Source organism: Staphylococcus sp. LKG4-2 (assembly GCF_050955665.1).
Lineage (GTDB): Bacteria > Bacillota > Bacilli > Staphylococcales > Staphylococcaceae > Staphylococcus > Staphylococcus saprophyticus.
This window is the reverse complement of sequence record NZ_CP194532.1, coordinates 2,364,528-2,422,198: the sequence shown is the minus strand read 5'-3', so window position 1 is coordinate 2,422,198 and position 57,671 is coordinate 2,364,528. Positions and strand designations below refer to the sequence as shown.

At 33.2% G+C, this 57,671-nt stretch carries 62 protein-coding genes and 2 pseudogenes (1 of these 64 only partly in view); 47 read left to right on the top strand and 17 right to left on the bottom strand.

What is annotated here, in order from left to right; all coding sequences use genetic code 11:
- Positions 1-62: 62 nt before the first annotated feature.
- Positions 63-1,247, bottom strand: coding sequence for an MFS transporter (locus tag ACM6UH_RS11950; RefSeq protein ID WP_048787198.1), 1,185 nt, complete (start codon positions 1,245-1,247; stop codon positions 63-65).
- 123 nt (positions 1,248-1,370) lie between these two features.
- On the opposite strand from ACM6UH_RS11950, the gene ACM6UH_RS11945 reads away from it, so the two are divergent.
- On the top strand, positions 1,371-2,261 hold the full coding sequence (locus ACM6UH_RS11945) for a LysR family transcriptional regulator (RefSeq protein WP_048787199.1): 891 nt from the start codon (positions 1,371-1,373) through the stop codon (positions 2,259-2,261).
- A gap of 292 nt (positions 2,262-2,553) precedes the next feature.
- Here ACM6UH_RS11945 and ACM6UH_RS11940 read toward each other — a convergent pair whose 3' ends face one another.
- Positions 2,554-3,195, bottom strand: coding sequence for a FusD family fusidic acid resistance EF-G-binding protein (locus tag ACM6UH_RS11940; protein WP_048787200.1), 642 nt, complete (start codon positions 3,193-3,195; stop codon positions 2,554-2,556).
- 381 nt (positions 3,196-3,576) lie between these two features.
- On the opposite strand from ACM6UH_RS11940, the gene ACM6UH_RS11935 reads away from it, so the two are divergent.
- Together ACM6UH_RS11935 and ACM6UH_RS11930 are read left to right on the top strand one after the other, a co-directional pair.
- Positions 3,577-4,539, top strand: a complete 963-nt coding sequence (locus tag ACM6UH_RS11935) for an NAD-dependent epimerase/dehydratase family protein (protein ID WP_002484105.1) — start codon at positions 3,577-3,579, stop codon at positions 4,537-4,539.
- A 306-nt stretch (positions 4,540-4,845) separates the two neighbouring features.
- Positions 4,846-5,922 carry a branched-chain amino acid aminotransferase gene (locus ACM6UH_RS11930; RefSeq protein WP_002484104.1) on the top strand — a complete coding sequence of 359 codons (1,077 nt, stop codon included), beginning with the start codon at positions 4,846-4,848 and terminating at the stop codon, positions 5,920-5,922.
- Positions 5,923-6,010: 88 nt separating this feature from the next.
- On the opposite strand, the gene ACM6UH_RS11925 is transcribed toward ACM6UH_RS11930, so the two are convergent.
- Entirely contained in the window at positions 6,011-6,229 is a 219-nt protein-coding gene (locus ACM6UH_RS11925; RefSeq protein WP_047502861.1) for a hypothetical protein, read from the bottom strand.
- A gap of 46 nt (positions 6,230-6,275) precedes the next feature.
- Positions 6,276-6,500, bottom strand: coding sequence for a hypothetical protein (locus ACM6UH_RS11920; RefSeq protein WP_047502859.1), 225 nt, complete (start codon positions 6,498-6,500; stop codon positions 6,276-6,278).
- 218 nt (positions 6,501-6,718) lie between these two features.
- On the opposite strand from ACM6UH_RS11920, the gene ACM6UH_RS11915 reads away from it, so the two are divergent.
- Together ACM6UH_RS11915 and ACM6UH_RS11910 are read left to right on the top strand one after the other, a co-directional pair.
- Entirely contained in the window at positions 6,719-7,411 is a 693-nt protein-coding gene (locus tag ACM6UH_RS11915) for an HAD family hydrolase (protein WP_011303792.1), read from the top strand.
- A gap of 85 nt (positions 7,412-7,496) precedes the next feature.
- The gene (locus tag ACM6UH_RS11910) at positions 7,497-7,886 is read left to right on the top strand and encodes a hypothetical protein (RefSeq protein WP_048787550.1); all 390 of its coding nucleotides are present in this window, start codon (positions 7,497-7,499) and stop codon (positions 7,884-7,886) included.
- Positions 7,887-7,958: 72 nt separating this feature from the next.
- Here the strand turns inward: ACM6UH_RS11910 and ACM6UH_RS11905 are convergent, their stop codons facing one another.
- Both ACM6UH_RS11905 and ACM6UH_RS11900 read right to left on the bottom strand, forming a co-directional pair.
- On the bottom strand, positions 7,959-8,621 hold the full coding sequence (locus ACM6UH_RS11905) for a deoxynucleoside kinase (protein ID WP_002484099.1): 663 nt from the start codon (positions 8,619-8,621) through the stop codon (positions 7,959-7,961).
- A complete protein-coding gene (locus ACM6UH_RS11900) occupies positions 8,614-9,231 on the bottom strand; it encodes a deoxynucleoside kinase (RefSeq protein WP_002484098.1) in 618 nt (205 codons plus the stop codon). The genes ACM6UH_RS11905 and ACM6UH_RS11900 overlap by 8 nt, the downstream gene beginning before the upstream one ends.
- A 64-nt stretch (positions 9,232-9,295) precedes the next feature.
- Here ACM6UH_RS11900 and tadA point away from each other — a divergent pair, with 64 nt between their 5' ends.
- The 3 genes from tadA (at position 9,296) to ACM6UH_RS11885 (ending at position 11,345) form a co-directional block, all read left to right on the top strand.
- Complete coding sequence (gene tadA / locus ACM6UH_RS11895; RefSeq protein ID WP_047502853.1) at positions 9,296-9,787, top strand: tRNA adenosine(34) deaminase TadA; 492 nt, start codon at positions 9,296-9,298, stop codon at positions 9,785-9,787.
- Between the two features lie 100 nt (positions 9,788-9,887).
- A complete protein-coding gene (locus tag ACM6UH_RS11890) occupies positions 9,888-10,760 on the top strand; it encodes an HAD family hydrolase (RefSeq protein WP_011303788.1) in 873 nt (290 codons plus the stop codon).
- Between the two features lie 18 nt (positions 10,761-10,778).
- On the top strand, positions 10,779-11,345 hold the full coding sequence (locus tag ACM6UH_RS11885) for an NADPH-dependent FMN reductase (protein WP_041079781.1): 567 nt from the start codon (positions 10,779-10,781) through the stop codon (positions 11,343-11,345).
- 73 nt (positions 11,346-11,418) lie between these two features.
- Here the strand turns inward: ACM6UH_RS11885 and ACM6UH_RS11880 are convergent, their stop codons facing one another.
- From ACM6UH_RS11880 to ACM6UH_RS11865, 4 genes are all read right to left on the bottom strand, one after another.
- Positions 11,419-11,757, bottom strand: a complete 339-nt coding sequence (locus ACM6UH_RS11880; RefSeq protein ID WP_011303786.1) for a transcriptional regulator, SarA/Rot family — start codon at positions 11,755-11,757, stop codon at positions 11,419-11,421.
- Positions 11,758-12,183: 426 nt separating this feature from the next.
- Positions 12,184-13,062, bottom strand: coding sequence for a GTP cyclohydrolase FolE2 (folE2, locus tag ACM6UH_RS11875; protein WP_002484093.1), 879 nt, complete (start codon positions 13,060-13,062; stop codon positions 12,184-12,186).
- A gap of 14 nt (positions 13,063-13,076) precedes the next feature.
- Entirely contained in the window at positions 13,077-13,742 is a 666-nt protein-coding gene (bshB2, locus tag ACM6UH_RS11870) for a bacillithiol biosynthesis deacetylase BshB2 (protein ID WP_002484092.1), read from the bottom strand.
- 12 nt (positions 13,743-13,754) lie between these two features.
- Entirely contained in the window at positions 13,755-14,120 is a 366-nt protein-coding gene (locus ACM6UH_RS11865; RefSeq protein WP_002484091.1) for a YojF family protein, read from the bottom strand.
- Between the two features lie 380 nt (positions 14,121-14,500).
- Here ACM6UH_RS11865 and nagB point away from each other — a divergent pair, with 380 nt between their 5' ends.
- The 11 genes and pseudogenes from nagB to ACM6UH_RS11810 all read left to right on the top strand — a co-directional run bounded on the left by nagB (position 14,501) and on the right by ACM6UH_RS11810 (position 24,291).
- On the top strand, positions 14,501-15,229 hold the full coding sequence (gene nagB, locus ACM6UH_RS11860; protein ID WP_047502850.1) for a glucosamine-6-phosphate deaminase: 729 nt from the start codon (positions 14,501-14,503) through the stop codon (positions 15,227-15,229).
- A 119-nt stretch (positions 15,230-15,348) separates the two neighbouring features.
- Positions 15,349-15,981: a 3-hexulose-6-phosphate synthase gene (gene hxlA, locus ACM6UH_RS11855; RefSeq protein ID WP_011303783.1), complete on the top strand. Its 633-nt coding sequence runs from the start codon at positions 15,349-15,351 to the stop codon at positions 15,979-15,981.
- A 1-nt stretch (position 15,982) separates the two neighbouring features.
- Complete coding sequence (hxlB, locus tag ACM6UH_RS11850) at positions 15,983-16,531, top strand: 6-phospho-3-hexuloisomerase (RefSeq protein WP_002484088.1); 549 nt, start codon at positions 15,983-15,985, stop codon at positions 16,529-16,531.
- A gap of 381 nt (positions 16,532-16,912) precedes the next feature.
- Positions 16,913-18,277, top strand: coding sequence for an AMP-binding protein (locus tag ACM6UH_RS11845; RefSeq protein ID WP_048787552.1), 1,365 nt, complete (start codon positions 16,913-16,915; stop codon positions 18,275-18,277).
- Positions 18,278-18,280: 3 nt separating this feature from the next.
- A complete protein-coding gene (locus ACM6UH_RS11840) occupies positions 18,281-19,423 on the top strand; it encodes a thiolase family protein (RefSeq protein WP_011303781.1) in 1,143 nt (380 codons plus the stop codon).
- Positions 19,395-19,757, top strand: a complete 363-nt coding sequence (locus ACM6UH_RS11835) for a hypothetical protein (RefSeq protein ID WP_011303780.1) — start codon at positions 19,395-19,397, stop codon at positions 19,755-19,757. The genes ACM6UH_RS11840 and ACM6UH_RS11835 overlap by 29 nt, the downstream gene beginning before the upstream one ends.
- 1 nt (position 19,758) lies before the next feature.
- Positions 19,759-20,022 (top strand): hypothetical protein, encoded by a 264-nt coding sequence (locus ACM6UH_RS11830; protein ID WP_011303779.1) that lies wholly within the window; start codon positions 19,759-19,761, stop codon positions 20,020-20,022.
- Between the two features lie 189 nt (positions 20,023-20,211).
- Positions 20,212-21,624: an MFS transporter gene (locus tag ACM6UH_RS11825; RefSeq protein ID WP_047502844.1), complete on the top strand. Its 1,413-nt coding sequence runs from the start codon at positions 20,212-20,214 to the stop codon at positions 21,622-21,624.
- Positions 21,625-21,845: 221 nt separating this feature from the next.
- The gene (locus ACM6UH_RS11820; protein ID WP_047502842.1) at positions 21,846-22,268 is read left to right on the top strand and encodes a MarR family winged helix-turn-helix transcriptional regulator; all 423 of its coding nucleotides are present in this window, start codon (positions 21,846-21,848) and stop codon (positions 22,266-22,268) included.
- 109 nt (positions 22,269-22,377) lie between these two features.
- Positions 22,378-23,721 (top strand): annotated as a pseudogene (locus ACM6UH_RS11815) (MATE family efflux transporter).
- Between the two features lie 123 nt (positions 23,722-23,844).
- Entirely contained in the window at positions 23,845-24,291 is a 447-nt protein-coding gene (locus tag ACM6UH_RS11810) for an ASCH domain-containing protein (RefSeq protein ID WP_011303775.1), read from the top strand.
- 254 nt (positions 24,292-24,545) lie between these two features.
- Here the strand turns inward: ACM6UH_RS11810 and vraX are convergent, their stop codons facing one another.
- Positions 24,546-24,716, bottom strand: coding sequence for a C1q-binding complement inhibitor VraX (gene vraX / locus ACM6UH_RS11805; RefSeq protein WP_002484080.1), 171 nt, complete (start codon positions 24,714-24,716; stop codon positions 24,546-24,548).
- Positions 24,717-25,007: 291 nt separating this feature from the next.
- Here vraX and isaB point away from each other — a divergent pair, with 291 nt between their 5' ends.
- The gene (gene isaB, locus ACM6UH_RS11800; RefSeq protein ID WP_048787553.1) at positions 25,008-25,517 is read left to right on the top strand and encodes an immunodominant staphylococcal antigen IsaB family protein; all 510 of its coding nucleotides are present in this window, start codon (positions 25,008-25,010) and stop codon (positions 25,515-25,517) included.
- Between the two features lie 92 nt (positions 25,518-25,609).
- Here isaB and thiD read toward each other — a convergent pair whose 3' ends face one another.
- On the bottom strand, positions 25,610-26,440 hold the full coding sequence (thiD, locus tag ACM6UH_RS11795) for a bifunctional hydroxymethylpyrimidine kinase/phosphomethylpyrimidine kinase (RefSeq protein ID WP_048787554.1): 831 nt from the start codon (positions 26,438-26,440) through the stop codon (positions 25,610-25,612).
- Between the two features lie 576 nt (positions 26,441-27,016).
- Here thiD and ACM6UH_RS11790 point away from each other — a divergent pair.
- The 6 genes and pseudogenes from ACM6UH_RS11790 to ACM6UH_RS11765 all read left to right on the top strand — a co-directional run bounded on the left by ACM6UH_RS11790 (position 27,017) and on the right by ACM6UH_RS11765 (position 32,287).
- Positions 27,017-27,673, top strand: a complete 657-nt coding sequence (locus ACM6UH_RS11790; protein WP_047502838.1) for a uracil-DNA glycosylase — start codon at positions 27,017-27,019, stop codon at positions 27,671-27,673.
- A 2-nt stretch (positions 27,674-27,675) separates the two neighbouring features.
- A complete protein-coding gene (locus ACM6UH_RS11785) occupies positions 27,676-28,041 on the top strand; it encodes a DUF5327 family protein (RefSeq protein ID WP_047502835.1) in 366 nt (121 codons plus the stop codon).
- Between the two features lie 36 nt (positions 28,042-28,077).
- A complete protein-coding gene (locus ACM6UH_RS11780) occupies positions 28,078-28,440 on the top strand; it encodes a DUF423 domain-containing protein (protein ID WP_103301711.1) in 363 nt (120 codons plus the stop codon).
- 61 nt (positions 28,441-28,501) lie between these two features.
- Entirely contained in the window at positions 28,502-29,989 is a 1,488-nt protein-coding gene (locus tag ACM6UH_RS11775; protein ID WP_011303768.1) for an APC family permease, read from the top strand.
- 238 nt (positions 29,990-30,227) lie between these two features.
- A complete protein-coding gene (locus ACM6UH_RS11770) occupies positions 30,228-30,686 on the top strand; it encodes a MarR family transcriptional regulator (protein ID WP_048787162.1) in 459 nt (152 codons plus the stop codon).
- A 186-nt stretch (positions 30,687-30,872) separates the two neighbouring features.
- Positions 30,873-32,287: pseudogene (locus tag ACM6UH_RS11765) on the top strand (DHA2 family efflux MFS transporter permease subunit).
- A 162-nt stretch (positions 32,288-32,449) separates the two neighbouring features.
- On the opposite strand, the gene ACM6UH_RS11760 reads toward ACM6UH_RS11765, so the two are convergent.
- The 3 genes from ACM6UH_RS11760 to hemQ all read right to left on the bottom strand — a co-directional run bounded on the left by ACM6UH_RS11760 (position 32,450) and on the right by hemQ (position 34,971).
- Positions 32,450-32,902: a threonine/serine exporter family protein gene (locus tag ACM6UH_RS11760; RefSeq protein ID WP_011303765.1), complete on the bottom strand. Its 453-nt coding sequence runs from the start codon at positions 32,900-32,902 to the stop codon at positions 32,450-32,452.
- Positions 32,903-32,913: 11 nt separating this feature from the next.
- Positions 32,914-33,684, bottom strand: a complete 771-nt coding sequence (locus ACM6UH_RS11755; RefSeq protein ID WP_371806906.1) for a threonine/serine exporter family protein — start codon at positions 33,682-33,684, stop codon at positions 32,914-32,916.
- 537 nt (positions 33,685-34,221) lie between these two features.
- Positions 34,222-34,971 carry a hydrogen peroxide-dependent heme synthase gene (hemQ, locus tag ACM6UH_RS11750; RefSeq protein WP_002484071.1) on the bottom strand — a complete coding sequence of 250 codons (750 nt, stop codon included), beginning with the start codon at positions 34,969-34,971 and terminating at the stop codon, positions 34,222-34,224.
- A 175-nt stretch (positions 34,972-35,146) separates the two neighbouring features.
- Between hemQ and pta the strand changes: the two genes are divergently transcribed.
- From pta to ACM6UH_RS11645, 21 genes are all read left to right on the top strand, one after another.
- A complete protein-coding gene (gene pta / locus ACM6UH_RS11745) occupies positions 35,147-36,133 on the top strand; it encodes a phosphate acetyltransferase (protein WP_011303762.1) in 987 nt (328 codons plus the stop codon).
- Positions 36,133-36,969 carry a lipoate--protein ligase family protein gene (locus ACM6UH_RS11740; protein WP_061046359.1) on the top strand — a complete coding sequence of 279 codons (837 nt, stop codon included), beginning with the start codon at positions 36,133-36,135 and terminating at the stop codon, positions 36,967-36,969. Before pta ends, ACM6UH_RS11740 begins: the two co-directional genes overlap by 1 nt.
- Before the next feature lie 599 nt (positions 36,970-37,568).
- Positions 37,569-38,492 carry a mevalonate kinase gene (mvk, locus tag ACM6UH_RS11735; protein WP_048787189.1) on the top strand — a complete coding sequence of 308 codons (924 nt, stop codon included), beginning with the start codon at positions 37,569-37,571 and terminating at the stop codon, positions 38,490-38,492.
- A 5-nt stretch (positions 38,493-38,497) separates the two neighbouring features.
- Entirely contained in the window at positions 38,498-39,481 is a 984-nt protein-coding gene (mvaD, locus tag ACM6UH_RS11730) for a diphosphomevalonate decarboxylase (protein WP_011303759.1), read from the top strand.
- A 12-nt stretch (positions 39,482-39,493) separates the two neighbouring features.
- Entirely contained in the window at positions 39,494-40,570 is a 1,077-nt protein-coding gene (locus ACM6UH_RS11725; protein ID WP_011303758.1) for a phosphomevalonate kinase, read from the top strand.
- 278 nt (positions 40,571-40,848) lie between these two features.
- Positions 40,849-41,187, top strand: a complete 339-nt coding sequence (locus tag ACM6UH_RS11720; RefSeq protein ID WP_011303757.1) for a DUF1450 domain-containing protein — start codon at positions 40,849-40,851, stop codon at positions 41,185-41,187.
- A gap of 400 nt (positions 41,188-41,587) precedes the next feature.
- Positions 41,588-42,523, top strand: coding sequence for an aldo/keto reductase (locus ACM6UH_RS11715; protein WP_011303756.1), 936 nt, complete (start codon positions 41,588-41,590; stop codon positions 42,521-42,523).
- Positions 42,524-42,783: 260 nt separating this feature from the next.
- On the top strand, positions 42,784-43,326 hold the full coding sequence (locus ACM6UH_RS11710) for a flavodoxin family protein (RefSeq protein WP_011303755.1): 543 nt from the start codon (positions 42,784-42,786) through the stop codon (positions 43,324-43,326).
- Positions 43,327-43,459: 133 nt separating this feature from the next.
- Positions 43,460-43,939 (top strand): GNAT family N-acetyltransferase, encoded by a 480-nt coding sequence (locus ACM6UH_RS11705; RefSeq protein ID WP_011303754.1) that lies wholly within the window; start codon positions 43,460-43,462, stop codon positions 43,937-43,939.
- A gap of 36 nt (positions 43,940-43,975) precedes the next feature.
- The gene (locus ACM6UH_RS11700) at positions 43,976-45,277 is read left to right on the top strand and encodes an HD domain-containing protein (RefSeq protein ID WP_048787188.1); all 1,302 of its coding nucleotides are present in this window, start codon (positions 43,976-43,978) and stop codon (positions 45,275-45,277) included.
- Positions 45,278-45,333: 56 nt separating this feature from the next.
- Positions 45,334-45,846 carry a YwhD family protein gene (locus ACM6UH_RS11695; protein ID WP_048787187.1) on the top strand — a complete coding sequence of 171 codons (513 nt, stop codon included), beginning with the start codon at positions 45,334-45,336 and terminating at the stop codon, positions 45,844-45,846.
- A 440-nt stretch (positions 45,847-46,286) separates the two neighbouring features.
- Positions 46,287-46,700: a DUF1934 domain-containing protein gene (locus ACM6UH_RS11690; protein WP_047502830.1), complete on the top strand. Its 414-nt coding sequence runs from the start codon at positions 46,287-46,289 to the stop codon at positions 46,698-46,700.
- Positions 46,701-48,368 carry an arginine--tRNA ligase gene (gene argS / locus ACM6UH_RS11685; RefSeq protein ID WP_002484052.1) on the top strand — a complete coding sequence of 556 codons (1,668 nt, stop codon included), beginning with the start codon at positions 46,701-46,703 and terminating at the stop codon, positions 48,366-48,368.
- A gap of 128 nt (positions 48,369-48,496) precedes the next feature.
- Positions 48,497-49,141, top strand: a complete 645-nt coding sequence (locus ACM6UH_RS11680; RefSeq protein ID WP_011303750.1) for an endonuclease III domain-containing protein — start codon at positions 48,497-48,499, stop codon at positions 49,139-49,141.
- Between the two features lie 183 nt (positions 49,142-49,324).
- Positions 49,325-50,209, top strand: a complete 885-nt coding sequence (locus tag ACM6UH_RS11675) for an ABC transporter substrate-binding protein (RefSeq protein WP_011303749.1) — start codon at positions 49,325-49,327, stop codon at positions 50,207-50,209.
- A 175-nt stretch (positions 50,210-50,384) separates the two neighbouring features.
- On the top strand, positions 50,385-51,335 hold the full coding sequence (locus ACM6UH_RS11670; RefSeq protein WP_433911967.1) for a FecCD family ABC transporter permease: 951 nt from the start codon (positions 50,385-50,387) through the stop codon (positions 51,333-51,335).
- A gap of 96 nt (positions 51,336-51,431) precedes the next feature.
- Positions 51,432-52,133, top strand: a complete 702-nt coding sequence (locus ACM6UH_RS11665) for an HAD family hydrolase (protein ID WP_011303747.1) — start codon at positions 51,432-51,434, stop codon at positions 52,131-52,133.
- Positions 52,134-52,934, top strand: coding sequence for an alpha/beta fold hydrolase (locus tag ACM6UH_RS11660; protein ID WP_048787185.1), 801 nt, complete (start codon positions 52,134-52,136; stop codon positions 52,932-52,934). It abuts the gene before it with no gap.
- A gap of 170 nt (positions 52,935-53,104) precedes the next feature.
- Positions 53,105-53,614 (top strand): SA0570 family protein, encoded by a 510-nt coding sequence (locus tag ACM6UH_RS11655; protein WP_011303745.1) that lies wholly within the window; start codon positions 53,105-53,107, stop codon positions 53,612-53,614.
- A gap of 445 nt (positions 53,615-54,059) precedes the next feature.
- Positions 54,060-54,770: a membrane protein gene (locus ACM6UH_RS11650; RefSeq protein ID WP_011303744.1), complete on the top strand. Its 711-nt coding sequence runs from the start codon at positions 54,060-54,062 to the stop codon at positions 54,768-54,770.
- 207 nt (positions 54,771-54,977) lie between these two features.
- Positions 54,978-55,781 (top strand): alpha/beta fold hydrolase, encoded by an 804-nt coding sequence (locus ACM6UH_RS11645; RefSeq protein WP_433911966.1) that lies wholly within the window; start codon positions 54,978-54,980, stop codon positions 55,779-55,781.
- 266 nt (positions 55,782-56,047) lie between these two features.
- Here ACM6UH_RS11645 and sarA read toward each other — a convergent pair whose 3' ends face one another.
- Together sarA and ACM6UH_RS11635 are read right to left on the bottom strand one after the other, a co-directional pair.
- Complete coding sequence (sarA, locus tag ACM6UH_RS11640) at positions 56,048-56,422, bottom strand: global transcriptional regulator SarA (protein ID WP_002484043.1); 375 nt, start codon at positions 56,420-56,422, stop codon at positions 56,048-56,050.
- Between the two features lie 360 nt (positions 56,423-56,782).
- Positions 56,783-57,671 carry the 3' portion of an efflux RND transporter periplasmic adaptor subunit gene (locus tag ACM6UH_RS11635; RefSeq protein WP_231097715.1) on the bottom strand. It continues 53 nt past the right edge of the window, so the window shows 889 of its 942 coding nt (coding positions 54-942); the start codon falls outside the window, past its right edge — the gene reads right to left on this strand; it ends in the stop codon at positions 56,783-56,785.

The following is a 57,671-nucleotide window of genomic DNA, read 5'->3' as shown; positions in this document are numbered from 1 at the left end:
ATTGTTATATGTTACTTTTAATCATTTGATTTCTGTTGGATGTATTAATGATTATAAGTTTATCAATTGCTGGTGCTTGGGTAATGTATCGCTTTTCTACCATGCATAAAGTAGTAAAGGATAATGGATGCAATGACTACAATAGCCATCGTGATATATAGATAACGATATCCCATGATTGGCACCATGATACCTAATACGAATGGACCAATACCAGCGCCAAAGTCAGCAAACATGTAGAATGTTGAGGTTGCTAAACCAATTTTATCAACAGGTGATTGTTGAATGGCAATGGCTTGCGCACTTGGGACAATCGTTCCATAACCGATACCTACAAATATAGCTGAAATAAGTAACAATAGACTTGTGTGTGTGATTGCTAACAGTACTAAGCCAATTGCAAAGCTACATAACACAGGGTACATGACTTTATTTTCACCATAGGCATCATAAATTTTTCCTGTAAATGGACGTGTAACAAAGGTGCTGACTGCATAAACAATAAAGAAGAAACTAGATGCAGTCGCTAAATTTATTTGTTCCGTATAAACAGTTAAGAAAGACAATACGCTTGAATAAGCAATGCCGACGAATATAACGACAAATGAAATAGGTAGTGCTTCTTTTTGAATGTATGCACGAATGCCTTTATTTTCTGCTTCATCGTTGTTCTCAACAGGTGGTTTTGGTAATCCTTTAATAAATAGTGCGGCAATGAACGCAATGATGATGATAACCAAACTAACAATGAAAATAGATTCGAAACCGAATCGTTGGTTCAATACAATGCCACAAAAAGGACCAATTGCTGATGCTGTGGTAACACTGAGGGCGTAATAACCGATGCCCTCACCTTTACGTTTTTCAGGAATAATTCTTGATGAAATTGTTCCAGTTGCTGTCGAAGCCAAACCAAACGCTATCCCATGTAATAGGCGCACAAGCATTAATAAAAATAGACTGCTAATAAGGAAATATAAGCCAACAGTAATAATTGAAAAGATAATGCCGAATAGCAATACTTTTTTAGGTTGTAGATTGTCAATTACGCGCCCAGATGCTAAACGACCGAAAAGCATACCGATGATAAAGATACCGGCAGCTAAGCCACCCATACTTTCGGATGCATGGAATTTATCAATGGTAAATATAGTTACGGTAACAATTAACGTATAATGAATTAAATACATTAAAAAATTTACAAAGGTAATAGAGATAAAATCTTTCGACCAGAGTTTATCATACATAAGAAGACCGTCCTTTAATTATTTTTTCATACACTATTTATTATAATGATTAACGTGTGCTAATGTAAAATTAGTATTTTTAATATTTATATAAGAAACGCTTATGTAAAAAGGGGTGAAGTTATGAATTTTGAACAATTAGCTTATGTTAAAAAAATTTATGAAACAGAATCCATCGTTCATGCTTCGGAAGCGATGCATATTAGTCAATCTGCAATGAGTCAATCGATTGCAAATTTAGAAGCAGAACTTGGCTATAAACTGTTTGATCGATCTCGAAAAGGTACGTTGCCAACTGAGGTAGGTAAAAAAATAATCCCTTTAATCATTGATATTTTAGAAGCAAAAACACATTTAATATCAGAGGTTGATGCCATGCATTCAAATATTGCAGGCTCACTTAAAATTGCGACGATACCGACATTATTTAACAAAATTATACCCAAAGCATTGTCTACCTTTAAAAAGGATTATCCACACATTGAGGTTGAAGTGATTGAAAGTGACAGAGACAAAATTATGAAAATGGTAGAGGACAATGAGGTGGATATTGGCTTGATTGGGAAGACTGAAAGTGAAACATTTGGGCAGACCATCGTCTCTAATTCGCTTAATATATCTACAAATTTCAGATTGATTGTACCTAAAAAATCTAAATTATCATTACAAGATACGGTTGAAATGGAAGCTATTCAACAATATCCATTTGTATTATATGACCGCAATTTTTATCATCATAATTTTAAGCAATTTGAAGATGAAAATGGTCCGCTGAAAATTGTTTTTCGTACAAATAATCCTAGCGTTTTGATAAAAACAGTATCTGAAGGGTTAGGTGTCAGTATTGTTTCTAGTTTGATGCTTGAAGATGATCCGTTTATTTTAAATGGTCTCATTGAAATGTTACCTATTGGTGCGCCTTTTGACTATTATATTTATTTTACTGCTATCACTCATTTAGATAGAACAAATGAACAAACGATTCGAACGTTTATTGATTATTTAAGAAAGTGAGTATAAGGCCTAATAAAAACTGACTTTGTCGACAGTTTTTGTGCACGCTTTCCGCAGGCACCACCTTAGCCTGTAATCTTCGGTTAGCGTTTTTTTTCAGAAGTCGTTCCTAATAACAGCCTTTATGATATGAAAAGCATAATACGCTACAAATTTAAAGGTATTGATAGTTATTTTAAGTAATAACATAAATATGACAATAGACAAATCCGACACATGAATAGGGTGTTTTGTCTATATCAAAAAAGGCCCTAATACAATGACATATCATTGCATAGGGCATATTTTTGGTTTATTGAATCTTATTCAAAAAATGATGGAAGTGCGATAAATCGGATATTTGATGGTTACATAATGTGCTATCAAAACAAATGTAGTCACCTTTTTTGGTATATTGGCCATCATTGCCAGTACGTGTTTTTCGCATAAATAGAGCAACACGGGATTCTTTATTGCAAATAGAGCAGAAACCTTTGACAGTTTGGTTAGAAATGTCTCCGTATACACCGTTTAATTTTCCAAAGTTATCATAATAAATGATGAATTTTCTATTTGAAGCAATATCATTCCAACCGATATACGTACTTGTTTGTAGTACTTCATCACTGATAAGAGGTGTTTTTAGCTTTTTAACTTTTTTAAAAAGGTTAGTGACTTGCTTTTTACTCGGATGTTCAAATGGCTTAACATACATTTGTATGGTCGTTAAAATTTTTTGAGCTTGTTCTTTAGTTAGTTGTACATTCATGAGCTTTTCAACATTTGAACGAATTGTAGTGTCTCTCGAGTTAAATGTATTGAGTATTTCATCGCGTGTGATATCTTTGATTGAAGCGATTGTATTGGGATCGTTGACCGAATTATAAGCATTGACTAAATGTGCAACGCGTTCTTTTATATAATTAAATTGATAAGGGTAAAGTTGTTTTTCCATTTTTTATTAGTTCCTCTCACATAAATATAGCTTACATGCATAAGTTAGATGCCTTGTGATAAGGAATTAGATTACAAAGCATCGACTACGTTAATCGAACACTTTGTATTAATAATGTAGCATTTTTGTGCAACATGTCATCATCTCCATAAATATTTAATAATTATCTTATAACAGTCTATCGTATATGTGTCAAATCCGGTTTAATAATATAATATTGAAATCGCAATCAATTATTGTGTGGTCTATATATTTTTAAAATAAATGTTCTTTCGATATATACAATAAAGCGTTTTTATAATATAATATAGGTGAAAATAAGGTTATTGTCCACGAGGGAAATACATTACAGTTTCTGTAATATACAAGGGAGATAGAAATATGAAAAAAATTATGATTACTGGTGCATTAGGACAAATTGGAACTGAGTTAGTTGTAAAATGTAGAACATTATATGGAAATGACAATGTCTTAGCCACTGACATTAGAGAACCTGAAGAAGGCTCTGCATTGAAAGATGGTCCATTTGAAATTTTAGATGTGACAGACAAAGCACGTATGGATGAATTGGTTGAATCATTCAAACCAGACACAATGATGCATATGGCTGCATTATTATCAGCAACTGCTGAGAAAAATCCATTGTTTGCATGGGACTTAAATATGGGTGGTTTAATGAATGCATTAGAAGTAGCACGTGAATATAAATTACAATTCTTTACACCAAGTTCTATTGGTGCTTTTGGTCCGTCAACACCTAAAGTTAATACACCCCAAGTAACGATTCAACGTCCTACATCAATGTATGGTGTGAATAAAGTTGCTGGAGAATTACTATGCCAATATTACTTTGAAAAATTTGGTGTAGATACACGCAGCGTTAGATTCCCAGGTTTGATTTCACATATTAAAGAACCAGGTGGCGGTACGACAGATTATGCTGTAGATATTTATTTTAAAGCAGTTAGAGAAGGGCAATACTCAAGCTTTATCGCGAAAGATACATTTATGGATATGATGTTTATGGAAGATGCCATTAATGCGATTATCCAACTAATGGAAGCAGACGGCGTTAAATTAATTAATCGAAATGCTTATAATTTAAGTGCGATGAGTATTGAACCAGAAATGGTTAAAGAAGCGATTCAAGAATATTATCCAGACTTTAAATTAGACTACGATGTAGATCCGGTTAGACAATCCATCGCAGATAGTTGGCCTAATAGTATTGATGTAAGTTGTGCGAGAGCAGAATGGGGCTTCAATCCTCAATATGACTTAAGTGCAATGACTAAAGTGATGCTAGATGCTATTGAAGGCAAAGAGAAAGCAGAAGTAAAATAAAGCATACATTTTTTGAAGCTCGGACATAGTTTGATATACAGTTGTTAAGCATTTCACTATTTTAGGTGATGACATTAACGAAGTGTATGTCGACTATAGGTTCGGCTTCTTTTTTGTTTAAATAACAGCGATTTTAATACAAAATGCGAGCAATTAAACCATAAATTAATGTACGGACAGTGGTTTGATTATCCAAGATACATATTGTTGGTTTATTTGAAATTTTTTGAAAATTATTGAACACAGACTAGTGGATTGGTATAATTTAATATAATACTTAAGAATAAACATTGGGAGGAAGCAGTCATGTCAGAAAAAATTAAATTTGTACAGCGTGAAACACTTAAAGAAAAACCGGATCCAAGTGAATTAGGTTTCGGGAAATACTTCACTGATTATATGTTGAGTTTCGACTATGATATCGATCAAGGATGGCATGATTTAAAAATTGTACCTTATGGTCCAATAGAAATTTCTCCAGCAGCACAAGGTATTCATTATGGTCAATCTGTATTTGAAGGCTTAAAAGCTTATAAACATAATGGAGAAGTTGATTTATTCCGTCCATCAGAGAACTTCAAGCGTATTAATAAATCGTTGGCACGCTTGGATATGCCACAAGTAGACGAAGAAGTGGTATTAGAAGGTTTAAAACAACTTGTAGATGTTGAACGTGATTGGGTACCGGAAGGTGAAGGACAATCATTATATATTCGTCCATATGTTTTTGCGACAGAAGGTATTTTAGGTGTACGTCCTTCATACTCTTATAAATTATTAATTATATTATCTCCATCGGGTTCATATTATGGTGGTGCATCACTCAACCCAACTAAAATCTATGTCGAAGATCAATATGTCCGTGCCGTACGCGGCGGTGTAGGTTATGCTAAAGTTGCAGGTAACTATGCAGCAAGCTTATTAGCGCAATCTAACGCTTCAGCTCAAGGTTATGATCAAGTACTTTGGTTAGATGGTGTTGAACAAAAATACGTGGAAGAAGTCGGAAGTATGAATATCTTCTTCGTTGAAAATGGTAAATTGGTAACACCAGAATTAAATGGTAGTATTTTACCGGGTATCACACGTAAGACAGTGATTGAGTTAGCTCAAAACTTAGGCTATGAAGTGGAAGAACGCAAAGTATCTATCGATGAATTGATTGAAGCGCACAATAAGGGCGAATTAACAGAAGTATTCGGTACAGGTACAGCAGCAGTCATTTCTCCAGTAGGCCAATTAAAATACGGTGAGACAGAAATCGTAATTAATAATAATGAAACTGGTGAAATCACACAAAACTTATATGATCATTATACTGGTATTCAAAGTGGTAAACTTGATGATCCACAAGGATGGAGAGTCGTAGTACCAAGATATTAAAATTGATCCTAAAAAGGTTGGTAACGCGCATGCGCGTTACCAACCTTTTTAGGATGATATCTATTTGAATGACGGCCGCTAATCGATATTAATTTTTTGAAATGTCATTCGCTACATCTTCGTTGATGCCTTCTTTAAAATTTTGTATGAATACATCGAGACTATCAAAAAAGCTAACAGCAAATAAGGATAAAATAATGACGGCAATGCCTTTATACCAACTTGACGGTGACATCGGTTTGTCCCTTTTCGAAAAATAAATAACGATTAAAATGCTAACGATAATAAAAGTAATTGCATAAATCATGATACGCTTACCCCTTTATTAATCGAATGAAAATAATTGTAGCTGGTTACTTTTGTGTGTTTTCTCTGTTTTCAGCTTGCTTTACGCCATTTTCTCCACCTTGCTTAATGTCATCTACATGATAGAATCCATTGACAATGACAATGACCATGGCAAATGCAATGACACCGATGCCTTTAAACCAACTTGATGGTGACATGGGTTCATCTCTTTTTGAAAAATAGATACCAATACATACTGCAATAATTACAAATACTATAAAGTAACCCATTTTAAAAACCCCCCTTGTAGTATTTAAATGTTTTTGCACAATTTATATTTTTTGACATTATGATAACATAATACGTATAGAACGCAAATTAAGTTAAGTATCAGATACATGCAATTAAATCAAATTCAGTTACAATATTTGTTTCGTGTGACATTTTTGTACTAAAATATAAAGCGTGAATTATTTTAATTAAGCGAAATTATAGGAGCTGTTCAAGCATGAAATGGATTTTATTTGATAAAGATGGCACGATTATATATTTTGATCGTAGTTGGATGAAGATTGGGCTACAATTAGTAGATGATTTTATGGAAAAGTATGATCAAGATATTGATGATAAGTCAGCAGCATATGCACATTTAGGTGTGGTTGACGGTGAAATACAGCCGGGTACAATCATGGCTTCAGGTGCACTGGATGAAATGGTGCAAGCGTTTTGTGATATTGCTGGTCAAGATGTCACAAAATGGGCACAAGCGCGCAGTCAAACTTTAGTAGATAATAGGGTGCCTGAAAATGTATTGGTTGAAGGTATCGAGGATACGTTAAAAACATTACAGAATCAAGGATATAAAATGGGCATTGTTACAAGTGATTCGAAAAAGGGTGTCGAGCAATTTTTAGAGATTACTCAATTTAATCACTTTTTTGATGTTATTATTTCAACCGAAGCGAATGCAGTCGAAAAGCCAAATCCAGAAGTATTAAATCCATTATTTAATCAATATGATGTTGCTCCTGAAGACGTCGCTATCGTTGGTGATACAGCAAATGATATGCAAACGGGTGTTAATGCACAGCTCGGATTAAAAGTTGCGGTGTTAACTGGTGTAGGATTAGCAGAGGAATTTACCCAAGCGGATTATACTGTAGAAACAGCAAATGATATCGTAAAAATATTAAAAAAATAGGCGCAGTGTCTAAAATATGTCATAATATGCTTAACGTATATTATGACTTTTTTAATATTTAATTTTAAATATTGAGGTGATCAAAATGATTGATGGGAAGTATGCAGATTATCATGGCGAGACGTTTAAAATTGTGGAAATGATAAGTAATGACGTGGTGTTGGTCACTGAAGATGAACGAGCGTTAGATATAGGGTTTGAAGCTAAAACAATAAAACATTCTAAACATACATTATATTTTAAACAAGTAGCACGTGATGATATCGATGAGCTTTACGCATTATATCAAGAAGCGCGATATGGTGGTGCAATCTTTGATTTGTATCAAGATACGGAAGGTCAACTATATATCGGAACAGAAGACCAAGATAAGGCAAGTACCTTTGGTTTAGCGCAAACGGATGAACATTATTACAGTAAATATGTGACAGACGATGAAATTGAAAAAATTATTTACCGTAGCCATATTGAGTAATTTACTGTTATACGCATAAAAAGTCACTCCGACCAAAACCTAGTGGAGTGACTTTCTTTTAATATATTGAATTTAACGTTGATCGACTTTACGATATGTTTCGATGACGTTGCGAATTTTGTCAATAACTGGGTTGAGTGTTTCAGGATCTTCGTGCAGATCATATTCATTAATATTGACTCGAACAACTGGACAAGCATTAAACTCGCTAATCCAATCTTCATAACGTTGATATAATTTTTGCCAGTATGCGGTATCCGTTTCAATTTCCATTTGACGGCCACGTTGTTTAATACGATTGATGACATCGTCATAATCGCACTCTAAATAAATTAATACATCTGGTTTAGGGAAGTAAGGTGTCATGACCATTGCGTTAAACAATTCAGAATAAGTTTCAAAGTCTTCAGGACTCATCGTACCTTGTTCTTGATGCATTTTCGCAAAAATATCGACATCTTCATAAATAGAACGGTCTTGAATAAAACCGCCACCATATTCAAACATTCGTTTTTGTTCTTTGAAACGTTCTGCTAAAAAATAAATTTGTAAATGAAAACTCCAACGCTCAAAATCATTATAAAACTTATCCAGATAAGGGTTGTGGTCTACGTTTTCAAATGAAGTTCTAAAATTAAAGCGCTCTGCTAAAGCTTTTGTTAATGTTGATTTACCAACGCCTACAGTTCCGGCGATAGTAATGACAGCATCTTGCGGGATACCGTAATTATTCATGCTCATGTCCTCCAATCAGTGGCTTCACTAATTCTAAAATATAATTATAATCGTTCTCATACTTCATAAAATCAAGGTGTGTCGTATCAATACGTATGACGCGTTCACCATCGTTCTTTAAAGATTCGTAATAGTCATTGTAATCACGTTTTAAATTTAATAAATAATCATCTGCAATTTGATGTTCAAAGCTCCGATTACGGTGCGCAATACGTGATTTTAGTGTAGCCAAATCAGCGTCTAAAAAGATAATCATATTAGGCATTTCTAAATCTTCGGTTAAAATATCATAGATTCTTGAAAATTTATTGTATTCCGTCGTAGTTAAGGTATTATTTGCAAAAATTTTATTTTTATAAATATGGTAATCACTGACAATACCGTTTTCAATTAATGCGAGATCTTGAAATTGTTTATATCGATTACATAAAAAGAACATTTCTGTTTGAAAGCTCCATTTGGAAATATCTTCATAAAAATCTGATAAAAATGGATTTTCTGTGATAATTTCTTTTTCTTCATAATATTTATAAGTTTGACTAAGTTTATGTGCTAAAGAAGATTTTCCGACACCAATCGGACCTTCCACAGCAATAAATTGTTTTTTCATATTTACCGCTCCAATGTTAAAATAGACAATAAATATTGTACCATATGTGAGGTGTGTGAGATACATGACAAATCATGAATTTTATATGGAAGTTGCGATTGAAGAAGCAAAAAAAGCTGGCAATATAGGTGAAGTACCTATCGGTGCAATTATTGTAAAAAATGATGAAATTATTGCTAGAGCGCATAATTTACGTGAATCTGAACAAAATCCAACTGCACATGCTGAACATATTGCGATTCAACGCGCTGCAGCTGCTTTAGGAAGTTGGAGACTAGAAGGCTGTACTCTTTATGTAACTTTAGAACCGTGCGTGATGTGTGCGGGGAGTATAGTGATGAGTCGTATTCCTTCTGTGATATATGGAGCTAAGGACCCCAAAGGTGGGTGTGCCGGCAGTCTAATGAATCTGTTGCAAGAACCAAGATTTAATCATCGGGCAACAGTAGAATTTGGCATTTTAGAAGAATCTTGTAGTCAGTTATTAACTGCGTTTTTTAAAAATATAAGAAAAAATAAAAAAATCATTCGAACAGCCGATAATACAAAAAAGTAAACATTTGATAGAATATGAATATGTTACAAAATTATGACAAATGAGAATCATATATAATTGATTTTGTGTTATCGATCTTAGAAGAGAAAGAGGTAAACAAATGATAAATTTAATTGCTACAGATATGGATGGGACGTTACTAAATGCTGCACATGAAATATCGGAAGAAAATATAAAAGCTATAAAGTATGCACAATCCCAAGGTATTACAGTTGTTATAGCAACAGGGCGTGCTTTTTATGAGGCGAATTCTCCGGTAAATCAAACAGATTTAAAACTACCTTATATTTGCTTGAATGGTGCCGAAGTTAGAGATGAATCATTTAATATTATGAGTACATCCAATTTAAATCGTGAATTGAATAATCGAATTACAAATGAGTTAAAGTCAGAAGATATATATTATCAAGTATATACAAATTTAGGTATTTATACTGAAAATCCTCAACGAGACTTAGAAATCTATATCGATATTGCAGAACGTGCAGGTCAAAAAGCGGATGTTGAAAAGATTAAAGCAGGTATTCAAAAGCGTATTGATAATGGCACATTAAAAGTTGTAGATAATTATGACAAAATTGAGGATACACCGGGTGAAATTGTGATGAAAATATTGGCATTTGATAGTGATTTAGCAAAGATTGATCGTGTGAGTGAAAAATTAGCACAATCAGAAAGTCTTGCCATCTCATCCTCATCTAGAGGTAATATTGAAATCACACATTCAGATGCTCAAAAGGGCATTGCATTGGAAACAATTGCTGAGCGATTAAATATTGATATGGAAAACGTAATGGCCATTGGAGATAACATGAATGATATTTCTATGTTAGAGCGAGTAGGTTATTCGGTATCTATGGCAAATGCAGCACCAGAAGTAAAAGCAGTCGCGACGTACACAACGGATTCAAATGAAGAAAGTGGTGTCGGTAAAGCGATTATGAAACTACTTCAAGAAAATAACAAAAAATAGTATGAGGTGAAGTAATAAATGAAAGGTTTAATTATAGTTGGTAGTGCTAAAGTGGGGTCACATACAACAGCACTATCTCAATATTTGAAAGGTCATTTTGAAGAACATGACTTTGATGTTGAAATTTTTGATTTGGCGGAGCAACCTATCCACCAACTTGATGTTTCTGGAGCATCTAATCCAAGTGAAAGTTATAAAAATAATTTACAAACATTGAAAACTAAAGCAAGAGAAGCTGATTTTTTCGTACTAGGTAGTCCCAATTACCACGGTTCTTACTCAGGTATTTTAAAAAATGCTTTAGACCATTTAACAATGGATGATTTTAAAATGAAACCAGTAGGGTTAATAGGTAATAGTGGTGGTATTGTCAGTTCTGAACCATTGTCACATTTACGTTTAATTGTACGTTCGCTATTAGGTATTGCAGTACCTACACAAATTGCTACACATGATACGGATTTTAAAAAATTAGACGATGGTACATATTATTTAGCTAATGAAGAATTTCAATTACGTGCGCGTTTATTTGTAGATCAAATTATTTCATTTGTAAAAAACAGTCCATATGAACATTTAAAATAAGTCAGTTCAATAAGCAACAAAGAAGCGCTTATAGGTTATCTATCAGATATAGGTAATCTATAGGCGCTTTTGATTAACTGTTTATTTTTAAGATATTAGAAACAATCGAATGATACTGTCGTATAATTTTAGTGATTTTGTCAAAATCAATACTATGTAAATAGATGCGTCGTTCATCATGTTCATCGCGTGATTTTGTAAATAAACCGAAGTTACTCAGGTTATTTATTTGAATCGAAATCGGTGTATTGTCAATGTTCAAATGTCTTTTAAGTTCGACCGCATCAATTTTTTCTTTGTTTAGGTATTTCAATTGTTCTAAAATAATAATTTCTAAAAATGTTAAACCTAAATCTTTCTTGATTGCCTTTTTTATGATGTTTCTGTTTTTTTCATATAAAATTGTATTCATATCTAACCTCTCATTTCTTTTTAAATCCGCTAATGAATGTATAGAGTCATAACGCATTTGCTTTCATAAGTAATTTTAGGAAAATGGATTAGTTTTCCTAGAAAAGGAGATGCCATGTTTGGTCATAATCCATTTTATTATTATCAACAATTTGTATGATTAAATTGAGATAGAAATACTGCCATAATAATTTTAATATGGAAATTGTCTATAGAACATCAGCGAAATTTAATTATTAATATCTATTGTTTTAATATTAATATATTATTGCAAAATTTAGGGTGTAAATTTTAACATAACATATTAAAATTTTACTTTGATAAAAATTGAGATGAATTTAGAATGAAAATAAATTAAATGAAAAATGACAAAAAAGCATATGCGCAACCGAATCAAGAGGGTTACACATATGCTAAGTCATAATGATTATTTTCTATATTTTAATTTTGCGAATGCATCGTGTTGATGAATAGATTCTTCATTACGGCATTCAATATCGAAGCCATCGAGCCAATCAAAATCGACTAAATCTGCTGCGATTAAGCGAATGAGGTCTTCAACAAATCTAGGATTTTCATATGCACGTTCCGTTACGCTCTTTTCATCCGGTCTTTTCAAGATAGGGTATAATATAGAGCTTGCATTGGCTTCCATGGCATCTAAAATCACATCTTTGTAATTATCAATCAGCTCAATGTCTTTATTAATGTATGCCTTCACAGTTACAATACCACGTTGATTGTGTGCAGAATATTCACTGATTTCCTTAGAGCAAGGACATAGTGTCGTTACCGCTGCTTCAATCGTAATTTCTTTACGTGTCACATTTTGTTTATCAATTGCTAAACCATAAGTGACGTCCGCATGTCCAACTGCTTTAATTTGTGTTATTGGGCTAAAACGGTCAAAAAACCATTTTGCTGATACGTCTAATCCTGCAGCATTTTGATTCATACGTTCTTGTAGGCTGCGTAATAATTGGTATAGTGCATCAAAATCTAATTCAATACCGTTATGGTAATGTTTTTCAACACTTTCTAAAATACGGCTCATGTTAATCCCTTTTTCGTCTAGGTTTAAACTAGTTGAAAAGCTAAAATTACCAGCAGTCTGGAAACGATCAACAAGTACTGGATAAACCAGATTCTTAATACCGACTTCTTCTATTTCAAATAAGAAGTTTTTATGGGTGCTTTGTAAATCTTTCATTTCTTCTTTTATTGTTGGTTTCGTACCTTCTATTGGGTCGACGGATCCAAAATGTTTCCAACGACCTTCACGTGTAGATAAGTCAAATTCTGTCATGCTATTGCCTCCACTTAAGATTCAAAGTTATAAGTCCAATAAGGTTCTACTTCTAAGAAACTTTGTGCTTCTCCAGATACTTCAGGTGTGGCTAATTGTTTTAAAAAAGGACCTGTCTGAGATGAATGGGCTTCAAATGCGCGAAGTTTTACCTCTTTATAATCACTGATCTCATTTAGTATATCAGGGGCACCTAGTTTTTCTGGTGCATCATTACTAAATGCTACGAGTTGTAAACGTGGTCTTTCAGATGCTGGCATGCGACCAACTGTTCTAACGACAGCCTCTGCAGTCGCTTCATGGTCTGGGTGCACAGCAAATTGCGGGTAGAATGAGATGATAACAGATGGGTGTAATTCATCGATTAGCGATTGAACCATTGCGTCCATCTCATCATGGGGTTCGAATTCCACCGTTTTATCTCTTAATCCCATTTTACGCAAGTCAGTTATGCCTATGGCTTCCATTGCGTTTTCTAATTCTTTTTCACGAATATCCGGAAGTGTTTCGCGTGTTGCAAAAGGCGGATTACCTAAATTACGGCCCATTTGACCTAATGTTAAACATGCATACGTAACCGGTACGCCATGATCAATATATCGTGCTAATGTGCCTGCAGATGAGAATGACTCATCATCTGGATGCGGAAAAATGACTAATACTTGGCTTTCCTCTGACATGATATGCCCTCCTTACGCTTTAAATGGTGTTGTACTGATTTCTAAGGCAGCGGCTAATTGTCCTTCATAATTAAATCCAGCTAATAGAAATTCATCATTTTCATTGACTTCGAAATGCGTTAATCCTTGTACATAAACCCAACCATTATCTTTTAGTTTGAGTCCAACACGATAAGGGTCTTTGTTACCACCTTTGAGTTGCGCATGTTCATAAGTAACTTGAATATTTCTTAAAAAAGTACCGGCATTAAATACGCGTTGGTCGAAGTGGGCAGCATATGCACCATTTGTCGTTTCAACGTGAAGGTATACAGGTTTATGCTCATATGATGAAAGTAAAGTTTGTACTTTGTCATAATCGATCTCTTCCAAATTCATTGCCTCCTTGCTTTCAGAACCTAATTTTACAAAATTCATTTATTGAAATCATTTTTCGGTATCGTATTCATTAATAAATCAGTCCATATCTTAGTGTAAACCGACTTTTATACATTTTCTACCTGAAAAGTAAATTTTATAGATAAGATTGTATTTTTGATTATCTTTCCATTCTACTAAAAAGTACATCATAAATGTATCTCTATGCTCAATAAATCGTAAGTATTTTATAATTTTTTGTTAAGTATGATGTAGGAATTCGATTTCTGTCAAAAATAAGATAATCACGTATAATAAGTAAGTGTAAGTATATGTAAGTATATGTAAGTATATGGATAGATTAGAGTCGTTTTGTATTTATTTACGGGGAGGGCACGTATATGAAAATAACAAATCTTGGTACAAGCGGATATGCTTCATTTTATGTGGCGTGTGAATTATATAAACAAATGAGCCAACAAAATCATAGTAAATTAGGACTAGCTACAGGTGGCACGATGGTAGACGTATATCGCTTTTTGGTGCAATTATTAAGAAAAAACAAATTAGATGTTAGTGAAATTGAAACGTTTAATTTGGATGAATACGTCGGACTCGATGCACAGCATGAGCAAAGTTACCATAGTTATATGAATGAGATGCTATTTAAACAATATCCTTATTTTAATCCATCATTACTTCATATACCAAACGGGAATGCCGACAATTTAAACGATGAAACGAAACGCTATGAACAATTGATTAATCAAAAAGGTCCAGTAGATATTCAAATTCTAGGTATTGGTGAAAATGGTCATATTGGTTTTAATGAACCAGGCACAGATATTAATAGCGCAACGCATATCGTTGATTTAACAGAAAGTACAATTAGTGCAAATAGTCGTTATTTCGATAACGAAGTAGATGTGCCCAAACAAGCAGTTTCTATGGGCTTATCTACCATATTAAAAGCGCATAGAATTATTTTATTAGCTTTTGGTGAGAAAAAAAGAGCTGCTATTGAAAAATTAGCAGAAAATGAAGTGAACAGCGATGTGCCTGCTACGATATTACATGCACATCCAAATGTAGAAATATATGTTGATGACGAAGCGGCACCTCGATTATAGAAATTCGTTTTAAATTTTATGAAACGGGTAGACATTTTAGGTAAATGATTTTAATGAGTAATCAGTAAGTTTAGCCATGTTATGGCTTTGATAATTTAATTCAAGAAGGGATGATCATTTTGGAATTACAACTAGCAATTGATTTATTAAATAAAGAAGAAGCGGCAGAGCTTGCAAATAAAGTAAAAGATTATGTAGATATCGTAGAAATTGGTACACCTATTGTGATTAACGAAGGTTTACCAGCAGTACAATATCTAAACGATAATATTGATGGCGTAAAAGTCTTAGCAGATTTAAAAATTATGGATGCAGCAGATTATGAAGTAAGCCAAGCAGTTAAATTTGGTGCTGATGTAGTAACAATCTTAGGTGTTGCTGAAGATGCATCTATCAAAGGTGCAGTTGAAGAGGCGCATAAAAATGGCAAAGAGCTATTAGTGGATATGATTGCAGTACAAGATTTACAAAAACGTGCTAAAGAATTAGATGAATTAGGTGCAGATTATATTGCTGTACACACTGGCTATGATTTACAAGCTGAAGGTGAATCACCATTAGAAAGCTTACGCCAAGTTAAATCAGTTATTAATAATTCTAAGGTAGCTGTTATCGGTGGTATCAAACCAGATACAATTAAAGAGGTTGTAGCAGAAGAACCAGATTTAGTTGTCGTAGGTGGCGGTATTGCTAATGCAGATGATCCAGTAGCAGCTGCAAAAGCATGTAAAGATGCGATTGAAGGCAGATAATATGACTGAAATTACAAATTATCGCTTAATTTTAGATGAATTAGACCATACACTATCACATGTGAGAGATAATGAGGCGGAAGCTTTTTTAGCACAAGTAGTCAAAGCGAACCAAGTCTTTGTAGCTGGTAAAGGTCGCTCTGGATTTGTAGCGAATAGTTTTGCTATGCGTTTAAATCAATTAGGCAAATATGCGCATGTGGTCGGAGAGTCAACAACACCATCGATTACGAAAGATGATTTATTTGTTGTTATTTCTGGCTCTGGTTCTACAGAGCACTTGCGTATCTTAACTGAAAAGGCTAAAAGTGTTGGAGCTGAAGTTGTATTACTAACGACAAGTCCTAATTCAGCGATTGGTAAACTTGCAAATGCAGTGATTGAGTTACCAGCTGGCACGAAATATGATGCTGAGGGATCAACGCAACCTTTAGGTAGTCTTTTTGAACAGGCATCACAGATATTATTAGATAGTATTGTTTTAGATTTAATGTCTGAACTGAACGTGGATGAAGAAACAATGCAACAAAATCACGCTAATTTAGAATAATTGAGTAGCGATTAAAAATTTAAGCAGTGTTGCTTAGATTTTCGAGAGTCGACAAAGTTATAAATGCTTTGTCGACTTTTTTTATGCTCAGGTTTAAACAATTTTTAATTACTATTTTGTATTTAATCGTTTTGCAAGTTAGTGACACAAATGCAACGGTTTAGAGTGGTTATTTTAGGTTGATTACCAAAATGGGATGACTCCCCATAATTAATGAAATGTAATTCGAATATTGACTTATCATTACCCAAATGAACGCTTAATTGAGGTGAAAATGGAAAATATAAGTTCATATTTACCACAAGGAAAGATTCATGCTATTTAGCAGTTTTAATGTTAACATATTTGTTATGAAGGTTAACAAACAGTGGGGGAATCATAGTGGAATTATTAAAGAAAATGGATGATTATGCGAAAAAACAACCCAATCAATATGCTTTAGACTTTGGACGAGATAAACAAACGTATGCAGGGTTAGTACAAAATATGAAATGGTATAAACAACAGTTTCAGCATATACCACAATATAGTTATGTGGGGTTACTAATTGAAGATCCTTTAACCACCATAGAATTATATTTAACCATGCTTCATCATCAATGTATTCCTTGTATATTGGACTATCGTTGGTCAGAAGAACAGATTAAAACACTGATAGATCATTATGGCATCCCATTTTTAATAAATAGTGAATTAGAAGTGATAAAAATGCAAAATGAACAGGGACAACTCAAGTGGCACGAAGATGTATTACATATTGGCTTTACTTCTGGAACGACAGGTTTGCCTAAAGCTTATTATAGAAATGAATTATCTTGGATATATTCTTATGAAGAAACAGAAAAATTAATGAAAACTGAAATAGATACTATGATTGCACCTGGCCCCTTGTCACATTCATTATCTTTATTTGTGTGTGTCTTTGCGCTATACACAGGACGAACGTTTATTGGACAACAGCAATTTGATGCTCAGACATTAGCGGACATGATGCAAAATAATCATACAATCCATCATTGTGCTTTGTTTGTAGTTCCAACAATGTTAGATGCCTATGTATCTGGACAATTGGAAATACAACAAATTAAATATATTTTTTCTACTGGTGATAAATTACCTTATAGTTTGAGAAATCGTGTTGCTACGCATTTTCCTAATGCAACGTTAATAGAATTCTTTGGAACATCGGAAGCAAGTTTTATAAGTTATAACTATGATAATGAAGCCCCTAGCCATTCGGCGGGTAAGCTATTTCCAAATGTGAAAATTGATCTTGAGCAGCCTGACGACAAAGGTATTGGTAAATTAAAAGTTAAGAGTAACATGGTCTTTAGTGGATATGTTGATGATGCACATCAAAGTGATTGTTGGATAGGCATAGGTGATTTTGCATCTATGGATGCCCATAACTATCTATATTTACACGGTCGTGAGCATGACCGCATGATTATTGGTGGGAGAAATGTTTATCCAATAGAGGTTGAACGTGCTGTACAAGATTTCGAAAGTTTTCATGAGGTTTTAGTGATTAGTGCACCGCATACAAAATTTGGAGAAATTGCTGTTTTATTATATACAGGCACAGAACACGTGACTTACAGCGGACTAAGAGCATTTTTATCGAAGCGATTAGCGAGATATCAAATACCTTCCAAACTGTTAAAAATAGAAAAAATGGAACATACCCAAAGTGGGAAAATTGCACGTGAAACTATGAAACAGCGTTATATGAAAGGAGCACTTTAAACTATGACAGAAGTTGTTATTGTGGCTGCGAAACGTACGGCATTTGGTAAATATGGCGGTTCATTAAAACATTTGGAACCTGAAGCATTATTAAAACCATTATTTCGTCATTTAACTGAAACCTATTCAGAAGCGATGGCTCATATTGATGATGTAATCCTTGGAAATGTAGTAGGTAATGGTGGAAATATTGCTAGAAAAGCTTTGCTTGAAGCAGGGTTAAGTGAACATATACCAGGTTTAACGATAGATAGACAGTGTGGTTCAGGATTAGAAGCGGTCATTCATGCATGTAGAATGATACAAGCGGGTGCAGGTCATATTTATATTGCAGGTGGTGTAGAAAGTACGAGTAGAGCACCATGGAAAATTAAAAGGCCACAATCGGTTTATGATACACATTTACCGGAATTCTTTGAACGTGCTTCGTTTGCACCAGATGGACAAGACCCATCAATGATTGAAGCAGCAGAAAATGTTGCTAAAACCTATGGAATTACAAGAGAAGAACAAGATCAATACGCTTTAAATAGTCATAAAAAAACAATAGAAGCCTATGAAAACAATATCGTTCAACAAGAAATTATAAATTTAAGTGCTAAAGGTGAAATATTTAATAGAGATGATAGCATCAAAGAAAGATTAAACGTACGCACATTAAGTCGCTTAAACCCTTTATTGTCAGAGGGGACAGTTACTGCTGGAAATTGTTGTATGAAAAATGATGGGGCAGTATTACTTATGATTATGGATAAAAAAACTGCTTTAGCACATAAATTTAAGGAAGGCTTAATATTTAAAGATAGCATTACAATAGGTGTAGAACCGACATTGCTGGGTATGGGTCCAGTACCTGCAGTTTCTAAGTTACTTCGCAAAAACAAGATGACGATAGAAGACATCAACGCAATAGAATTAAATGAAGCATTCGCGTCTCAAGTAGTAGCCAGTCAAAGATGTTTGGATATTCCAGCACATAAGTTGAACAAATATGGTGGTGCTATTGCTACTGGTCATCCGTATGGTGCAAGTGGGGCTGCACTTGTAACTCGCTTATTTCACATGAAAAATGATAAACGTACTATTGCAACAATGGGTATTGGAGGAGGAATGGGCAATGCAGCCTTATTTGAAAGATGGTTATGAGACAAAAGTAATCATATTTAATGCTGAAGCAGTACGGCAATATAATGCGTTTTTTAATATTTCGGAAGAAGATGTCGTTCAACCACTTTATTGCGCCAAGTTATGGCCCGAATTTACGTTATTTCAACCGTTTCAAAAAAAGGAAATCAAACTTAGAGAAACCCAAGTTACTCAAATACACGATATAAAGGTGAATATACACTATTTAGCACAAATGTGCGTGATAGAGCAGAAAAAGGTACGCCAATTTATGAAATATGTCTTGGAATTGCAAATTTATAAAAATAAGTCTAAATGTATAACTATCAGACAAACGTTTATGGAGAAATTTTAAAATGTTAAGTATAAACGCTAAAGAAATAAACACCTATTTAAAATTAATCAATGACCAAAATCCGATTCATGCACATATTGTACCTGGACAAATGATTGTGCAAATGGCACTTCAAAGTCAACGATTACAGTGGACATCATATCGCGTTAAATACATCGAAACTGTTGGTATAAATGAGTTGATACAATTCCAAATGGTTTCCGAAAGTATCGTAGTTATTTTAAATCAACATGATGAAACCCTAATTAAAATAATTAAAGTTTAAAAAAATAATCCATTAATTTTACTTTTATTTATTTGTAAAAATCAAATGCATATGATGAATTTTTGCAATCATCAATATACATTTTTTGTATAAAAATGATTTAGAAATCCTTTGTAAAACTTAATTCAATTTGACAATATTAATTAACTACGTATAATTATATCACATGTTAAGGGAGTGGACACATTCATGGATTATGAAAAGGATTTTGATAAAAGTAATATAAATAAGGTTGATCCTAAAGCAGCTAAAAAAACTGTGTTTGCCACAGGTATCGGAAACGCGATGGAATGGTTTGACTTTGGTTTGTATTCTTATTTAGCGGTCATACTAGGGCAAAATTTTTTCAGTTCGGTTGAAAATGATCAACTCAAGACTATTTTTACATTTGCGACATTTGCGATTGCATTTTTACTTAGACCCGTTGGTGGTATTATCTTCGGTATTATTGGAGATAAATATGGTCGGAAAGTCGTATTAACGACAACTATTATTATGATGGCGTTCTCAACGTTAATCATTGGATTATTACCTACATACGATCAAATTGGCGTTTGGGCACCGATATTACTCTTACTAGGTAGGGTATTACAAGGTTTCTCAACTGGTGGAGAGTACGCAGGTGCTATGGTTTATGTAGCAGAATCATCACCAGATAGAAAACGAAATACATTAGGTTGTGGCTTAGAAATCGGTACATTATCCGGTTATATTGCAGCGTCTGTTTTAAGTGGACTATTATTCTTCTTCTTAAGTGATGACCAAATGGCAACATGGGGTTGGAGAATTCCATTTATCTTAGGTTTATTCTTAGGTATATTTGGTTTTTATTTAAGAAGAAAATTAGAAGAGTCACCTGTTTATGAAAATGAACTTGCATCGAAACCGAAGAGAGATAATATTGGTTTCTTAACAATTGTCAGATACTACTATAAAGATATCATTGTTTGTTTTGTGGCAGTTGCGTTCTTTAACTGTACAAACTATATGTTAACTTCATATATGCCATCATATTTACAAGAAATTGTGAAATTAGATAGTACAACAGTATCCGTATTAATTACTGTAGTCATGGCAGTGATGATTCCATTAGCATTAATGTTTGGACGCGTTGCAGATAGAATCGGTGAGAAGAAAGTATTCTTAATTGGTCTTATCGGTACAGCTGTATTGAGTATTGGTGCCTTTGCATTAATTCAAACAACAACAATTATCTTTGTAATCGTTGGTATCTTCGTTTTAGGTTTCTTCTTATCAACTTACGAAGCAACGATGCCAGGTTCTTTACCTACAATGTTCTATACACATATAAGATATAGAACACTAGCAGTAACATTTAATGTATCTGTATCACTATTTGGTGGTACAACACCATTAATTGCATCATCACTTGTAGCGAAGACAGGAGATCCATTATCTCCAGCATATTATCTAACAGCAGTAAGTATTGTTGGTATTATCGTTATCTCATTATTACATGTAAGTACCTCTGGTAAATCACTTAAAGGTTCTTATCCTAATGTTGAAAGTGATGAAGAGTACGAGTATTATGCCAATAATCCTGATAAAGCAATGTGGTGGGCAAAAGACAAACGTGTTTAATTAAATAAATATTTTTAAATTAAAAAATTGAATTTTAAGCTGTCATCAAGTTTAGCGACTTTATGGCAGCTTTTTTGTATAAATGCCGCTTGAGTCAATATTTTTAAATCAAAGTGATGATAGTATTGTTCTTAAATTAAAAAAATATCAAAATAACAATTGACACTAGAAAAAAACAGTGTATTATTATCGTTAGATATCTAATTAAATGAGGTGCTTGTTTGGAACAGTCATATGGATATTTATTTAGAATGATAAGCCATGAGATGAAACACAAGGCAGATCAGCGTTTGAAAATGTATGATATTACAAACGAACAAGGTCACGCGCTAGGTTACTTGTATGCACACCAAGCGGATGGACTTACACAGAACGACATTGTGAATGCCTTACAACGTAAAGGTTCAACAGTAAGTAATTTACTTAAGAACTTAGAAAGTAAGAAGCTCATATACCGTTATGTAGACGCGGATGATACTAGGCGAAAAAATTTAGGTCTAACTGCATCAGGTAGGAAATTAGTTGAAGGGTTTACAGGTGTATTTGACGAGATTGAAGCACTCGTGTGTGCGCAGTTATCAGAAGCAGAGAATGAAACAATGAAACAAAATCTATCTAAAATGCTTAGCAGTTTAGAAGATTAGTTACTATAAGTGGCTGTTATAAATTGAAAAATTAACAGCCACCATATTTTTGAATATATAGTTAGATATCTAATTATTAGGTGTCTAAATAAAAAGAAGTAATATAGAAATGAAAGACGAACAGTTATATTATTTTGAAAAATCTTCAGTATTTAAAGCGATGATGCATTTTTCAGTTCCTATGATGATAGGAAGTTTATTAAGTGTAATTTATGGTATTTTAAACATTTATTTTATTGGATTTTTAGGTGATAGTCACATGATATCAGCCATTTCACTCACTTTACCTATATTTGCAGTGTTAATGTGTTTAGGTAATTTATTTGGTATCGGTGGAGGAACTTATATTTCCCGGTTATTAGGTGCGAAAGATTATGTGAAAACGAAATTTGTGAGTAGTTTTTCTATATATGACGGCCTTATATTAGGTGTTATTGTTATTTTAATGACTATTTTCGCTACTGAACAAATTGTTCATTTATTAGGTGCACGTGGTGAAACACTTGGTTTTACAAGTGCATATTTAAAAGTAATGTTCCTAAGCGCACCATTTGTCATATTGTTCTTTATCTTAGAACAATTCGCTCGATCCATTGGTGCACCAATTATCTCAATGATTGGTATGCTGGCTAGTGTGGTTTTGAATATCATTTTAGATCCTATTTTAATATTTGGTTTTGATTTAAATGTAGTAGGTGCTGCTTTAGGTACAGCTATTTCAAACGTTGTTGCGTCGCTATTTTTTATCATTTATTTTTTGAGAAAAAGCGACATAATTACAATGAGTTTGAACTATGTAAGACCGACGAAAGAAATATTAGTAGAAATTTTTAAAGTAGGCTTTCAAGCATTTCTAATGAGTATTTTAATGGGCGTTACAGGATTAGTTTTAAATTTATTTTTAGCTGGCTATGGTAACTTTGCCATTGCGAGTTATGGTATTTAATTTAGATTAGTACAGTTTCCTGAATTGATTATTATGGGGCTATGTGAAGGTGTAGTGCCATTAATTGCTTACAATTTTATGTCTGATAAAGCACGTATGAAAAATATTATTAAAGTCGTAATTATGACAATCGTTGTGATTTTTGCAGTGTGCATGGTCATTGTGTTTACTACAGGTCATCAATTGATAGGTATTTTCTCTAATGATGCAATGGCGACATTTATGTTGAAAGTAACAATGACCTCATTATTATTAAATGGCATTGGTTTCTTATTTACTGGTATGTTGCAAGCGACTGGTCAAGGACGTGGTGCAACGATTATGGCTATTTTACAAGGTGTAGTCATTATCCCAGTTCTATTTGTAATGAATGGATTATTCGGTTTAACTGGCATCGTATGGTCATTATTAATTGCAGAAACAATTTGTGCTTTGGCTGCGATGCTCATTGTTTACTTATTACGAGATAGATTGACAGTAGATAAAGCAGAATTATTAGAAGGTTAATCTTTCTAATTTAATATAATAATACAAAAATCTTTGTGCATTCAAAATGTCTGCGCGAAGATTTTTTCGTTTTGTGTTATTTTTAAATAGTAACGAACTATTTATAAATATGGGGGATTTTATATGGCTTTGACAGTAGAGCAGTATTGGCGCAAATTTATTGAAGCATTTCCAAAATACAAAGGTGTACAATTTGAAGCATGGTCTTTTGGTGTTGATGAAGATGAATTAGCTAATTTAGTAAAACAAGGTGAAAAAACAGCAACAACTAGTGGTTATGAGACCTACAAAGTAGAAGGTGAACCGCTACCGGAAGCAGGAGATGTCAGTGTTGTATTAAATGAGAAAGGTCATCCACAATGTGTGATTGAGACGACACGTGTATACCAAACGCCGTTCAATAAGGTGACGGAACATCATGCTTTCTTGGAAGGTGAAGGAGATAAATCGTTAACATATTGGCGTGAAGCGCACATAGCATTCTTTAAACCGTATTATGAATCATTAGAAATCGATTTTAATGAAACTTCAATGATGGTTTGTGAAGAGTTCAAGGTACTGTATGTATAAAAAGAGTGGTACATCAGTTAGAACTGCTTCGAGGTAGCTCTCCAAGCAAACAAAGGGGACAATCTTTGTCTAACTGTGTACCACTTAGGGTGTGTGTTTATAGGGATGTGTTATTCAAAGTATGTTTAAGGGGACAACTTAGACATACTTTTTTTAATTTCATATTTCTTAATAAGGGGAGTTAATTGTATATCGTTTCTTCTAATTTCAATTTATTGCATCTTCTGTGTTGTCTTCGATGAGTCGAAAATAACTTAATAACTTAATTTCATGTTATCAACATCATTTTCTAGTAGAGAGAGTAACTTATATAATTCATTCGTGTTGAAGCTTTCATCGAACTTAACAGAAATCGTTTTGAAAGTCTTGGTGATAATTTCATATATTGGGTTACCATTTTCAAAAGCCTGTTTGTAGATAATCATGTTGAGTTTCCCTCCTTCATCTCTCTACACTACATATAATAATAGAATTTCATGCGAAATACATGAGTCTACAGTATCAACTTTTTATCAGTCTAACGTCGTATAACATCAGAAAGGCTGATGTAAAGCGTTTTCTGATGATTTGTTAGACAATTACAAAAGTTAGGTTACCTAATAATCAAAATAATAAATCGTATATTTAGTTTAAATTTGCACTTTTGGTAATATTTCTGTAACATTGTAATCGAATCGTAATCTGATTCAAAAAATCTTTAAATGGAGTGATACCAAATGAATAAGATAGCAAAGACTTTTGTAGCTGGTAGCATTGTATTTGGGACTGCATTAGGCATAAGCGTTTCTAATGAAGGTGTATCACAAACCGAAGCACAAGCAGCAACGACACAACCTTGGTATGAGTATAGTGGTTATACTTCAAAAGGTGGGGATTTTGTACTAGATCAATCATTTTATAATGGTTTAAAAGCAGGTAATGTTGAATTTAATGGTATTAAAGTTAATAGTCAATATACTTCTGATACAGCGACTAAAACAATATATGATCAAACATTCCAACAAATTAATGGAAATAAAGCGAATAGTGTAACTTTTGATATACAAAATAAAGCAGTAAGTTTTAAAGATATACGTGTGCAATATGGTCAAAATTATGAATATCAAGAACCCATGAATGGTGAGAAAAAAGCAAGTGGCGATGGCTTATACGGATATGATGTAAGCAAAGGTCATATTGTATTTTATGTAAGTAATGGTTACGTGAAAAGTGCAACGCTCTCATAACCCATAAATAGAATTATTGAATAGACAATAGAATCTGAAACATAAAAGCCCGTCGTTAACATTACAAGTTAACGACGGGCTTTTTAAATTGTTTAAACTTCTGTCACTTCTACGTCTACGTGTTCAACACGATTATAGGCACCGTGGTCTACTGGACCGACAAAGTCATTCATTTTCCAACCGTTTTTAATTGCAGAAGCAACAAATGCTTTAGCTGCGATAACGGCTTCTTTCGGTGATTTGCCATTTGCTAAATAAGCTGTAGTAGCGGCAGCAAATGTACAACCAGCACCGTGATTATAACTTTGCTGGAACATGTCTGTTGTTAATTGATAGAATTTTTGACCATCATAGTATAAGTCATAAGATTTATCTTGATCTAATGCTTTGCCACCTTTAATAATAACGTGCTTAGCACCTTGCTCATGAATTACTTCAGCAGCTTTTTTCATATCTTCAATTGATTTTAATGTTCCTAAATTAGCGAGTTGACCAGCTTCAAATAAATTTGGTGTGACCACTGTCGCTTTTGGTAGTAAGTATTCAATCATAGCGTCCGTATTTCCTGGGTTAAGTACTTCATTTTCCCCTTTACATACCATGACTGGGTCTACGACAAAATAATCTGCACCAGATTCAACATAGGCGTCGCCAGCACGTTTAATGATTTCTTGTGTACCTAGCATACCTGTTTTAACAGCATCTGGACCAATGGAAATCGCCGTTTCTAATTGTTTTTCGAATACATCAAATGGAATCGGTGTTACATCATGTGACCATGATTTTTTATCCATCGTGACGATTGAAGTTAGGGCTACAATACCGTATGTGCCTAGCTCTTGGAAAGTTTTTAAGTCGGCTTGCATGCCAGCACCGGCACTTGTATCTGAACCGGCAATTGTTAATGTTTTTTTCAATGCCATGGAATTTCACTCCTAAATATCTTTTGCATATATCATACCACGTTTGTCGAGTATTCTAAATAAAGGAAGTTTGTAGTGAAGTTAAATTTATCACTATTGAAAAAGGATATTATTATAGAAGTAGTTGGACTAATCATCGTGATGTCGAGAAAGTAACGAATAAGGGAATACCTGAGCTAAAGCTCAAACGGTCTAGGAACATATGAACTAAAGTTCATACGTAAGTGGTACTAAACTTGCTTAAAGCAAGAAGTTCCACTAATAATTATTGCGAAGCAAAAAAGTTTTTAAGGGTTACATTCACTAAAGTGAATGCATTTGTATAAAGGAACACATTTGCATAAACAAATGCGTAAGTCCAACTATTATAGAAGTAGTTGGACTAATCATCACGATGTCGAGAAAGTAACGAATAAGGGAATACCTGAGCTAAAGCTCAAACGGTCTAGGAATATATGAACTAAAGTTCATACGTAAGTGGTACTAAACTTGCTTAAAGCAAGAAGTTCCACTAATAATTATTGTGAAGCAAAAAAGTAGTTCTTTATGTTATTATATCAATGAGGTGAGAGGTATATGGAATGGTCGGATGTTTTTCATGAAATAACTACGCGACATGATTTTGCTGCAATGCATGATTTTTTAGAAAAAGAGTATACTACAGAAATTGTTTATCCAGATAGAAAAAATATTTATCAAGCCTTTGATCTAACGCCATTTGAACAAGTGAAGGTGGTTATATTAGGGCAAGACCCTTATCATGGACCGAACCAGGCACATGGTTTAGCATTTTCTGTGCAACCAGATGCGAAATTTCCGCCCTCTTTACGAAATATGTATAAAGAACTGCAAGATGATGTGGGATGTATAAGAAAATCGCCGCATTTGCAAGATTGGGCACGCGAGGGTGTATTATTATTAAATGCTGTGTTGACAGTACGGCAAGGTGAAGCACATTCACATAAAAATATTGGGTGGGAAACGTTTACCGATGAAGTAATACAAGCGGTATCAGAACATTTAACACACGTTGTGTTTATATTATGGGGAAAACCCGCACAACAAAAAATTAAATTAATCGATACATCGAAACACCATATTATACAATCACCACATCCAAGTCCATTGTCAGCGTATAGAGGATTCTTTGGTTCTAAGCCTTATTCGCAAGCAAATACATATCTACAAGCCAATGGTAAACAACCTGTGAATTGGTGCGAGAGTGAGGTTTAAAAATGGAAAAAGATAAAATTATACAATTAATTGAACAAGAATTAGTACAAGCAGATGAAGCAAATAGTAACGCAGAATTTGAAAAACATATTTATGCGATTCATACGTTAACGTCATTAGTGAGTGACAATTCATCTAGTAAGAAAGTATATAGTGACAACAGTTTTAATGTGTCTTCTTCTTTTAAAGCGTCTAAGTCACAGAATATCTCATCTAAGCAGGGTGTTTCTGAAGATGAGATTCACGCAATGGGTGGAAAAGTATCAGGTGTTTCTTCATCTAATACAAGCACAAATCCATCACTCACTGCGAATAAATTAGTAACAGATGATGAAATAGGCAATGGCGATTCCATTTTTGATTTTTAAATAATTTTAAATAGTAAAGGATATGAATAGATCATGATGAAAGTGTTTATTATTTTAGGCGCATTAAATGCAATGATGGCTGTAGGTACCGGTGCGTTTGGTGCACATGGATTAGAAAATAAGCTATCTGCAAAATATTTATCAGTATGGGAAAAAGCAACAACTTATCAAATGTATCATGGGCTTGGATTACTAGCCATAGGTATTATTAGTGGTACAACTTCGATCAATGTAAATTGGGCGGGTTGGTTACTTTTCTTTGGAATTGTATTTTTCAGTGGTTCTTTATATATCTTAGCGTTAACACAAATTCGCATAATAGGTGCAATTACACCTATTGGTGGCGTACTGTTTATTGTAGGTTGGTTAATGTTAGTGATAGGTACGTTTAAAATATAAATTTATAATTGTTATAGAATTCATCTTGTGGGTATAATACACTCCATGAGGTGAATTTTTTATGAGTCAAAATAATCAGCAAGTAGATAGAGGAGATTTAAAGAAAAATCTATCTGAAAAATTTGTGTGGGCGATTGCTTACGGGTCTTGTATCGGTTGGGGTGCATTTATTCTACCGGGTGACTGGATAGGACAATCGGGACCAATTGCAGCAGCGATTGGTATTGTCATAGGTGCATTGTTAATGATACTTATTGCAGTGAGTTACGGTGCATTAGTTGAACGATTCCCAGTTTCGGGTGGCGCGTTTGCTTTTAGCTTTTTAGGATTCGGAAGATATGTAAGTTTCTTCTCATCTTGGTTTTTAACATTTGGTTACATATGTGTAGTGGCATTAAATGCTACTGCGTTTAGTTTGTTAATTAAATTTTTACTACCAGATATTTTAGAAACAGGAAAATTATATACCATTGCAGGTTGGGACGTGTATATCACTGAAATTCTCATTGCATCATTATTGCTTATTGTATTTATGTTTATAGCGATTAAAGGTGCTAGTGTGTCAGGATCACTACAATACTACTTCTGTGTAGCGATGGTTATTACTATATTACTATTGTTCTTTGGTTCGTTCTTTGGAGGTAATTTCTCTTTAGATAATTTACAACCATTAACCAACGAAAAAGAAGGTTGGTTTACTTCCATCATTATGATTGTTGCTGTCGCACCGTGGGCCTATGTTGGATTTGATAATATTCCACAAACGGCAGAAGAATTTGATTTTGCACCAAATAAGACGTTTAAATTAATTGTATATAGTTTATTAGCAGCTGCATTTACTTATGTTTTAATGATTTTATATACAGGTTGGTTAGGTACACCATCAACAAGCCTAAACGGTAATTTATGGTTAACCGGTGCTGTTACGCAAGAAGCCTTTGGTTATATTGGTTTAGCTGTATTAGCAATTGCGATTATTATGGGTATATTTACTGGCTTAAATGGATTCTTAATGAGTTCAAGCCGTCTCCTATTTTCAATGGGACGTTCAGGTATTATGCCTTCTGTATTCAGCAAGTTGCATAAAAAATATAAGACGCCTTATATAGCAATTATTTTCTTAGTAACCATTACATTAATTGCACCTTGGTTAGGTCGTACAGCACTAACTTGGATTGTTGATATGTCTTCTACAGGTGTATCAATAGCTTATTTCATTACTTGTTTATCAGCAGCTAAATTATTTAGTTATAATAAATCAAGTAACACGTATGGACCTATTTATAAAACATTTGCGATTTTAGGATCAATTGTATCATTTATCTTCTTGTTGTTATTATTAGTTCCAGGTTCTCCGGCGTCACTTTCAGCACCTTCATACATCGCATTTGGCGGCTGGTTAGTGATTGGTTTAATCTTCTTTATTGTGCGTTATCCAAAATTAAAACGCATGGATAATGATAAATTAAGCTTGCTTATCTTAAACCGTTCGGAAAGTGAAGTTGTAGATTTAATTAATGAGAACAAGGCTGAAAACACGAATAAATAGCTTTTCTTGTGATTATTTTATGAATAAAGCATAGAAAACTTAATAAATAGTGAATTAAAACAAGTAGTATTCCTTTACGGTTTGCTGCTTGTTTTTTATTGGGTTAAATCTATAAAAAGGTAGAAATTCAAAAAAATACTTTTAATTAAAATTGATATTAGTCATAATATATTTAACCGTTGCTATAGATTAGAACGTTTTGAGAAAGAGTAATGTATCAAGTATAGGAGATCAATTTATGAATAAAGAGGATTTATTACTAACGAATATAAAAAATGTATATGATAAAATCGTTTGGCTCAATAAACCTGTAATGGAAGCACGCCTAAAAGGATATACATCGACTGAAATACATTGTATTGAAGCAATTGAAAAAAGTGTGCATCCTAATGTGAGCCAACTTGCGCAAACATTATTTATGACACGAGGCGCAATTAGTAAATTAACAAAAAAATTAATTCAAAAAGATGCAATTGTTACTTATAAAAATCCTGATAATAAAAAAGAAGTTTACTTTAAATTAACGGACAAAGGGCGCATAGCATTTGATACACACGAACAGTTCCACAAAGAGTTTAAAGAACGTGATGCACAAGTCTTTGATGCAATGACAGATGATCAATATAAAGCTATGATGACTTTTTTAAATCAATACAATGCACATTTGGATAAGGAAATAAACGATAAAGAAAATTAAATAGAAAATGACTGAAAACCAGTAATTAGGCAAAGCGATATAAGCAAAACTATACAAGTATTACTTAAATGAGCAAGGTTGCTTAGGAAGAACTAGGCAATAATGCTTGAGTAAATGGTAGGGGAACGATTTATAGATAGCTGCGTAAAAATTTTGTTAACAAGAAAACAAAAAGCGAGTAGTATTTTGTTGACGAAGAAACAAAAGGAGAATGAATACGTGAAATCTATAGATAAAATACCTACAAATATAATGATTGCTGCTTGGGCAATAGCGCTCGGTGCGATTACACCGATGCTTGATGCCACAATGATCAATATTGCAATTAAAGATTTAACTCAGGACTTTCACACTACGTTAAGTATAATACAGTGGGGTGTGACGGGTTATCTGCTTGCATTGGCCATCGCAGTACCTATATCTGGTTGGTTAATGAATCAATTTAATAGTAAGCGAGTATTTATTTCAGCAGTCGTTGGCTTTGGGATAACTTCATTGGCAACAGGATTGAGTTAGAATATAGTAACGTTTATTAGTTTTAGATTATTGCAAGGCTTTAGTGCAGGTGTGATAACGACATTGATGCCTACGATGCTAGTATTGATCGCAGGTCAAAAGTATATCGGTAGAGTCATTGCAATTGTTAGTACACCTATGATATTAGGACCAATTTTGGGACCTGTACTGGGAGGTTTGATTATACATTTTGCAACATGGCAATGGATATTTTTTATAAATATCTTTGTGACGATTATTGCTGTGCCTATTATGATTAAAAAATTGCCTGACTTTAATCCAGTAAATAAAGAAAAGAAATTAGATTATATAGGTGTCATTAATTTGGCTTTGATAAGTGTGACGTTACTCTATGGTTTAGTACAAGTATCCAAGTTTGGTTCGTTTAATAATCCTGTGACGTATATCAATATGACCATTGGGGTTATCTGTATAATAGTTTATATTATTTATAATCGTATGAAACAGTACAATACGGTCTTACCGACAAATTTATTTAAATCTCGTAATTTTTTGCTTGTAGTTTAGGATTATTTCTAGCTAATGTTGCCATATTAGGTCCAATGATTATATTGCCTTTATTCTTTCAACGTTTTCAGCATTTCAATGCAAATGAAACAGCGATTATGTTAATGCCACAAGGATTAGGTATGCTAATTACACGTCCTTTAATTGGTGAAATTATAGACAAGTATGGAGGTAGAAACATTGTACTTATCAGTACGATGGTTGTACTCATAACATCTGTTTCATTTATGTTTATTTCTGGTCATACGCAAAGCGTTTGGATTGGGCTAATCTTATTTATAAGAGGTTGTGCAGTTGGTGGCGTAATGTTACCTCTGACAAGTTCTGCATATTATGGATTAGAAAGGGAACAATTATCGGAAGCTGGCGTAGGAATTAATATTATAGAGAATATTGGTTCTAGCTTTGGTTCGGCACTTATTGCAACAGTTGTCGCAACAGTCATACATTCAATGTCTGTTAATATACCAAATGAATTAACTGCATATCATGCTGGATTTTCAGTTGCGGTTATTGCACTTGTAGTGTTATTGTTACCAGCTTGGTTTATCCATTAAAAAGATAATAAATCACAGTTTGCAGAAGAATCTGTGTCATAAATGAAACATATAGGTTTTGATAGCTAATAATTTATGACTAAATGAATTTATAATAAATTTTTAATAAAATAAGCCACACATGCACTCTTTTCAACGCATGTGTGGCTATTTATATAAATATTAGATTCTTTTTTTACGTATTTTTGTACCTGAAATAATTAGTTTAGAAATTTGATCTGCAAAAAGTAGACCTAAGGCGATAGCACCAGCAATAAGCGTTACTTCAAGCATTGTATTAATGGCTTTACTAAATTCTAAAAGTACTAAATTTTTCGTAGCATCAAATGCTAAACCACCAGGTACGAGTGGAATAATACCGGGAATCATAAAAATGATGACAGGTTCTTTTTTAGAGCGTGCCATAATATGACTTAAGCAGCCTAATGCAAGACTACCAAAGAAACTTGAATAAATTGTATGTGTATTTAAACCATCGAAAAATATGGTATAGACCATCCAACCGCATGCACCTACGATACCTACCGTGTTATATAAACGTTTTGGGACATCAAATATAACGCCGAAGAATAGGGAAGCGGTATAACTAAATATAAAATTTAATATCCAAAACATAGACATAACTCCTAAAATATAATAAGTACTGTACTAACGCCAGCTCCAATACCGAATGCAGTAACGAGCGCTTCTAATGATTTGGTGGTAAACATTAACATATGACCGCCAAACAAATCTTGAATTGCGTTTGTAATTAATACACCAGGTACAATAGGCATGACTGCTGCAATTATAATGGTAGAAATTGAACCACCGGGTATGAGATTATGACCGATAATGGTGACTAATCCAATAACTAATGCGCCCATAAATTCAGGGATAAATTGGGCATGCAATTTTTGTTGTAATATTTCGACTACAATATAACCGAAGGAACCAGCTAATAACGCTGTTAATACATCAGTTAAATGGCCGCCTTGTAAATATAAAAAACTGACAGATATGACGGCAGCAGCAATGAATTTATAAAAAAGGTAGTGGTTTTTTATACTTTGTTCTTGATATATTTTTTGAAGTTCTTGAAATGCATCTTCTAAAGAAATGTCACCGAGCGCCAAACGTCTAGAAATGCCATTTGTTCTGGAAATGCGGTGTAAATTCGTATCGCGCGTTCTAATTCTATACATACGTGGATATGACTCATCGTGAAGCATGAAGTTGATAACGGTATTTGTAACAAAGCTATTACTTTCTTTGTGTCCCAAAGTGATAGCGATGCGTGTCATCGTATCTTCTACTCGAGAGCCTTCTGCACCAGATTCTAATAATATTCTTCCTGCTAACATGATGACATCTTTTGCCATCTTTTCATTATAACTTTCTATAGCTTGATTATATATTGTCATTTAATCACCAATTAAAGTTTATTTGAGCAACCCTGACAATCGCTGACTACAGGTTGAGTATAAGTTGCTAAAGTAATATTTTTTATTGTAACACTTTATGATCGTTATTTGTTATTTGAATTGGAACAAGTGCTTAAATGAAGGGAAACTGTATTTTGTGCAATTAAGTCAATACATTTATGTTTCAAATATTTCAAATAGGTTAAAATAGTATTAGTTAACTGTTACAGACATGTATTGAGTAGCGACAATATACAACAGTTAATATTAAATTAGGTAGTGATTAAAAGTTCTCCCAAACACACTACATTCAACAAAGGCACACTTATTTATGTGATGAGCGTGCCTTTGTTTATTGCGCTGATTCACACTTAATAAAATTTGAGAATTCTTTTTATGATTAAAGTGAATTGATAACACGTGTACATCGGAAATTGAGAAGATGTGTGAAAATATATATAAAGAAGGTAGCGACATTAATTGCCGCTACCTTCTTTAGTTTGAGAAATATGATAAATCCATTGAATGATTTTATAAAGCAAATAAATCTTGTAAGTTATCTTTAGTCACGATATGACCTACATAAAAGCTGCCGAAGTCGCCATAACGTGCAGTTGTTTCATCGAATCTCATTTCATAAACAATTTTTTTGAATTGTAATGGATCATCTGCAAATAAAGTGACACCCCACTCAAAATCATCAAAGCCCACTGAACCAGTGATGAATTGTTTGATTTTACCAGCATATTGTCTACCTATTTTACCGTGAGCATACATTAATTCTTGGCGTTTTTCTAACGGTAACATATACCAGTTATAAGTTTCATTACGACGTTTATCCATAGGATAGAAACAAATATATTCAGATTGTGGTAATTCTGGGAATAATCTAGGTTTGATGTGTGGATTTTCATAAGGATCTTCGTCAGATTTTCCTGCAAGATAATTACCTAATTCGATGATTGATACATAAGAATAGGTTGGAATTAAGAAATCTGCAATTTTCAATTTATTAAATTCGTTTTCAAAAGCATTTAAATCTTTCATTTCTGGACGCAATGCCCATAAAAGAATATCTGCTTTTTGACCTGTAATATTATAAAAAGCATGATCACCTACGTGATTTGTACGCGCTTCTTCATGTTTATTTAAAAATGTTTGTAATTCATCTACGATTGTTTGACGCTCTTCTGTTGGAACTAAGCGTAAACTTGACCAATCAATAGCGTATAATAAATGTAAACTATACCATCCATCTAACGTTTCTGGTGCTTGTGGCATTTAAATCGCTCCTTTTTCATGAAAAATTCTATGTCTTCACTACAAAATTCTACCATAAAGGAACACTTAAAACATAAGTAAATGATTACAAATTGGTGACATGGAATTCTAAGAAAGAATAACGTATAATGAAAAACGTAAAATAATTAAGAAAAGAAATTTGAGGAGGCCCCTAATGACTTTATTAGATGTATTACAAGAAAAACTTACGGGAAAAAACGTGAAAATCGTTTTACCAGAAGGTGAAGACGAGCGCGTATTAGAAGCGGCAACACAATTACAAGGTACTGATTATGTTTCTCCTATATTATTAGGAAATGAATCGAACATCAAAGCCTTAGCTAGTGATAAAGGTTTAGAAATTTCAGATTTAGAAATCATTGACCCAGAAACAAGCGAATTGAAACAAGAACTTGTTACTGCATTTGTTGAACGCCGTAAAGGTAAAGCGACTGAAGAACAAGCGCAAGAGATGTTGAAAGATGTTAACTACTTTGGGACAATGCTTGTTTATACTGGTAAAGCAGAAGGTTTAGTAAGTGGTGCGGCACATTCAACTGGTGATACGGTACGTCCAGCGTTACAAATCATCAAAACAAAACCAGGTGTCTCTAAAACTTCTGGTATTTTCTTCATGATTAAAGACGATAAACAATATATCTTTGGAGATTGTGCAATCAATCCAACACTTGAAGCACAAGATTTAGCAGAAATAGCTGTGGAAAGTGCAAAATCTGCTAAAAGCTTTGGCATGTCACCACGCGTTGCAATGTTAAGCTTCTCAACTAAAGGTTCTGCAAAATCTGACGATGTTGAAAAAGTTGCAACTGCTGTTAACTTAGCTCAAGAGAAAATTGAAGCAGATCATTTAGAAGATGTTGTTGTAGATGGTGAATTCCAATTTGACGCAGCAATTGTACCTGAAGTTGCTAAGAAAAAAGCACCTGATGCAAAAATTCAAGGCGATGCAAATGTATTCGTATTCCCAAGCTTAGAAGCAGGTAATATTGGTTACAAAATTGCACAACGTTTAGGCGGATTTGATGCAGTAGGTCCAGTATTACAAGGTCTTAATTCTCCAGTGAATGATTTATCACGTGGCTGTTCTAAAGAAGACGTGTATAATTTATCAATCATTACTGCAGCACAATCATTGCAATAATGGATTTAGCAAGTAAATATTTTAATGGTATAGATTGGCGTTATATTGATCATTCCTCAGGATTAGAACCAATGCAGTCTTTTGCATTTGATGATACTTTTTCAGAAAGTGTTGGAAAAGATTTATCGTGTAGTGTAGTTCGAACGTGGGTACATCAGCATACTGTTATACTGGGGATCCATGATTCAAGATTGCCTCATTTACAAGAGGGGATTCGCTACCTCACAGAAGAGCGCGGTTACAATGCAATCGTTAGAAATTCTGGAGGTCTTGGTGTTGTATTAGATCAAGGCGTACTTAATATATCGCTGCTCTTTAAAGGTAAACATGATATTACCATTGATGAAGCTTTTACTGTAATGTATTTATTAATTGCAAAAATGTTTGAAGATGAAGGTGTAGATATCGACACACATGAAATCGAAAGATCCTATTGTCCCGGTAAATTTGATTTGAGTATTAATGGTAAGAAATTTGCTGGTATTTCTCAAAGACGCGTCCGTGGTGGAATAGCAGTGCAAGTTTATCTCTGTGTGGAAGGTGATGGTAGTGAACGTGCTGATATGATGAAATCATTTTATGCGCGTGCGTTACAAGGTGAAGAAACAAAATTCACATACCCTGACATTGAACCGCAATGCATGGCCTCGCTTGAAACATTATTAGGCAGAACGATTACTGTGCAAGATGTCATGTTTCAATTATTATACGCAATTAAAGATTTAGGTGGCCGTCTGAATATGAACCCTATTACCGATGAAGAATGGTTAAGTTATGAAGGTTATTTTGAAAAAATGATTGAACGTAATGCGAAAATAAACCGCTCTATGGATTGACGTTAATTAAAGAACAGGTGAGATACTTCAAATCGAAGTAATTCACCTGTTCTTTTTGTTTTGCGGATTTCAGCATAATTTGTGGTAATGGATTTTTATATCTGTTGAATTATAGAAATGAAATAAGTAATATAGTGAAAGTATGGTTAAAAAATGCAGTACTAATAAAATTCCTTGAATTTAACGTGAGTTTTTTGAATATATGGCTAGTGCGTTTTATAATAGGGAAGTATTGAAAATAATTAGTAGCTGGTGTTAACTTTTTGTAACAACGATTTACAGAGCATTTGAATCATTAATTTCAAGTCCTTTGCTAAAATAATGCATCTATGACTAGAGTCGTATGGTAATATATGAAATTTATGAGATAATGTGTAATGGTATGTGCAAAAATAGAAAAAGAACGATTGTTTTAGAATGAATATTAAAGATGCTTTAAATAATTAAGCGAGGCATCGTTAATGAACGCTGTGAAAACAGTTTATTTCCCAGGGAATATAGTTCATTGCATAAGCAGAATTAGAATGCGGGTATACACAAAAAAGGTGTAGTACACAGAAAATATAAAATTAAAGAAAATACTAAAGGTGATTGAAAATATGGCACAACAAGGATACGGGGAAGCGAATGGAAAGGTAATTTTAATAGGCGAACATGCTGTTACATTTGGCGAACCAGCTATTGCAATTCCATTTACAACTGGAAAAGTTAAAGCGAAAATAGAATCTCTAGAGACAACAAACGCTTCATATATAAAAAGTGATGTATACGATGGAGAATTACAAAAGGCACCAGAGCATTTGAAAGCAGTGATTACACGTTTTATTGAAAAATATAAGATAGCGACGCCTATTAAAGTTTCAATCGATACGAACTTGCCACCTTCTAGAGGATTAGGTTCTAGTGCTGCGATGGCAGTCGCTTTTGTGCGTGCAAGTTTTGATTATTTGGATGAGCCACTATCGGATAAAATGTTAATAGAAGAAGCAAATTGGGCTGAACGCATTGCTCATGGTAAGCCGAGTGGTATAGATACACAAACAATCGTCTCAAATAAACCCGTATGGTTCAAACAAGGTAAGGTTACAACATTGAAACCTTTAGATTTAAATGGTTATATGGTAGTTATCGATACTGGTGTTCGAGGTTCTACTAAACAAGCTGTTGAAGATGTACACCAATTATGTGAAGGTGATAGTACATATCTGCAATATGTTGAACATATTGGTAAACTTGTACATGAAGCAAGTGAATCAATTGAACATCATAATTTTGAACAATTAGCTAAGGTGTTTAATCTGTGTCAAAAAAATTTAAGAACACTTACAGTCAGTCATGACAAAATAGAAGAAATATTAGATGCCAGTAAGGCGCAAGGTGCGATTGCAGGTAAACTAACTGGCGGTGGCCGTGGTGGAAGTATGATTGTACTTGCAACTAATGAAGAGACAGCTAAGCGTATTGCAGAAAGTGCAACGCAATTAGGTGCGCATCATACATGGATTGAATATTTAGGAGGGTAATGAAGTTGGTGAATAGTGGTAAGGCACGTGCACATACAAATATTGCACTGATTAAGTATTGGGGAAAGGCTGACGAAACATATATTATTCCAATGAATAATAGTTTATCTGTTGCGTTAGAACGCTTTTATACTGAAACGAAAGTTACGTTTGATGAGAGCTATACGAAAGATACACTTATACTAAATGGTGAAACAGTTACTGCAAGTGAATCAGCTAAAATTAGTCGTTTTATGGATATTGTTAGAGCGACATCAGGCACAACAATGTTTGCATATATAGAGAGCGACAATCATGTTCCGACTGCTGCTGGTTTAGCATCATCAGCAAGTGCGTATGCCGCATTAGCAGCTGCTTGTGACAAGGCTTTAAACCTTGGATTAACGGGTAAAGGATTATCTAGGTTAGCACGTAGAGGCTCTGGGTCAGCATCAAGAAGCATCTACGGTGGCTTTGTAGAATGGGAAAAAGGGCATGATGATGAATCATCGTACAGTTTTCCCATTGAAGCAGATCATTGGGAACAAGAGTTGGCAATGATTTTTGTAGTTATTAATAATAAAACAAAAAAAGTATCGAGTCGTGCCGGTATGTCACATACACGTGATACATCTCGCTTTTATCAATATTGGTTAAATCATGTAGATGAAGACATAGCGTCAGTTAAGCATGCGATTGAGCGAAAAGACTTTATGCAAATGGGTGAAGTCATTGAAGCTAATGGTTTACGTATGCATGCTACCAATTTAGGTGCACAACCTCCATTTACTTATATGGTTGAGGATAGCTATCTTGCGATGGATATTGTTGATCAGTGTAGAAAAGCTGGTTATCCATGTTATTTTACAATGGATGCAGGACCTAATGTGAAAATTTTAGTAGAAAAGAAAAATCAACAAGCAGTTATTGATGCTCTACATAAATCTTTTGATAAAGATCAAATTATTGCAAGTGACATTATAAGTACAGGCGTTGAAATTATTGAGTAAGGAAGAGATAAAATGATTCAAGTAAAAGCACCAGGTAAACTCTATATTGCAGGTGAATATGCAGTTACTGAACCAGGATATAAATCCGTATTAATTGCGGTTGATCGATTTGTAACTGCTTCAATTGAAGACTCAAATGCCCCTCAAGGTACCATACATTCTAAAACACTACATCATGATCCAGTGACTTTTCAAAGAAGAGAAGATCAAATCGTCGTATCCGATGTACATGCGGCGAAACAACTTAAATATGTCATTACAGCAATTGAAGTATTTGAACAATATGTGCGCAGTAATCATATCAGTTTAAAACATTTCAATTTGACGATTGATAGTAATTTAGATGACGCAAATGGCCATAAATACGGGTTAGGTTCAAGTGCAGCCGTGCTTGTTTCTGTAGTCAAAGTTTTGAATGAGTTTTATGAAACGCATTTATCAAACCTTTATATTTATAAACTAGCGGTAATCGCGAATATGAAATTGCAGAGTTTAAGTTCATGTGGTGACATCGCTGTTAGTATCTACACTGGTTGGTTAGCGTACAGTACATTTGATCATGAATGGGTCTCTCAACAAATTGAAGATACATCTGTTAATGAAGTATTGAATAAAAACTGGCCAGGTCTGCATATTGAACCGTTGCAACCACCGGAAAATATGGAAGTATTGATTGGTTGGACAGGATCTCCTGCATCGTCTCATCATTTAGTGAGTGAAGTGAAACGCTTGAAGTCAGATCCAACGTTTTATGGTAAGTTTTTAGAACGTTCCCACCTATGTGTTGAAAAGTTGATTCATGCTTTTAAAACAAACCACATTAAAGGTGTACAACAAATGATTCGTACCAATCGCGAAATTATTCAATCTATGGATAAAGAAGCTACGATAGATATAGAAACGGCACATCTCAAAGTGTTGTGTTCTGTAGCAGAAAAATATGGCGGTGCTGCTAAAACTTCTGGTGCAGGTGGCGGTGACTGTGGTATTACGATTATAAATAGTGATGTTAATAAGAAATTGATATATCAAGAATGGTTAGAGAATGAAGTGAAACCATTAGAATTTAATATTTATCATGGTCAATAAAGTCATGACAACTTGAGCAGTATACTAATCTACAGATTAGGTACTGTTTTTATTATATATAAATTAAACGAAGACGGGACGTTAGTCTGTGAAATCTCTATATAAACTTGAAATTTTAATAAAATAGAGTAAAATAATTAGAGTTGTAAAATCTAAAATACATATTAAGTAAGGCATCATAAACCTTATGATGATACATATAAATGAATGTTTACATTGTGAAATGATATTTAAGCTGTTTTGATAAACTGTAAACCATAAGAAAGGAATGGGTGTAGTTGCAAAATAAATTTTTAATTTGTGATGATTGCCAAGGGGTAAACTGTAAGTCATTAGAAAAAAAGTTAACGAAATTAGATCCTGAAGCTGAAATAGAAATTGGCTGTCAGTCGTATTGTGGACCGGGTCGCCGAAAAACGTTTGCTTTTGTTAATAATCGTCCACTCGCTGCACTCACAGAAGATGAACTTATGGAAAAAGTGGAAAAACAATTACAGAAACCGAGAGACCATGAAGAAGAAGAACGATTAAGAAAACGTAATGAAGAACGTAAACGTCGTAAAGAAGAACAAGATAGAAAATTAAAAGAAAAGTTAGCGCAAAGAAAACATAAATAATAGCTGGGAAGGCTTTAATAAAATAAAGTACGAAAATAAAATGAATACTATATAGTTCAAAAGCCTTACGTGGATGGGATTACGAAATCAACAAATTATATTTGATGCCGTAATCCCATTTTTTCAATATACGCTTTTAAAGAACATAATAGGTATGAAAATTTGATGTCGTAATCAAGCAAATATGTTTAGTTTTATAGCGTAATCATGCTAAATTTTAAATAGATATCATATTAGATAATATCTATTACTTACGTTTTTATTTTAAATATAAAGAAAAAGGGTAGAGTATAACTACTTATAAAAATAACAGTGATATATGGTTAAATCAATTGCTGTGGATAGCACATACATCGCTATGTGTAAAATATAAGAGAATTATAAAAGGAGTTGGGCTAGATTGACTAAGAAAACAAAGATTGGTAAGTCAAATGTTGAAGTAACACCTATCGCATTAGGTGCAAATGCAGTAGGTGGACATAATTTCTATAATGATTTAGATGAAGAACAAGGTAAAGAAACCGTACGTACCGCAGTGAGAAATGGTATAACGTTGATAGATACAGCTTATATTTATGGACCAGAGCGTTCAGAAGAACTCGTTGGTGAAGCGGTCAAAGAATTTGGTAGAGATGATTTTGCAATTGCTACTAAAGGCGCACACTATTTTGATGATGATGGTAATGTAAAATATTCAAATGATCCTCAATTTTTAAAAGATCAGGTTGAGCAAAGTTTAAAACGTCTGCAGTTAGATTATATTGATTTATATTATATACATTTTCCGGATGAGAACACGCCTAAGAATGAAGCTGTCGCTGCACTAAAAGAGCTCAAAGATGAAGGTAAGATCAAAGCGATTGGGGTGTCCAATTTCAATTTAGAACAATTAAAAGAAGCGAATAAAGATGGCTTGGTAGATGTTGTACAAATGGAATATAATTTATTAAATCGTGAAAATGAGCATATTTTCGAATATACTTCAGAACACGGTATCACGTTTATTCCATATTTCCCACTCGTTTCTGGTTTATTAGCAGGTAAATATAATGAGAATTCAACATTTGATGATATTCGTGCTAAAAATCCAGAATTTCAAGGTGAAAAATTCAAAGAAAATTTAGAGAAAATTGATCAACTACGTGATATTGCTGATAATCACAGAGTGGATGTTGCACACATTGTGTTGGCATTTTATTTAACAAAACCGTCATTAGATATTGTTATTCCAGGTGCTAAGCGTCCAAATCAAGTCGTTGATAATTTAACAACTTTAGATGTTGAATTAACTGAAGAAGAGATTGAAAAAATCGAAAAATTATTTCCTATAAAATAAAAAAATAAAAGTAGATGAACATGTATTATGTTTATCTACTTTTTATATTTATAAAGATGTTTTTAAAAATATACATTTATAGTAGGGGTTATAAGTTCAATTCTTGAGCAAATAATTTAATTTATTATTCTATTTTAAGTAAACTGTTTAGTAATTGTACTTTTTAGTGTAGAATTATTAATTAAGTTTAATGATTTTATGGAAATGTATATTTATAATTTTTGAAGGGAATATAAAATGAGTAGTAGAAGGAGATTAATATGATCACAGTTTTATTTGGAGGCAGTCGACCAGAAGGGAACACTGCACGTTTAACTAAGATGGCCATAGCTGGATACGACTACGAATGGATAGACTTAACGCAATATCAATTAAATCCGGTTAGAGACTATAGACACGAAGACAAAAGCATAGATTCATATGCGGATGACTATAAGACGCTTATAGATAAAGTATTAGCAAGTGACACAGTTATAATTGCTTCGCCAGTTTATTGGTATAGTTTATCGGCATCAATGAAGGCATTTTTTGATCATTGGTCTGAAACTTTATTGGATTCAAATTATAAAGACTTTAAAGATAAGATGTCTAAGAAAGATTTTAGACTTATTATCGTTGGTGGCGATTGTCCTAAAGTCAAAGCCAAACCATGCATCACACAAGTTAAATATAGTTTAGAGTTTCTAGGTGCGAGTCTAGGGGGCTATATTATTGGTACAGCTGAAAGACCGGGAGATATTGAAAAAGATGTTTATGCACTGTCACGTGCAAAAGAATGGCAACAAACACTTGGGAAGAACTAAATATAACATAGATAGTTTGGGTGAATTATAATATTGCCCAAGCTATTTTTATATAAATAGCTAAAGTATTTTGAATACTAAAATTATGATATAATGTAGCTATTATGACCTATCTAAATAGGGGGAGAACAACATGCATAAAATTAGAAAAGCAACACCGAAAGATGTTGTAGGCATCAGAGATGTAGCAACAAAAGCTTGGTATAATACGTACATGAATATTTATGCGGCTAAAACTGTAAATGAGTTATTGGCTGCTTCATATAATGAACAACATTTATTAAAACGATTGGAAGATCAATTGTTTTTAGTCGTAGAAGAAGATGAAAATATTATTGGTTTTGCGAATTTTATTTATGGTTCTGAATTATTTTTATCAGCACATTATGTAAGTCCATTGTGGCAACATCATGGCTATGGTTCTGAATTATTAACTGAAGGTTTAAGTTATTTCAACGATGAATATAAAGAAGTCTTCTTAGAAGTCGATAATAAGAATGATGAAGCTGTTTCGTTTTATGAGCAAAAAGGCTTTGAAAAATTACGTTCATATACGCATGTTATGTATGGTGAAGCCATGGATTTAGCGTTAATGCGTAAGACAATAAATTAGTCTGCATAAGTATAGGATATGGATAGGAGGACTACATTGACATTTACAACATATGCTACACAAAAATTACCAGAAGAAAAAGTGTTTAAAGATCCAATTCATAGGTATATCCATGTCAGAGATCAAGTGATTTGGGATTTGATTAAGACGAAAGAATTCCAAAGACTAAGACGTATAAAGCAATTAGGCACATTATATCTTTCATTCCATACGGCAGAACATAGTAGATTTGGCCACTCGTTGGGTGTATATGAAATTGTACGTAGGTTAATTGATGATTCATTTAATGGAAGAGAAGCATGGAATAACGAAGATCGCCCGTTAGCCTTATGTGCAGCATTATTACATGATTTAGGACATGGGCCTTTTTCTCATAGTTTCGAAAAGATATTTAACACGGATCATGAAGCATTTACACAGGCAATTATTACGGGTCCGACGGAAGTTAACGAAGTATTAAGTCGTGTTTCGGATGATTTTCCACAACAAGTTGCAGATGTTATTAATAAAACACACGATAACAAATTAGTCATCTCCATGATATCTTCACAAATTGATGCTGATAGAATGGATTATTTACAAAGAGATGCTTATTTTACCGGTGTATCATACGGAGAATTTGATATGGAACGTATCTTGAGATTGATGCGTCCATCTAAAGATGAAGTGTTGATTAAAGAAAGTGGTATGCACGCAGTAGAGAACTTTATCATGAGTCGCTATCAAATGTATTGGCAAATTTATTTTCACCCAGTCAGTAGAGGGGGAGAAGTGTTATTAAATAATTGTTTGAAACGTGCGAAATACTTGTACAATGAAGGCTATACTTTTAAAATGTATCCAACAGATTTCGTACCATTTTTCGAAGAATCCATGACAATTGAACAATATGTAGATTTAGATGAAGCGGTTGTCTTATATTACTTAAAGGCATGGGTGAAAGAAGAAGATTCCATCTTGAGTGATTTATCACGACGTTTTATCAATCGAGATTTATTAAAATATATGCCTTTTGATGGTTCGATTATAACAATCTCAGAATTAACTGATTTGTTTATTCAAGCAGATATAGATCCGAATTATTATTTTGTCAGTGAGTCCTTCTCAGATTTACCATATGATTATGATAGACCTGGATCAAATAGACAGCCGATTCATTTACTAAAACGTAATGGAAAAATTCGTGAAATTAGTAGTCAATCATTGGTTATCCATAGTATTACAGGAATTAATCGAGAAGATTATAAATTATATTATCCAAAAGAACTCATTGCGGATATTGAAGATGATCATGTAAAAAATGCAATTAATAGTATATTAGATGAATTGAATTCATAATATGATAACAGGTAAAATGAAATAAATGACTTAGATAATTTGGGAGGTGCACGTGAGTGGCTGGAAATAAAGGATTTAAATTTAACATTATTAAGAATGACCCACTTGATGGGCACAAAGGTACTAATATAGGTTCTATCAGTTTGGATAATGTGGCGCCTGTCTTTATTGATGTTCAAAATAAAGAAGCCTTTATTGATATTGGTGGTATGCACGCACGTTCAAGTGTAGAAAAAGGTGTTAAATGGATTAAAGAGAAAGAAGTCGTAGAAGGTGACGAAGCCAAGGAATATTGGTTATGCTGGGTTACGACTGAAAGAGGCGAAAATGGACCTTACTATGCTGGCGTGACAGGATGTTATTTATTAGTGAATAAGAGCATTCGCAGAGGTTACAAAAGCATGCCTGAACATGTTAATATGATGGATAAATCAATGAAACATCAAATCGATATAGATCATATTGGTGAGGACAATAAAGCAGTTTTGAAAGATTTTCTACAAACACATGATTTAGCTATGTGGAATAATTCAGATAAAGCATTACATGAAGCATTAGCAAGTAAATAATAAGTATAGGGATGTGGGACAGAAAGTGAATTTTAAATAATCTTTCATAGCCCTACGTATCCTATTAAGCCACAGATGCTTAATACCATATGTTCCCTAATTAAAGGGCATGTATAAGAACTACTAAAATTTCGAGTGGATTACATGAGCAAATGCTCATGCATTAGAACTACTAGAATGGTTAAGGATTACGTGCGCTAAAACGAATGCATAAGAACTACTCATTCACATAAAATGTGAAAGTAGTTCTGAAAAACAGCTTTAAAGAGGTTTAGACTATCAAAGTCGGAACCTCTTTTTTAATGTCATGTGTTATTACAAATAATTGGATTTTAGCTATGTAACATAACATCCTTAAAAACGATTTATCAACTGTATAGCGACTATCAAGTATGCTATAATGGTTTGTATTATTTTAAAAGATTAGGGTGAAACGTACATTGGAAAACAATGTTAATATCCAAACGAAACAAGTTGTTAAACAATTTGAAAATAAAGAGAAATTTACAGCAAATACGCAAGGGCATTGGCAAAAACGTAATGCAGAATTTATACGTTATCAAGAAGAAATTGATGGTGTTGCTGTCAATGTAACTGTTAAAATTGAAGAAACAGGTGTGAAAATCATTCGTAAGGGTGAAATCAAAATGAATCTCCATTTTGTAGAAGGTGAAGATACGATTACTTTGTATGAAATTACTGGAGGACGTATACCTTTAACTGTGCGAACACATTCTATTCTGCATTTTGTAACGGAACATGGTGGTAAATTAAAAGTGCATTATGATTTAATACAAGATGATGAAAAAATGGGATCTTACCAATATGAAATTACTTATAAGGAGCAGTCTTAAATGAATATAATTGATCAAGTGAAACAAACGTTGATTGAAGAAATTAACCACAGTATTCAAAAAGCAGCGTTAGCTGAGGCAAGTGATATACCAGATATTAAAATAGAAATACCTAAAGACGATGCAAATGGTGATTATTCTACAAACATCGCGATGGTATTGACGAAAATAGCAAAGCGTAATCCTCGTGAAATTGCGCAAGCGATTGTCGATCATTTAGATACGACAGCTGCTAATGTTGAAAAAGTTCAAATTGCAGGACCTGGATTTATTAATTTCTACTTAGATAATGCTTATTTAACTGAAATTATCTCAGAGGCTATAGATAAAGATGAAAAATTTGGTAGCACTGCCGAACAAAATGGCAAAAATATATTATTAGAATATGTGTCAGCTAACCCAACTGGAGATCTACATATTGGCCACGCACGTAACGCTGCTGTAGGTGATACACTTGCTAATATTTTAACTGCGGCTGGTTATCATGTAACTAGAGAATATTATGTGAATGATGCGGGTAATCAAATTACGAATTTAGCGCGTTCAATAGAAGCACGTTATTTTGAAGCGCTTGGAGATGATTCATTTGAAATGCCTGAGGGTGGCTATCATGGTAAAGACATCATTAATATTGGTAAAGATTTAGCCGAAAAACAACCTGAACTTAAAGATTTGTCAGAAGATGAACGTATTAAGACATTTAGAAAATTGGGCGTAGATTATGAAATGGAAAAATTAAGAACAGATTTATCTGATTTTAATACGCATTTTGATAATTGGTTTAGTGAAACGTCTTTATACGAAAAAGGTGAAATTACAGAAGTATTAAACAAAATGTCTGAGCTTGGCTACACATATGAACAAGATGGTGCAACGTGGTTGCGTACGACAGATTTTAAAGATGACAAAGACAGAGTGTTAATTAAAAATGATGGCAATTATACGTATTTCTTACCAGACATTGCATATCATTTTGATAAAATCAAACGTGGTAACGATACGTTAATTAATTTATTTGGTGCGGATCATCATGGGTATATCAATCGTCTTAAGGCTTCATTAGAAACGTTTGGTGTTGAAAGTGACCGTCTTGAAATACAAATCATGCAAATGGTTCGTTTAATGCAAGATGGACAAGAAGTTAAGATGAGCAAACGTACTGGGAATGCAATCACGTTACGAGAAATTATGGATGAAGTTGGCGTAGACGCAGCACGTTATTTCCTCACAATGCGTAGCCCTGACACACACTTTGATTTCGATATGGAACTTGCGAAACAAGAATCACAAGATAATCCAGTTTACTATGCACAATATGCACATGCGCGTATTTGTTCTATATTGAAACAAGCTGCTGAAAGAGGTATTACACCATCTAAAGATGCGGATTATACCTTGATTACAAATGATAAAGCGATTGATTTATTGAAGAAAGTTGCTGAATTTGAAACAACAATTCAAAGTGCGGCTGCCAATAGAGCACCACATAGAATTACAAACTATATTCAAGATTTAGCATCACACTTCCATAAATTTTATAATGCTGAAAAAGTATTAACAGATGATGTTGAAAAAACAAAAGCATTGATTGCACTTATAGATGCAGTAAGAATTACGTTGCGTAATGCGCTAAGTTTAGTTGGTGTAAATGCACCAGAAACAATGTAAACGGAAAGTGTAATGGTTGAGAGCTAGTATTAGGTTTGTCATGGATGAAGAGAGATGTTTCATTCAAGTGACAAATCTTACTAGCTCTTTTTGTTAGTGAAAATAAGCGTGCAAATGAGGTGTTTAAAATGACATTGGATACAGAAAGTTTATATCGCATTTTATATAAGCATATGGGGCCACAAGGTTGGTGGCCTGCAGATTCAAAAATAGAAATCATTTTGGGAGCGATTTTAGTTCAAAATACGAATTGGCGAAACGCAGCCTATGCCATTGATTCATTAAAACAAGCTACTCTATTGGATCCACACCATATCTTGAATTTAGAATTAGAAGATCTACAAACATTAATTAAGTCGAGTGGATTTTATAAAAATAAAGCGAAAACCATACTGGCATTACTAAGTTGGTTGCATCAATACGATTTTGACTATAAAGCCATTGCTGATAAATATCATACTAATCTTAGAGACCAGTTGTTGCATATAAAAGGTGTTGGAAGTGAAACAGCCGATGTACTCATCGTTTATGTATTTGAAGGTATCGAATACATACCTGACAGTTACACAAGAAGAATTTATCGTTTACTCGGATATGAACATACAGAACAATATGACAAATTGAAACGCAACGTATCATTACCTGAAACCTTTACGAACCAAGATGCAAATGAATTTCATGCTTTATTGGATAATTTTGGAAAAAATTATTTTAACGGCAATGCCTCACATCAATATACATTTTTAGATGAATACTTTGAATACAATGACTAAAATGATATAGAAATTAGACTCTAATCAGTATTAATTAAGGGTTATCATCAATCAAATAATAGAAAGTTTATATATATGTGTAGCTTAAAAAATTAAATTAAATAGTTATTTTTAAAAATAATAGTAAAAAGCGCATGAAAATTTGATATGATTAAAGCAAATCATAAACTAGGAGATTATATCATGAAAAAGCAATTTAAAGTCATTTATCTTTTTATTATTTTAGCTGTTATATTGGCTGCATGTAGTACCAATTCTGACAAATCCACTAAAAACGAGCAGTCAGAAAAATCATATGACAGAATTATTTCTCTTATTCCTAGTAATACGGAAATATTGTATGAATTGGGTCTAGGAGATAAAGTGGTCGGTGTATCAACTGTAGATGACTATCCGAAAGAGGTAAAAGATAAAAAACAGTTTGATGCTATGAAATTAAATAAAGAGGCGTTATTAAAGGCTAAACCTGATTTAATACTCGCACATGAATCTCAGAAATCAACAGATGGTAAAGTACTGAATGGATTGAAAGACAGTGGTGTTAAAGTGGTCTATGTTAAAGATGCACAATCTATTGATGAGATGTATGAAACTTTTAAGCAGGTCGGTAAAGTGACAGGTAAAGAAAAAGAAGCCAATGCGTTAGTGAAAGAGACTAAAAATAATATTAAAAAAGTTGTGAATTCAGTGCCAAAAGACGCAAAATCTCAAAAGGTTTTTATGGAAGTATCTTCAGAACCTGAGATTTATACGGCAGGAAAAAATACATTTTTTGATGATATGTTGAAGCAACTGAAAGCTAAAAATAGCTTTTCAAATCTAGATGGTTGGCAAAAAGTTAGCAAAGAAGCAATTATTAAGAAAAATCCAGATGTGATGATTTCAACGATGGGTATTTCAGAAAAAGATTATCAACAAATTATCGACAAGAGAGGCGGATTTGAATCATTAAATGCTGTGCAAAAAGGTAGAATTGAAGCGGTGAATGGTGATCAAATTTCTCGACCAGGACCTCGTATTGATGATGGTCTCAAAGCTTTAAGAGATGCAATTTATAATGAAAAATAGTCAGTGTAGTGAGTTCTAATTAAAAAGATTATTTAAGTAACACCCTGAAGTTTGTTTGTACATACTTTTCAGGGTGTTTTTTCTGATTAATAATTTATAATAAATGGGATAGTGTTCGATGTGTTCAGATGGTATTGTAGGAGAGTGAAGATTTATTTGAAAGTGTGGCAAAAACATGAAGTATACTAAAACAATGTGTTTATGGATTGTGTTCATTATCATTAGTTTATTGCTGAGCTTATTTTGGGGTTTGGGTGATATAAGTGATACGCTATCACAAACAATATTATATCAAGTAAGAATTCCACGTACTTTACAAGCCTTGTTAGCCGGTGTTGGTTTAACACTTGCTGGACATATGTTTCAAACATTGTTGAACAACCCGCTTGCAGATAGTTTTACATTAGGATTGGCAAGTGGTGCTACATTTGGATCTGGGCTAGCTGTCGTTATAGGCGTTTCATTTATTTGGTTACCTATATTTTCAGTGTTATTTAGCATAATGACTTTAATACTGGTTATTGCACTAACCAGTGTAATGTCTAGAGGGTATCCGGTTAGAACACTAATCTTGGCTGGCATAATGATTGGTGCATTATTTAATGCATTTTTATATGTGCTCATTATTTTTAATCAAGAAAAAATGAACAATATCGTTAATTATATGTTTGGTGGCTTCTCATCTGCAGAATATAACGAAGTGATTTATATCGGTATTGTATTATCCATAGGTATGATAATTTTATTGAGTTTGGTGTCAAAAATTAAAATATTACAGCTTGGTGATTTACGAGCTCAGTCATTGGGGCTTAATGTGCGTAGTGTAACGTATAGTGTCTTGTTAATCGCCTCCATCATAACTGCCGTCATTGTTGCATATGTAGGTGTTATTGGATTTATTGGGATGGTTATTCCACAGCTCGTACGAAGAAGTCGCGCACATTATAATCTAAGACAACAAATGTTATTGAATATTGTGATTGGTGGTACAATTATGGTACTTTCAGATTGGTTAGGTAGTGTCGTAGTAGACCCTTTCCAAGTACCAGCTAGTATTATACTCGCATTGTTGGGGATTCCCGTATTGTTTTACATTATCGCGACACAACCGCGAATGCAAGAATAGTCATTTTAAGGTAAAATAAATAAATCAGATTGCAGTAAATACAGGGAATAATATCATTTTTAATAGAGTGACATATTAATTAAAGAGGTTATGATAATGGATTTAACACAAATAAAAGCGATTGTATTTGATTTAGAAGGCACCCTTTTGGATAGAAAAAAATCACGCGAGAAATTTATAGAAGAACAATATGAGCGGTTTCATGATTATTTAGTACGTATTCAATTAGCAGATTTTAAGAGAAAATTTATAGAGTTAGACGATGATGAAGACCATGATAAACCAGAACTTTATAAAGCCATCATTAAAGATTTTCATGTCGATCGATTAACATGGAGAGACTTGTTTAATGATTTTGAAATGCATTTTTATCGCTATGTGTTTCCATACTATGACACATTGTATACTTTAGAGAAATTAACAGAAAGTGGTTATCTAACAGGTGTTATCGCCAATGGCAGATCTAAAATTAAACAATACCGAATGCACGCCTTAGGTGTAGAAGATGCTATAAACTACTTATCTACTTCAGAAACAGTGGGTTATCGAAAACCACATCCGAAAATTTTTGAAGACATGCTTGATCAATTAGGTACTCAACCTGAAGAAACAATGTATGTAGGTGATGACCCATTAAATGATGTTGCGCCAGCAAGAGCAATGGGAATGGTAAGTGTGTGGTTTAAAGAAGATGATGAAGTGGATGTTGAACCATTGCCAGAAGAAGTTGATTTCACGATTAACACGACAGAAGAATTATTATCTATATTACCAATTGCAAAGAAAGGAAGAGAATAAATGAATTTATTTACAACAAGCGACGGTACTGCGCTCAATTACAGAACGAGTGGTGAAGGCAATGCAATAGTGATGATTCACACTGCATTCGATAATTTAACAGTATTTGATATAATCGAAGAAAATTTTACTGATGATAACCAAGTTATACTTGTTGATTTAAGAGGTCACGGATACTCTGACAAACCACAACATATTGATTTCAAGGAATATGCTGAAGATATTAAAGAGCTATTAGACTATTTATATGTCACACAAGCATCATTGATTGGTCATGAATTAGGAGGATCTGTTGCTAGCGCATTTGCAGCAATGTATCCAGAAATGGCTGACTCAATTACATTAGTAAATCCAACGCTGTTAAACGATATGTCTCCAGAAGAACGTTTATATCGCAGGTATGCCAATCAAATTAGAAATTGGGATAAAGAAGAACAACAGAAATTTTTAGATAAGCATTTATATTACTCAAAACGTAAAGCTAAGAAATTCTTAAAACATGTAGATAATACAAATGGTATCGCTACAGAAGCAGAATTAGAAGCAGTCAAAGATTCATTTAATGACAATAATATCATGAGTTATTTAAGTGAAATTGATTTACCTATTTTGATTATTGCTGGTCAACATGGTGAAAGAACAACCATTGTTGAAGCGAAAGAAGTGGGAGATTATATTGGTGAAGTACAATTTGAAACATTTACTGCGTCTGGATTATATCCATTTGTTGAAGAAAAAGATAAATTTGTAGATTTGGTGTTAAAATTTATCAAAGACAATGAAAAAGAATTAACATATTAACCTTCAATTCGATATGAATGAAAGTTTGTAAGTGCTGTTATGCAGCAATTTTTTATTACAAGTCGCACTGTTTTTGTAATCTTATTGTAACAATACTGTTATTTTAGTAACATTTATAGTACAATATGGGTGAGCACAAAGAAACTTATAAACAGAAGGAGAGCGTGCTTATGAAAAAATTATTTGCAGCAGTAATCGTATCGGGGTTAGCACTTTCCGGAATGAGCACAGGTAGTGTTGATGCCGCGTCAGGTAACTCTATCCAAAATGTTAAATCACTGCAACAAGGAGATACAACGTTAGAAGGTGCGAAAATCGGCGAACCTGTTCAAAACTTATTGAAATCTAATGATGTATCCGTATACTCACACAGACCGGATGGCAAAGAACATTATTATGAATTTAAAAAAGATAATGGTGTACTTGTTGTAACAGCTGACGGTAAAAAGAACAACGGTAAAATTACGCGTGTTTCTATGAGTTATAATGATACAAACGGTCCAACTTACAAAGCGGTTAAAAACATTGTTGGTAGTAATGCTGTTACACGTGAGCATTATAATAATGTAACTGGTAATTTCGGTTATGTTCAAGACAATGATTTATCATATCAATTTAGTTCTTCATCACCAAGTGATAAAAACATTAAATTGTACCGTATTGATTTGACTGAATCATAAATATCAGTGAAACAATGTAAATAGCTTATATAAGCTGAAACGCATGCGCAAATATTGCTACAATGCGTTATTGGTTACAAGCATTGCGACATTTGCATAAGAACTACTTTTTCACGAAAGAGTAGTTCTATAGAAAACGATGTATTAACGTCACTTGAGTTAGAGATAGTCGCTAACGTATAATATAAATTAGAGTCTGGGACTTATATAGTGTCTCAGACTCTAATTTATATTGGACATTAAATCATACGAATAAGCAATGGCTTGTGTATGGTAAATCAAGTGGGGGTTTCGAAACCTTTATTGAAAATGAAATTATCTATCCTGTACTTGTTATTTTATTGTTAAAATCAAGTGTAGTATGAGATTATTAAAGAAACAGCTTTGATATCTCAACTACAATAGTGTTGATAGATTAAAGTGAATTTTATAAAAGGAGTCAAATATGAGAGTTAACGATAAGGTTTTAGTAGAAAATATTAATGACTATTTTACTCATAAAGGTCTTTCTCCAAACTTAATAGAAGATATTAAAGAGAAATTAAAAAAGGATTTCCAAAAATCTGAAGCCAAAGATGAAGACTATATTGAATATAGACGAAAATCACCAGCAGAAATAATACTAACGATTCAACGCAATTTATTCACACTACAACTCAATCCTATTATTTTTTTTATTGTTAATTTTATTTTACTTTCTTACTTATATGATAAGCAATATGTATCATTTCAGGCAGCTACGGGCACCTCTATTTTTTACTTTTTAATTATTTTACCAATTTCAATCTTCATATACTTGCGAATTGATTGGAAGAATTATTTATACAGTAATAAGTTTGAAATGGTGATTGGCTTAGTAGTGGCCATTGCTGCGTTTGTTCTCGTGATATTACATACATTTGATATTAATTTAGGTATTGTAGCAGTTACAATATATGCACATCAAGTCGTATTTTTTATAGGTATATTATTCAGTATTTCAGGTATTTATTTTAAAAGATTAGAGTTTACAGGAATTGGATTACTATTATGTCAAAAAACAATTGATGCGATGATTGGAAACGCGAGTATTGCACAAATTGGCTCAATCATTATTTGGATATTATTGTTAATTGTCATTATTTATTATACAATCCGCATCTCTTCTAGAAATTAATAGTATTTATGATTTAAACACTTAAATGAAGCGAACACGTTTCAGTGCTAAACACCTAAGGTATGGTGTGGCATTGGAACGTGTTTTTTTATTTATAAGCATGTATTTAATGTTAATTGAATATGGGGACATAATTTAAAATTAAAAAGAGAGCATAAGGCGATTCAATTACGGGTATATGAATTTTGTAAAGGGAGGTGGCCCAAAATGGAAAAAGTCGCAACAAATTATAACAACGAGATTGCATACATCCGAGAGGGTCAAGGTTTTCCTGTGATACTGATTCATGGCCTAGATGGCAACATGGCTTCATTATATAGCCTAAAAGATGAATTAAAACATAAATTTGAAGTAATTGTTTATGATGTAAGAGGACACGGTAAATCAACAAAAAAGAATTCGTTTAATTTAGAAGATCATGTAGAAGATTTAAAGGCTTTGATGACAAAATTGAATATTTCATCTGCACATCTTATTGGTCATGACATAGGAGGATTAATTGCAAAGCATTTCACTGATAAATATGGATCAATGGTCGCAACATTAACTTTAATTGCTTGTAATCTTATTGATAGTGTACATGCTTTAAATAAATTAATGATTGAGCACCAAGATGAAATTGAAGGTTTTGATAAATCTGAAGCACTGATATTATTATTGCCTTATATGTATAAAGAACAAGAAAAAGCTAAGAAATGGTTTCAAAATCAATTGATTTATAGTAGACAATCAGCAGAAGATAGTGCTGTAGCCACACGAGCATTAATGAATTTTCCTGTATTTAATAAAGATGTTGTTATTAAACAAACGGATGTGCCTACATTAATTGTTAATGGTGTATATGATCCTTTAATGACAACAGAGACTATTGAAAAATATCATTATGCATTTAAAAGACTGCAAATACAGACATTTAATGAATCAGGTCATGCCCCACATATTGAAGAACCAGAACATTTTTTAGATGTTTACAGTGATTTTATAAAGGCTAATGAATTTCAAAAAGAATAATTAGATTTAGTGGATTTTTAAAGCAATGAATATATCAACATAGTTGCAGAATGAAGTGTTTTGAATTTTAGATAAAATTGAGATGAGACAGAAACCAAATTTTAAAAACTTGGTTTCTGTCTCAGTTATGTAATTAAAGATGCTTAGGATGTAGGCACAGCTAAAATACATAAATAGGGGTATTTTAATATAACAAATACCTGTCTTATCATAGTCAAAGAGGCCGAGACATGCATTACATGTCTCGGCCTCTTTTGATAGTAAGCTTAAACTTCTTTTTCGTCGTTAGCTTCTTTAATGCGATCATTCACACGTGATAATAACTCGTTAATTTTTTTACGTTGTTTAGTGTTAACTAAAATTAATACTGTTCTTTCATCATGTTCATTACGTTTTTTATCGAAATAATCTTCTTGAGATAAGTTTTTAACTGCTTTAACAACTTGAGGTTGTTTATAGTTCAAATGATTAATAATATCTTTTAAATAATATTCTTCACTTTCGTGTTCGCTAATATAAGTTAATACAGCAAACTCCTCGAAACTTATTGAAAATTCTTTTTTGATAATTCCTTTTAATTTATCAGCGTAAGTAACCATCGCTAATAATTCAAAGCAATCATTGATTTTGGTGATAGCCATCCTTATTCCTCCCTATTTTATTGCCCAATCAAATATACATGTTAAAAGTGTTTTTGTATAAATATTTGTCTTAATTCAAAGTTAAATACAAAGAGTTTATCATAATTTGCAGACCTATTATATTTGAGTAAAATATATTAAAACTGCTATTATTTAGTTTATTATAACTAAATAAAAATAGAAAGTAAACAAAAAACTGTTTAAGCGGTACATGAATGATTTAAGATATTAATTCAATTCTTTAAATACCAATGAGGGAAATATAATTAATATTTCTCATTTTCAATTTTCCATGATTTGATAAAATTACTAAAAAAATAATTTCTAATTAAAGATGTTTACTATTTATACCGTGTACGTTTAATTTTTCGACAGAACATGATTTGCATTTTTAGCAATTGTATCGCCTATATTTAAACCTTCTATAACTTTCATATCTTTGTTATTACCCAATTTTTCTGTTTTAATAACCCGTTTAATAAATTTTTTATTTCTTTGTAAAAAAACAAATTGCTTTTTATATATTGCAGTTTTTGGAATTTCAATAGTGTAATTAGGTTTTTCTACGCGTAAATGCCGACCGAATTTAATATCCGGTGTTGAACTGATTTCAACATGATACTGAGATGATTTTGTATTAGCTTCAGTATTTAAAGGTAATTTACTAATGAAATTTACAGTACCTGTGAAACTATGACCTGGATCAATGCATATGTGTACTTTATCCTTTAATTCCAATGTATTTACTATTGATTCTGGAACTTTAGCTTTGATTATAGCACTGGGATTAAAAATTTGCAGAATAAGACCATTATTTTGAGAAGGCACACGTTGATTAATGGCAATTTGACCATCCATCGATGCGTAAATCGTTGTGCGTAGTTGTGTTTGCAGGGTTTCAATTTCATGTTGTGTACGATTTCTTTCAATTGAGATTGTAGGATACTTAAGTGGGTCAATGTTATTCAAGTGGGCTAAGTATTTTTGTTTAGAAGTGATTTGGTGCTCGATGTCAACATTGTAATATTCAAATAGGGGCTGGTTCTTATTGACGTGTTCTTCATTCTTAACAAACCAATTGTGGATGATGCCTTTATTTGAATCGAAAAAAATATTTGTTAGTTGAGAAGGCGATTGTATACCTGTGAAGTGTTGTGGTTCTTTATATTGAATTTTGAGTGTTTCCACTGTATGGGGATGCTCAGTATGAGACTTTGTTAAATAGAGCCAGCTTAGTAGGGTGATACTA

Bases quoted from the DNA above. Each gene is read 5' to 3' on its own strand.
- ACM6UH_RS11950 (WP_048787198.1), bottom strand. From the start codon at position 1,247: ATGTATGATAAACTCTGGTCGAAAGATTTTATCTCTATTACCTTTGTA.
- ACM6UH_RS11945 (WP_048787199.1), top strand. From the start codon at position 1,371: ATGAATTTTGAACAATTAGCTTATGTTAAAAAAATTTATGAAACAGAA.
- ACM6UH_RS11940 (WP_048787200.1), bottom strand. From the start codon at position 3,195: ATGGAAAAACAACTTTACCCTTATCAATTTAATTATATAAAAGAACGC.
- ACM6UH_RS11935 (WP_002484105.1), top strand. From the start codon at position 3,577: ATGAAAAAAATTATGATTACTGGTGCATTAGGACAAATTGGAACTGAG.
- ACM6UH_RS11930 (WP_002484104.1), top strand. From the start codon at position 4,846: ATGTCAGAAAAAATTAAATTTGTACAGCGTGAAACACTTAAAGAAAAA.
- ACM6UH_RS11925 (WP_047502861.1), bottom strand. From the start codon at position 6,229: ATGATTTATGCAATTACTTTTATTATCGTTAGCATTTTAATCGTTATT.
- ACM6UH_RS11920 (WP_047502859.1), bottom strand. From the start codon at position 6,500: ATGGGTTACTTTATAGTATTTGTAATTATTGCAGTATGTATTGGTATC.
- ACM6UH_RS11915 (WP_011303792.1), top strand. From the start codon at position 6,719: ATGAAATGGATTTTATTTGATAAAGATGGCACGATTATATATTTTGAT.
- ACM6UH_RS11910 (WP_048787550.1), top strand. From the start codon at position 7,497: ATGATTGATGGGAAGTATGCAGATTATCATGGCGAGACGTTTAAAATT.
- ACM6UH_RS11905 (WP_002484099.1), bottom strand. From the start codon at position 8,621: ATGAATAATTACGGTATCCCGCAAGATGCTGTCATTACTATCGCCGGA.
- ACM6UH_RS11900 (WP_002484098.1), bottom strand. From the start codon at position 9,231: ATGAAAAAACAATTTATTGCTGTGGAAGGTCCGATTGGTGTCGGAAAA.
- tadA (WP_047502853.1), top strand. From the start codon at position 9,296: ATGACAAATCATGAATTTTATATGGAAGTTGCGATTGAAGAAGCAAAA.
- ACM6UH_RS11890 (WP_011303788.1), top strand. From the start codon at position 9,888: ATGATAAATTTAATTGCTACAGATATGGATGGGACGTTACTAAATGCT.
- ACM6UH_RS11885 (WP_041079781.1), top strand. From the start codon at position 10,779: ATGAAAGGTTTAATTATAGTTGGTAGTGCTAAAGTGGGGTCACATACA.
- ACM6UH_RS11880 (WP_011303786.1), bottom strand. From the start codon at position 11,757: ATGAATACAATTTTATATGAAAAAAACAGAAACATCATAAAAAAGGCA.
- folE2 (WP_002484093.1), bottom strand. From the start codon at position 13,062: ATGACAGAATTTGACTTATCTACACGTGAAGGTCGTTGGAAACATTTT.
- bshB2 (WP_002484092.1), bottom strand. From the start codon at position 13,742: ATGTCAGAGGAAAGCCAAGTATTAGTCATTTTTCCGCATCCAGATGAT.
- ACM6UH_RS11865 (WP_002484091.1), bottom strand. From the start codon at position 14,120: ATGAATTTGGAAGAGATCGATTATGACAAAGTACAAACTTTACTTTCA.
- nagB (WP_047502850.1), top strand. From the start codon at position 14,501: ATGAAAATAACAAATCTTGGTACAAGCGGATATGCTTCATTTTATGTG.
- hxlB (WP_002484088.1), top strand. From the start codon at position 15,983: ATGACTGAAATTACAAATTATCGCTTAATTTTAGATGAATTAGACCAT.
- ACM6UH_RS11840 (WP_011303781.1), top strand. From the start codon at position 18,281: ATGACAGAAGTTGTTATTGTGGCTGCGAAACGTACGGCATTTGGTAAA.
- ACM6UH_RS11835 (WP_011303780.1), top strand. From the start codon at position 19,395: ATGCAGCCTTATTTGAAAGATGGTTATGAGACAAAAGTAATCATATTT.
- ACM6UH_RS11830 (WP_011303779.1), top strand. From the start codon at position 19,759: ATGTTAAGTATAAACGCTAAAGAAATAAACACCTATTTAAAATTAATC.
- ACM6UH_RS11825 (WP_047502844.1), top strand. From the start codon at position 20,212: ATGGATTATGAAAAGGATTTTGATAAAAGTAATATAAATAAGGTTGAT.
- ACM6UH_RS11810 (WP_011303775.1), top strand. From the start codon at position 23,845: ATGGCTTTGACAGTAGAGCAGTATTGGCGCAAATTTATTGAAGCATTT.
- vraX (WP_002484080.1), bottom strand. From the start codon at position 24,716: ATGATTATCTACAAACAGGCTTTTGAAAATGGTAACCCAATATATGAA.
- isaB (WP_048787553.1), top strand. From the start codon at position 25,008: ATGAATAAGATAGCAAAGACTTTTGTAGCTGGTAGCATTGTATTTGGG.
- thiD (WP_048787554.1), bottom strand. From the start codon at position 26,440: ATGGCATTGAAAAAAACATTAACAATTGCCGGTTCAGATACAAGTGCC.
- ACM6UH_RS11790 (WP_047502838.1), top strand. From the start codon at position 27,017: ATGGAATGGTCGGATGTTTTTCATGAAATAACTACGCGACATGATTTT.
- ACM6UH_RS11785 (WP_047502835.1), top strand. From the start codon at position 27,676: ATGGAAAAAGATAAAATTATACAATTAATTGAACAAGAATTAGTACAA.
- ACM6UH_RS11780 (WP_103301711.1), top strand. From the start codon at position 28,078: ATGAAAGTGTTTATTATTTTAGGCGCATTAAATGCAATGATGGCTGTA.
- ACM6UH_RS11775 (WP_011303768.1), top strand. From the start codon at position 28,502: ATGAGTCAAAATAATCAGCAAGTAGATAGAGGAGATTTAAAGAAAAAT.
- ACM6UH_RS11770 (WP_048787162.1), top strand. From the start codon at position 30,228: ATGAATAAAGAGGATTTATTACTAACGAATATAAAAAATGTATATGAT.
- ACM6UH_RS11760 (WP_011303765.1), bottom strand. From the start codon at position 32,902: ATGTTTTGGATATTAAATTTTATATTTAGTTATACCGCTTCCCTATTC.
- hemQ (WP_002484071.1), bottom strand. From the start codon at position 34,971: ATGCCACAAGCACCAGAAACGTTAGATGGATGGTATAGTTTACATTTA.
- pta (WP_011303762.1), top strand. From the start codon at position 35,147: ATGACTTTATTAGATGTATTACAAGAAAAACTTACGGGAAAAAACGTG.
- ACM6UH_RS11740 (WP_061046359.1), top strand. From the start codon at position 36,133: ATGGATTTAGCAAGTAAATATTTTAATGGTATAGATTGGCGTTATATT.
- mvk (WP_048787189.1), top strand. From the start codon at position 37,569: ATGGCACAACAAGGATACGGGGAAGCGAATGGAAAGGTAATTTTAATA.
- ACM6UH_RS11725 (WP_011303758.1), top strand. From the start codon at position 39,494: ATGATTCAAGTAAAAGCACCAGGTAAACTCTATATTGCAGGTGAATAT.
- ACM6UH_RS11710 (WP_011303755.1), top strand. From the start codon at position 42,784: ATGATCACAGTTTTATTTGGAGGCAGTCGACCAGAAGGGAACACTGCA.
- ACM6UH_RS11705 (WP_011303754.1), top strand. From the start codon at position 43,460: ATGCATAAAATTAGAAAAGCAACACCGAAAGATGTTGTAGGCATCAGA.
- argS (WP_002484052.1), top strand. From the start codon at position 46,701: ATGAATATAATTGATCAAGTGAAACAAACGTTGATTGAAGAAATTAAC.
- ACM6UH_RS11680 (WP_011303750.1), top strand. From the start codon at position 48,497: ATGACATTGGATACAGAAAGTTTATATCGCATTTTATATAAGCATATG.
- ACM6UH_RS11675 (WP_011303749.1), top strand. From the start codon at position 49,325: ATGAAAAAGCAATTTAAAGTCATTTATCTTTTTATTATTTTAGCTGTT.
- ACM6UH_RS11670 (WP_433911967.1), top strand. From the start codon at position 50,385: ATGAAGTATACTAAAACAATGTGTTTATGGATTGTGTTCATTATCATT.
- ACM6UH_RS11665 (WP_011303747.1), top strand. From the start codon at position 51,432: ATGGATTTAACACAAATAAAAGCGATTGTATTTGATTTAGAAGGCACC.
- ACM6UH_RS11660 (WP_048787185.1), top strand. From the start codon at position 52,134: ATGAATTTATTTACAACAAGCGACGGTACTGCGCTCAATTACAGAACG.
- ACM6UH_RS11655 (WP_011303745.1), top strand. From the start codon at position 53,105: ATGAAAAAATTATTTGCAGCAGTAATCGTATCGGGGTTAGCACTTTCC.
- ACM6UH_RS11650 (WP_011303744.1), top strand. From the start codon at position 54,060: ATGAGAGTTAACGATAAGGTTTTAGTAGAAAATATTAATGACTATTTT.
- ACM6UH_RS11645 (WP_433911966.1), top strand. From the start codon at position 54,978: ATGGAAAAAGTCGCAACAAATTATAACAACGAGATTGCATACATCCGA.
- sarA (WP_002484043.1), bottom strand. From the start codon at position 56,422: ATGGCTATCACCAAAATCAATGATTGCTTTGAATTATTAGCGATGGTT.